Origin of the sequence: Paenibacillus sp. GM2, assembly GCF_900069005.2 — a bacterium.
Classification (GTDB): domain Bacteria; phylum Bacillota; class Bacilli; order Paenibacillales; family Paenibacillaceae; genus Fontibacillus.
In genome coordinates, this window is the sequence record NZ_LN831279.1 from 2,558,269 (window position 1) to 2,615,939 (window position 57,671).

The window sequence follows — 57,671 nt, forward strand, 5'->3', positions numbered from 1 at the left end:
GCACGCCGCTCTGCTTCGTGCCGAAGAAATCCCCGGGACCGCGCAGCTCCAGGTCCCGGCGCGCCACTTCGAAGCCGTCGTCCGTATCGGTCAGGACCTTCATTCGCTCCTGACCTACCTCCGTCTTCGGATCGGCGATAAGCACGCAGTAAGACGCGTGCTCCCCCCGCCCTACACGGCCGCGCAGCTGATGCAGTTGCGACAGGCCGAAGCGGTCGGCGTCCATGATGATCATCAGCGTAGCATTAGGCACATCCACGCCGACCTCTACAACCGTGGTCGATACGAGTAGCTGCACCTCATTCGCATAAAACGCCCGCATGACCTCGTCCTTCTCGCCTGGGGTCATTCTCCCATGCAGCAATCCGACACGGAAATCCGGGAACGCCTGCTGCATCGCTACATACAGATCAATCGCATTCTGAACATCCAGCTTCTCCGACTCCTCAATCAGCGGAGTAATCAAATAAGCTTGTCTACCCAGCGATATTTCACGGGAAATAAAGCCCAGTACGCGATCCATCATGTCATGCTTCACCCAATAGGTTGAAATCGGCTTTCGACCCTTTGGCCGCTCTGACAGCGTGGAGACATCCATATCTCCAAAAGCGGTAATCGCCAACGTCCGCGGGATCGGAGTAGCGGTCATCGTCAGTACATCAGGATTGAATCCCTTGCGCCGTAAAACACTGCGCTGGTTCACCCCGAAGCGGTGCTGCTCATCAGTAACGACCAGGCTCAGCGATCGGAAAAAGACATCCTCCTGAATTAAAGCATGGGTACCAATAATGACGTCCGTCAGTCCCATTTGCAAGGAAGCTAGCAAATCTTTGCGCTTCCGGCCCGTTATACTTCCGGTAAGCAGTCCTACAGAGATCCCGAAGGGCTCGAACATCTTCGCAAGCGAACGGGCATGCTGCTCAGCCAAAATTTCCGTGGGCACCATAAAAGCTCCCTGATGTCCCGACTTCACCGCGGCAAACAGCGCAATCGCAGCAAGCACCGTTTTCCCCGAACCGACATCGCCTTGCAGCAAGCGGTTCATACAATAAGGGGAGCGCATATCCCGCAAAATCTCCAGCTCCACTTGCTTCTGTGCATCCGTCAGCTCGAACGGAAGGCTGCGCACGAACTCCCGAATGACCGAGTTCTCGACGAGATGAGCAACGCCATCCATCCGCTCATGGTTAATCGCGCGATAAGCCTGCAGCTTGAGCTGGAATAAGAACAGCTCCTCATAGACCATGCGGCGGCGGGCCTGCTGTCCCTCCGCCTGATCCTGCGGCAGATGGATTCGCTGAATCGCCCGTTTTCTCGACATCAGATCATATTGCTTCAGCAGCGCCTCAGGCAAAATTTCAGGGATCAGCTCCCCATACTGCAACATCGCCTGTTGAATCGTCTTGCGCATCCAGCTTTGTGTAATTTTCCCGCCAATCGAATACACCGGCTGGACGGTGCCACTCCGCTGCACCCCCTTATCCGGGAACTCCGAATCCGATACTGTAAGCTGATTGCGCTTCAAATCCCATTTCCCGGTTAATATAATCTCTCTTCCCGCAACCAATTGATCGCGAAGGAAGTGGCGGTTGAACCATGTCGACGTGAACATCCAATCCTCGGCCACCATTTTACAGGTCATTCTTGATTTACGCCCATAACGCTGCAGAACCGGAACTCCCATAATTTTTGCCTGAACCGTAATCTTGTCGCCGTCCTTAACCTCTGTCAAAGATTTAAGCCGATAATCTTCGTAACGAAACGGATAATATTCAATTAGATCATTTACCGTAAAGATGCCAAAGGCGTGAAGCTCTCCTGCTTTGAGAGCACTCACGCCGCTGACTTGCCTTACGGGGATTTCATGCAAATTCATTGTACAAATCCCTCGCTTTAATACCCGCCCCAAAAGTCGGACTTTTGGAGCAACTTCTTTAGGCCGGCCACACGAAGATGGCTATCGTACCAGGACCCACATGAGTGCCTACGACAGAACCGATGCTGTTACGGACGATCTCATGCAGGGTGAAATGCTCTGACAACAATTGAATAATTTCTTCCGCTCCTTCAGGATTCACACAATCGCACACAGCGACGTTCAAATCCTTGTGATTCGGAAAATCACTCCTGAACAGCTCAATCACGCGGGATACCGCCTTCTTGCGGCCCCTAACCTTATCTACCGAATAGATGATGCCTTCATGGTCTACAGACAAAATCGGCTTGATGTTCAACAATGTGCCAAGAATGGCCGCCGCTTTGCCGATCCGGCCGCCTTTCTGCAAATATTCCAGGGTATCGACCAGAAAATAAAGCCGACGCTCCTGTCCGAGACGCTCTAACTCCGTGCGAATCTGCTCAACGGAAGCCCCCTGCTTCGCCAATCTTGCCGCATGCACGACCATCATGCCAAAGCCGTAGCTGGCGCAGAGCGAATCAATTACCGTAATATTCACCGGCTCCGCCGAATCCTCCTCGACCATCGACTTGGCCAGCAGAGCGGATTGATAGGTGCCGCTCATCCCCGAAGAAAGATGTATCGAGACGATAGGAGAACCGGGGTACTGCTTCATTAGATTCTGATATACCTCGACGTACTGGGCAGGCGAGGTCTGCGAAGTCGTCGGCAGATTCTTGGACTTCGCCAGCCTGTCATAGAACTCTTCTACCGTGATGTCGATTCCTTCCAAGAAAGACTCATCCCCGAAAGCAAGCCGCATCGGTATTATATGAATACCGTATTCAGCAACCAGCGCTGCAGGAACATCCCCCGTACTGTCTGCTACAATAACGATCTGACTCATAGGTATTTTCACCCTTTCATCATTCCCCTTTTGCAAGAGGTTGTTCAAAAAGTTCACTTTGGATTACGAAGTGAATCAAGAAGCAACTCGACATCGAATCTTGAATTCAGCCAGGCCTAAGCAGATGCTTACGAAGTCATGTTCCCTTACGGAACATCTCAGGTGCTCACGTACCCATTACGTACGCTCCACTCCTCAGTCCTTTGTTACATCCCACTGAAGCGTTTTGCAAAAACGCATATCGGAAGCCTCAGCAGCGGTACTGAAAACCGAGCTTTTTGAACTTAAATTATTAGACGATCAGGATTCAACCGAAAATAAGTAATAATAGATCGGTTGCCCTCCATCATGAGTCTCTACTTCAACATCAGGATAAGTTTCATTCAACCAGCCCAACAGCGACTCCGTAGTTTCCTCCGTCGCTTCTTCGCCAATCAGAAGCGTAACGATCTCATCGCCGCCAACCAGCATTTTGGCCAGCAGCGCCTGACTTGTCTCCAGCAGTTGCTCTTCTGTCGCCACGATCTTGGAGTTCTCAATTCCAATATAGTGACCCGCCTTGATCTCCAGATCATCAAACATCGTATCACGGATCGCATAAGTAACTTGTCCTGTCTTGACATGAGATACGGCATTCAGCATGGAATCCGTATTCACCTCAACGCTCTCCTCTTCCTGGAAGGCAAAGGCAGCAGCGATTCCTTGCGGAATGCTCTTGCTTGGAATAACGGTTACGCTGCGCTCATCTTCCAGCAAATCGCGAGCCTGCTGAGCGGCAAGAACGATATTCGAATTGTTCGGCAGCACGAATACATGCTGTGCAGAAATCGAATGAATGGCCTTCACAAAATCCTCTGTGCTTGGATTCATCGTCTGTCCGCCGGATAGAACAACGTCAACACCAAGGCTCTTGAAAATATCCGAGATCCCTTGTCCAGACGCTACAGCAATAAATCCGTAAGGTGCCAATTCGTCCGCAGGAACCTCCGCAGGGTCCTCAGAACGGGCAGGTTCAGCCGGAATATCCGCGAACAGCTCTGGCATCGGAGCAGCATCAAGTCCGGTTGATAGCAGTTCGCGATGCTGTTCACGCATATTCAGAATATGAATCTGAGTAATTTCTCCATATTTCAAAGCGAGATTCAGAACCTCGCCAGGTGCTTTAGAATGCACATGAACTTTGATAACTTCATCGTCGGCAATGACGATAATAGAGTCACCATTTAATGACAGCGCTTTCCGGAATTGATCCTCATCAAAATTCGCATGCGAAACGCCGCCCAGGGTACGATTTATGAAAAATTCCATATCATAAAGAAATTCAATATCCTCTGTATCAAGCTTCGCTTGGGCAGTAGCATCATGATGTTCGGCCGGATGAACGGCGGTAAATGCCGAGACGGATCCTGCTTTCGGCTGTGCAGGCATCGAATCGATAGGCTTCGCTTTGCCCGTCAGCTGCTCCATAAAACCCTCGTAAATATATACAAGACCTTGACCGCCGGAATCAACAACCCCGACTTGCTTCAGTACAGGCAATTGCTCCGGTGTATTCGCAAGAGCTTCCTTCGCCTTCGCCAGCACATCAGCCATCAAATCTACGATATCGGTCGTGCGTCTAGCCTGGTGAACGGCATGCTTAGCCGCTTCCTTCGCGACTGTAAGAATCGTGCCTTCCACCGGCTTCACTACGGCCTTATAGGCTGTATCCACCCCGCTCTGTAAAGCGGCGGCAAATTGAATCGCATTCAACTCTTCATAAGAGGATGAATAACGGGCAAATCCCCGGAATAACTGAGATAAAATAACGCCGGAGTTCCCTCTGGCTCCCATTAGCAAGCCTTTGGACAAAGTATTTGCCCGACTGCCAAGTCCGCCCGATCCGTTATTATTCAATTCGGCCACTCCAGCCGTCATCGTTAAATTCATATTCGTCCCGGTGTCTCCATCGGGAACCGGAAAGACATTTAGAGAGTTGACATGCTCGGCATGATCTCCCAATCGTTTCGCCCCGGCTAGCACCATGGCGGTAAAATCTGTTCCGTTAATAGAACGCTTACTCAATGAGAATTCCCCTTCCTAGCTTGATACACGAACGCCTTGGACTGCAACGTTGACTTGAGCCACTTCGAGTCCAACGACTTCATTTAACACGTATTTTACTTTTCGCTGTATGTTGTAGGCAACCTCGGAAATTTTCGTACCATAACTAACTATGATATAAAGATGAATTGCCAATCGCTTATTATCGAGCTTTACTTCCACACCCCGGGCTAGATTCTCACGCCCCAGCAATTCAGCAATGCCGTCCTTGAATTGTTTCCGGCTTGCCATCCCTACGAGTCCATAACATTCCATGGCGGCCGACCCGGCGATCACAGCTACCGCTTCCTCCGAAATATCGACACGTCCATATTCGGTATCCAGTTGTATAGCCACGCCTTGCTCACTCCTCCCTTGAAATTATTATGGGCTAAACCATATTGTACTATAAGAACAAAGATAAATAAATAAACAAAGCGCGACAAGCACACTATAGAAATAAAGTTTGTCGATCGGTTGACGGACGTTTTTTTACTGTGATATTATATGTAAGTATTGTTTTATGCGGTTTCCTATACATTTATAGGTTAAAAGAAGGAAATCGACCGGCTTAAGCCGGCTTGAACAATAACTGTTAACTTCACTAATAAACTGTTATTTTCAAGACAGGTGTATCGGAACAGGAGGTGTAATGAATGTCTCGCAAATGCTATGTAACAGGCAAGAAACCAAGCAGCGGTAACCACGTATCCCACGCTAACAACCGTAATCGTCGTTCTTGGGGCGTTAACGTACAGAAAGTCCGGATCTTGGTAGACGGTAAGCCGAAACGCGTATACGTCAGCACTCGGGCTTTGAAATCCGGTAAACTGACTCGCGTATAATGGTGAGAATAAGAATATAGACAAAAAGCACCTTTTCTTAGTAGAGGTGCTTTTTTCGTATTCTCCTGCCACTTCAGCAACCGGAAAACAGTATCGCCACAAACCGCGTGATGGAAGGCGGGATTTGTGCGCCGCGCCGAATTCCATGATAGCGGCAGTTGTCGCTGCCTAGTTTTTGTGAAATGTATTCAACACCGCTTTGACGAAACCTCCCAAAAACTTAGGCAGCTTGAATGTATAAAATTTCATCGTTCACCCTCCCCATCATTCTCATGCCCTCATTCATAGTGTATGTTCCGCGCCCTCTCCCTGTGTATTTTCGCCGACAAAAAAAGGGCTGCATGAGAACCCGCTCATGTAACCCATTGTATGCGCCAGATCGAATCACTATGCCAATCAGACAAGGTGAAACAGGGCAAAAATGAAGAGAATATAGCAATGACTAATCTTGCAAACTGCTGCGAATCTCCTGAATCGCGGCGCGGCGGTCGCTGCGACCAAACACCGCATTGCCTGCGACCAGCACATCCGCACCCGCCTCCACAACCAGCGGTGCTGTGGCAGCCGAGATTCCGCCGTCCACCTCAATTCGCAAATTCTTCAACCCCAGTTCCTCTCGCAGCTCTTTCAATTCCCTGATCTTGCGAAGAGTAGACGGAATGAAGGCCTGACCGCCAAAGCCTGGATTTACCGTCATGACAAGCACCAGGTCCACATCCTCCAGCACTTCGCGAATCGAAGACACAGGAGTTGCCGGATTGATCGCAACGCCTGTCTTGACGCCATGCTCCTTCATCATATGCAGGACGCGGTGCAAATGTACGCAGGCTTCCTGGTGCACTGTAATAAGATGAGCTCCTGCTTTTGCAAAATCCGGAATATATCGCTCAGGATTCTCGATCATCAGATGGACATCGAGCGGCAGCTTGGTCAGCGGAGCAATCGCTCCCATCACCAGCGCTCCGAATGTAATATTAGGCACGAAATGGCCGTCCATAACATCGACGTGAAGCCAGTCCGCGCCGCTGTGCTCTGCCTCGACTACTTCTTGACCCAGCTTGGCAAAATCAGCCGACAATATAGACGGTGCAATATAGATGTCATTCATGAAGTCAATACCTCCGTTTTTTGTCTTTCATTTCTTCATAAAACTGCACATAGTGCTCATACCGTCCCGCGGCAATAACTCCTTCATCCACAGCCTCTCTCACTTTACAGCCTGGCTCATGCAGATGTGTACAGCCGCGGAATTTGCAGCCCTCTGAAAGCTCGCGGAACTCGCGGAAGCAAGTAGAGAGCTCCCCGACGCCAAGCTCAAGGAAATCCAGCTGGCTAAAGCCTGGAGTGTCCGCCACATATCCGCCATTCTCAAGCTCGATCAGCTCTACATGTCGGGTTGTATGTCTCCCCCGGCCAAGCTTCATGCTAATCTCGCTCGTCTCCAGCGACAATCCAGGGAACATCGCATTCAGCAGCGTCGATTTGCCTACCCCGGACTGACCGGAAAGTACGCTAATCTCCCCGGCCAGGCGCGTCTTCACAGCTTCCGTTCCTTTGCCAGTCAGAGAACTGGTAATGAACACTTCATATCCAATCTGCTCATAGAGGTGAGCTACCTGCTCCGTGACGCTGGCCGCTTCCTCTTCCTCCGCATCGAGCAGATCCTCTTTGGTCAAGCAGATCAACGCTTGCAGTCCCTCATGTTCGATATGTACCAGGAACTTGTCCAGAAGCTGCAAATTCAGGTCAGGTTCTTTAAGTGAAAATAACAGCACCGCAAGCCGGGCGTTAGCGATCGGCGGACGAATCAACTCCGTGATGCGCGGTAGAATCTCATCTACCATCCCTTCGCCGTTCTCCGTCGGACTATACATGACCCGATCTCCAACGAGAGGGGTTATGCCTTTTTTCTTAAAAATGCCGCGGCCCCGGCACTGGACAATCTTATCCAACGCCGGGTCTGCAGGCTTCACATAGTAATATCCGCTTAGCGCCTTAACGATTAAGCCTTCAGGCATTCTTGCAGGCCTCGCTTTCATATCTGTCTGTATAACGATATAACAATTGAAGCTTATTCAAGCTCAACTTCAATGATGTCCAAACCCCTTCATCTTTCCATTCGTTAACCTTCCAGTTAACTTGGAATTGTTGGCCTTGCCTGTATCTGGAGGATTTTGATCAGAGTTCCCGTTATCACCGTCACCATTATTGCCATCAGACTCATTATTTGATTCATCCGGCGTATTCGTTACAGGCAGTGATGGCTGCGGCACAGTCCCCTGCTTGGCATCAATATACGAGATCTTGTAGGTATCCGTTAATGCCCCATCGCGGTTCACATAGACATATCCGTCCTTATTAGGTGCCAGAACGAGATTTACCGACATATATTGCGGTTTGGCGATCGTCTTCGTACCCCAGTCTTGATTCTCACCACGAGCATCCCCGTATATAATATGGATTTTGCTCTTTTGTCCGTCTGTAGCCGGAACAACAGGAACCACGAAGGTATACTCGATCGCATCGGACGGATAGCCGGAGCTGACGAATATGGTTACTTCGGAGCCCGGTGCCGCGTCAGCGCCTTCAGTATATGGCCACTGCTCCATGACCTGACCTGACGGTACCTCATAGCTCGATTTTTGCTTAATTCCGTCCTTTGCCAGCTTCAGCCCCGCATCCTCAATCGCCTTCAGCGCTTCATCCTGGGTCTTCCCGACCAGCTTAGGCATCTTGATTTTTTCCGGCCCCTTGCTCACTTTCAAGACAATTTGATCTTTCTCCGGATCAAACAAAGAATTGGCAGCAGGAGTTTGCCCAATGACCTGCCCCGCTTTTACATCGGAATTCTCCTCATCCTTTCTAATCCTTTCTGTCGAAGCTCCAAGCTCTACCAGCTGTGCAACAGCCTCCTCATAGGTATAGGCCGCATTATCCAGCATCGGCATTTTTGGAAGCTCCTTCGCTTTGCTTACTGTCAAATCAATCGACGAGCCTTCCTTCACCGCGGTTCCCTCTGGCTTGCTCTGTTCATAGACAATTCCTTCATCTACGCCCTCTTTATATACCTGAGCAATATCCCCAACCACAATACCTACCTTGGAGAACTCCTCAGTAGCTTGTTCAATGGACATATTAAGCACATTCGGTACCTTTACTTCTTCTACGGTGACGAGCTTATTCACATACCAGGCAATACCAAGCATCGCAACGATTACAATCAGCGTAATGCCGACCCATAATTTAGTCTTACTGCTTATCGGCTTCTTACCTGATTTCTGCTTCTGCCGTTCATCGGACCCCTGATCATCACGGGATAACTTCGAGCCTCCACCAGACTGCCTGTTTTGCGGCTTAATAGCCGGGACAACACGAGTGCTGTCCTCATCCTCGTTATCGGCAAAAGTCAGCTTATTCTCCGTCCTGCGCTCCGGCAGCAGACAGGTCTCCAGATCGCGAAGCATTTCCTTGGCAGATTCATATCTCTCGCCTGGATTTTTGCGCATCGATTTCAATATTATATTCTCCACACTCTGCGGGATCATTGGATTCACCGAACGCGGCTCGTCAAAATGCTCCTGTAGATGCTTCAGCGCCACACTGATCGGGCTCTCCCCAAGGAATGGAAGACGGCCAGTCAGCATCTGATAGAGTACAATTCCAAGGGAGTAAAGGTCTGATTTCTCGCCCGTTGTTACCCCTTTGGCATGTTCAGGTGAGAAGTAATGCACAGACCCAATGACCGAGCCCGTCTGCGTAATCGTCGTCGAAGTTACGGCACGTGCGATTCCGAAGTCAGTCACTTTCACCCAGCCATTACGGCCGATTAATATGTTATGAGGTTTAATATCACGATGAATAATATGATTCATATGGGCATGATCCAAGGCGTCGGCGATTTGCGATGCGATACGAACTGCCTCATCTACCTGCAATGGAGCACGCTCTTTGATAATCTCATTCAAGTTGCGGCCTTCAATATATTCCATGACAATGTAATGAACATCGCCCTCTTGTCCGACATCATAGACGCTAACGATATTCGGATGTGACAAGGATGCCGCTGATTGTGCCTCACGTCGGAAGCGGCGGATAAATTCCTCATCGTTCACAAATTGCTGACGCAAAACCTTAATAGCTACATTACGATTTAATAGAATATCCTGAGCACGATAGACGAGGGCCATTCCTCCCCCGCCAATTCGTTCAATAATTTGGTAACGACCACCTAACTCGTGACCGATCATAAACTCCACCCCTTTGCGCTTGACACGGACTCATCATGATACTCCAACAACGCGACGGTAATATTGTCGTCGCCCCCTGCATCCAGGGCGAATTGAAGCAATTGATTAGCACGATGATCCAGAGGAAGCTCGCCGGCTCCAAGCGTATGAATCATTTGTTCCGGGGTTACATGATTGCTGAGACCGTCACTGCAGAGCAGCAGTATATCTCCCTCATCTAACATTACCGAATACATGTCGGCAACCACCTCTTCATCGGTTCCGAGTGCCCGGGTCACGATATTTCGATGTGGATGCACATTCGCTTCCTGCTCACTAATCTGATTATTCTTAAGCAATTCATTAACGAGAGAATGATCTTCAGTAATTTGAGTCAACACGTTATTTTGGAATTGATAGACTCTGCTATCTCCAATATGGCCGACGATTCCCTCGCGTTCCTTAAGCAGGACGGCAACCACCGTGGTCCCCATATTGTAGTACTCTACATGCTCCTTCGCTTCACGATACACGATTTCATTGGCATGCAAAATCGCTTGCTGCAGTTCATTTCCGAACTCTTGCGGAGACAAGTTGGCAGGCAAAGACTGCAAATCCTGTACAATCGTCTCAACGGTTAGACGGCTGGCTGTATCCCCAGCCTGATGTCCACCCATGCCATCAGCAACGATCGCCAGCGTATACCCTTGTTCCAAGCCGGCAACCCAGCTGCTGTCTTCGTTTACAGAACGAACCCTTCCAACATCACTTACATAAGCCGTTTTTATCAATCCTAATCACCTCGTACCAGACTGCATATGTTTGGCCCGCAGCTGTCCGCAAGCCGCTGCAATATCATGTCCTTGCTCCCGGCGGATCGTTACGTTAATGCCCTTGTCCGCCAATGTACGTTGAAACTGAAAGATATCATTCCTTGAGGTTCTGACATATTTCCGCTCCGGAACATGGTTGACCGGGATCAGATTCACGTGACAGAGCATATCCTTGAGAACCTCTGCCAGTTCTTCCGCATGCTCCACCTGATCATTTACTCCGCCAATCAGCGCATATTCGAAGCTTACACGGCGCCCGGTCTTGGCGATGTAATAACGCAGTGCCTCGATAACATCATCAAACGGAAAGCGGCGGTTGACAGGCATCAGCTTGGAACGCAGCGCATCGTTCGGTGCATGAATCGAAATCGCCAGATTAATCTGGGTATCCTCATCAGCAAATTTATATATATTGGGAACGATTCCGCTCGTTGATACAGTAATATGCCGTTGTCCAATGTTCAAGCCCTTCTCATGAATCATAATTCGCAAAAATTTCATCGTTGCATCATAATTCTCGAACGGTTCACCTGTGCCCATGATCACTATACTGCTAACACGCTCGCCTCGCGTGTCAAGAATCTTCTGAGCCTGCACAACCTGGGCTACAATTTCCCCGGAATTGAGATTCCGCTTCAGTCCGCCCAAGGTAGACGCACAGAATGTACAACCAACCTTGCAGCCGACTTGTGTGGTAACACAGACGCTATTCCCGTAGTTATGCTTCATGATAACCGTCTCGATCGCATGATCGTCATGCAGCCCGAACAGGAACTTGACCGTACCGTCCTTGGACTCAAACTTCGTAATTTCATTCAAAGTTACGAATGAGAACTGTTCGTCCAATTTTTGCCGAAGCGTCTTGGATAAATTCGTCATCTCATCAAAAGAGTTTACGCGCTTTACATAAAGCCAGTCAAATATCTGCGCACCGCGGAAGGCCGACTCCCCTTGCTGTACCGCCCATTCCTGAAGCTCTTCCAGACTCATATCGTATATAAAAGGTTTCATCTTCACACACCTATTCTTATAGTATCAAGTATATGACCATACTCATTCCACCTATTTTAGCATAAAATATAATAACACTAAAGTGGAAGCCCTTAACAGGGGCTTACGCAGCAAAAAGCACACCCCTATTATCGCTTAAAGCAATAATTAGAAGTGTGCTTCACCGATTCCAGTATATAGTAATTTCAGGGATTTTGCAAAGATTAAGTATAGACCGCCGCTTAGATTGAGGTTTTCACAAGACGAGCGATGTAAAATCCGTCAGAATGATAGTCCTGAGGCAGGATCTGCAACCCGGTCTTCTCCCTGGCGCTCGCTTCCTGCAAGGCTGGCCAGTTCTCCGGCATATCCTCAGCAAGCGAAAATTCCGGATGGCGCTGTAGAAATGCATCTACCATGGCCGCATTTTCGCTTCGCTCAATCGTACAGGTGCTATAGACCAGCACTCCCCCCGGCTTTAGCAGCCCGCACACCGCGTCTAATAGGGTACGTTGAATCGCGTTAATCTCTGTAATATCGCCAGGTGTCTTCGTCCACTTCAAATCCGGCTTCCGGCGAATTACGCCCAGGCCTGAACATGGAGCATCCAGTAAAATACGATCGAATGACTCGGCCGCGAATCGCTCGGAAAGTTGGGCCGCATCGCTGGTCATTGTCTCAACTGGGTCAAGCCCAAGCCGCCTTGCCTGATCATCGATCAGCTTTGCCTTATGCGTATGGATATCGTTGGCAATCACATGACCGCGGCCTTCCATCCGTTCAGCGATATGGCATGTCTTGCCTCCGGGAGCTGCGCAGCAATCAAGCACCTTCATACCCGGTATGGCCTGAACAGCCGCGCCAACAAGCATGGAGCTCTCGTCCTGAATCGAGATAAGCCCATCCTTATACCATTCTGTCAGCGCCATGTTGCCGCCGCTTAATACCAATATCCCGTCCGGTGATACAGGGGACGGAGCAACCTCTAGCCCCCGCTCTTTCATAACAGCCAACATCTCTTCGCGGCTCGTCCGCGAACAATTCACACGGATACTGACGGACGGAGGCTCATTATTCGCGAGGCAGATCGCTTCCGCAACAGCTTCTCCATACTGCTCAATCCAACGTGAGACAAGCCATTCCGGATGGGAGTAAGCAAGCGAGATCCGTGCCGCCGAAGAAAGATCGCCAGGCAAGGACAACTCCGCCTTGCGACGAAGCACATTTCGCAGCACACCGTTCACCATTCCGGATATCCCTTGATGACCACGGCGTTTTGCGATATTCACAGCCTCGTTCACTGCCGCATGGGGCGGAATTCGATCCAGATAATACAGCTGATAGAAGCTTAGCCGCAATAAATTTCTGACCCAGGGCTGAAGCTTGGCCATCCCTTTGCTGACAAAGGACTCCAGAAAGTAATCAATTGTATTGAGACGCGATATGGTGCCGTATACAAGCTCTGTAGCAAGACCCGCATCAGGACCGGTAAGCCCGGATTTCTGCAGCGCTCCATTTAATAGCAAGTTGCTGTAGGCCCCCTCCTGTTCTACAGCGGTCAACACATCCAGAGCGGTATCCCGCGCTGTAGGCTGCGCTTTGTTGTTTCTTTTGCCGGCATGCGCCCCCTTGCCAGCTCCAGATTGATTCCCCTGCCTTTTCTTGTCGCTGCCAGCCTGGCCGGAGTGGCCTTTCATATCGCTCATGACAATACCGCGCCCTTCTTCATGATACCACCGCGAATAAATTCAGCGGCCTCCATGGCTTTCTTCCCAGCGGGCTGAATACGGGTCAACCAAACCGATCCATCGCCGGTCTTCACTTCGATCCCCCGCTCGGACAGCTCAAGCACTGTCCCGGGAGCTACCCCGGCAGCCGATGCGGAGCCTGTACTGGTTGGCTTAGCTACCGACCAGATCTTGAATACTTCGTCGTTCCATAGCGTAAATGCGCCCGAGAATGGTACCAGGCCTCTAACCCGATTGAAAATTTCACGGGACGAAGCCGTCCAATCAATCCGCTCATCCTCACGCGATAAATTGGAAGCATACGAGGCTTCCTCATCGTTCTGCGGAATCCGCTTGGCGGTACCGTTCAGGATCAGCGGCAGCTGCTCCATCAGCAGCTTCGCCCCGGCAAGGCTTAATTTCTCGAACATCGTGCCCGAGTTATCCTCATCCTCGATCGGAACGACAACCTTCTCGATCATATCCCCTGTATCCAGGCCTTCTGCCATATACATCAGCGTAACACCGGTCTCCTTCTCACCGTTGATGATCGAGCGTTGGATCGGCGCACCCCCGCGGTAAGCGGGTAAGAGGGACCCATGCACATTCAAGCAACCATACTTCGGCAAATCCAGCACGGCCTTAGGCAAAATCTGTCCGTAAGCGGCCGTAACGATCAGATCAGGACGCAGCGCAGCCAGTTCCTCCACAGCTTCCGGCGCCCGCATTCTCTGCGGTTGAAGCACGGGAAGTCCGTGCCGCAATGCTGCTTCTTTTACCGGAGTCGGAGTTAGTACCTTCTTCCTACCTTGCGGACGATCCGGCTGAGTCACAACACCAACAACGTTATAGCCTTCTGCAATCAGAGCCTCCAGAGACGGAACTGCAAAAGCAGGCGTCCCCATAAATACGATATTCATCGTCATTCCTCACACCTTTTCTTCACCCTCAGGGGTAATTTCATATACTCTTTCCGCAACATCCGTATAGAGAACACCGTTCAGATGGTCAATTTCATGCTGGAAAGCCCTTGCCAACAAATCCGACCCTGTATATGTAACCTCTTTGCCATTACGGTCGAGGCCTTTAACCGTAACTGTCTGCGCCCGGCGCACATCACCACGCAATCCCTGGATGCTCAAGCAGCCCTCGGGTCCAAATTGCTCCCCCTCTTTGCTGACGATCTCAGGGTTAATCAGTTCAATAAGTCCGTGCTCATCGCCAACATTTATGACAATAGCCCGCTTCAGAATCCCCACCTGCGGCGCCGCAAGCCCGACACCCTCGGCATCATACATCGTCTCCGCCATATCGGTCAGCAATTTCTGTACATTTGGAGTAATTTTCTTAACCTCTTTGGCGACCTGATGCAACACTTCATCCGGTTCTTGGACGATAATCCGCAATGCCATACCCACACACCATCCTTTTATATGTAGTTCAAAAATCCCGCTTTAAATCACGAAGTATATCAAAGTAGCCTATTCAGCATCAAATCTTGAATTCACTCGGGACTTCCAATACGTACAAACTTCGTACGCTCCGCTCCTCATTCCCTGGCTTCATCCAACCGCCTTTATATAATTACATCAGCATCTGCGGGTCCACATCAATACTGATCTGAAATGACGAGTCGCGCATATCATTCAGCATGGCCTCAGACACACTGCGCACCAGCTCTGCCGCATCCAGCGAACCGCGATACTTCACCATACATTGAAATCTGTAGCGGTTCTTGATCCGCGGAATCGGCGAGGCGACCGGACCAAGGATGTCCAGAACATCTCTCGTAAAGCGGTCCATATTGCCGAACCAGCCCAGCTGCTGAGCCTTACCTCGCAAATTCGCCGTGAAATTCTCCGCCATTCGCAGCAATAACGGCAGCTTCTCATGGGACAGCGTTACAAGAATCAAGCGGCTATACGGCGGATAATGCAGCGCCTTGCGATGCAGCAGCTCCTCACGTACAAAAGAGTTGTAATCATGCGAGCTGGCATGGACAATCGAATAATGATCGGGGATATAGGTCTGGATCACAACCTCGCCCGGAAGCTGGTGACGCCCAGCCCGTCCGGCCACCTGCGTCAGCAATTGAAAAGTCTTCTCTGCAGACCGGAAGTCCGGAAAATTAAGCGAAGTATCTGCAGCGATAACGCCTACCAATGTAACATCCGTAAAATCCAGCCCTTTGGCGACCATTTGCGTCCCCAACAGCACATCGCCCTTTTTCTCGCGAAAAGTCTGCAGCAGCTTCTCATGCGAGCCCTTCTCCGTCGTTGTATCTACATCCATACGGATAACCCGGATCCCTGGAAACAGCTTGGACAGCTCGGTCTCAACCCGTTGGGTACCGGTTCCGAAATAGCGGATATGCTCGCTGCCGCACTCTGGACATACCGAAGGCGCAGGCACGGCATAACCGCAATAATGACAGCGCAAATTGTTCGACTTCTGATGGTAGGTAAGCGAGATATCACAATCCGGGCAGCCGGCCACATATCCGCAGGTACGGCACATCACAAATGTCGAAAAGCCGCGGCGGTTCAGGAATAAGACGCTTTGCTCACCGCGCTCAAGTCTGGCCTCTATTCCGGCATGGAGCTGTCTGCTGAACATCGAGCGGTTCCCTTCTCGCAATTCTTCCCGCATATCCACAATCTGTATACTTGGCAGCATGCTGCCCGAAGCGCGTGCATTCATCTCCAGCAGCATCGGCGCATAATGTTCATTATCGAGCGATCTGGCTGCGTGGTAACTCTCCAGCGATGGGGTTGCCGAGCCGAGAATAACAGCAGCCTGGTGCTGCCTGGCCCGGCGAATCGCCACGTCTCGAGCATGATATTTAGGCGTCTCTTCCTGCTTGTAGGAGGTCTCATGTTCCTCGTCCATAACAATCAATCCGAGATCGGAGAAAGGGGCGAAAATAGCGGAACGGGCACCGATAGCCACCTGCACGCGTCCCTCCCTGATCTTCCGCCACTCATCATAACGTTCTCCGGTAGACAGACGGCTGTGCATCACAGCAACCTTATTGCCGAACCGCCCCTTGAAACGTTCTACCATTTGCGGGGTCAGCGAGATTTCCGGCACCAGTACAATCGCCTGGCGTCCAAGCGAAATGCAGCGTTCGATCGTCTGCATATAAACTTCTGTCTTCCCGCTTCCGGTAATTCCATGCAATAAAAAAGCACCATATAATCTTCTATCCAGCACTTCACTAATTTTATTATAGACAAGCTCCTGCTCCGACGTTCGCGGCAGCGGCTCGGTTCGTTTGAAACGACGATTCTGATAAGGATCGCGAAACACTTCGGCGTCCTCAATAAGCGCAAAGCCTTTCTCGGCCAGCTTCTTGACGGTTCCCGCCGTAACGCCCAGCGTGGTTAGCAATTCCTGCAGGGATATCGTTACCCCAACCTCAAGCAAGAACTCCAGAACTTCCTTCTGCCTGCGCGCCTGCGCGCTGAAGGAAGCGAGCGCCGCCTCCGCCGCCTCTCCGCCGACCGTGGCTTTCACCGTCTTGATGGTCTTCTTGCGGACTTTATCCTTGATCATCTGTGTCTCCGTCAGCACGCCAGCCCGCAGCAGGCCTTTGATAGTCTCTCCCTGGCCGGCAAATTGGGCACTCAGATGAGCCGTCGTCATCGGAACGGAACCATTCGCTTTAATGTAAGCGACGATTTGCTCTTCCTCGCCAGTTAATAGCGGAGGTGACGCGTACAAAGCTTCCTCCGTCTGGTCCTCATCCGCAGGGTCTAACTCCTCCTGAAGCTGAATATATTTCTCGGCTTTACCTTTAAGTGCTGTAGGTATCATCGCCTGTAGCGCAGAGATCATACTGCAAGCATACCTATGGCTCATCCACTCGGCCAGCTTAACGAGATCAAGCGGAAGCGGGGGCATCAGATCCAGCAGCTCCTGAACCGGCTTCATGCGTGCGAAATTCAGCTCGGAGTCGGGCCGGAGATCAATAACGAAACCCTGGACTGTTCGATGACCAAAGGGAACGCCCACCCTGCTGCCGATCTCGATCCAGTCTTTCATCGTATCCGGAATAATATAATCGAAGGGGCGATCCGTGCCGCGGCTTGGAACGTCGACGATCACTCTAGCGATTTTGCAGTTCATTTGCCAGCTCCCGCCAGTCGTTCCGCAGCGAGCTCCATAATATGGAGACCCGTCTCCTCCTTGGTCATCATAGGCAGCGACTTCACCAGTCCCTGTGCATCATAAATTTTCACGATATTTGTATCGATGCCAAAGCCCGCTCCCGCCTGGGTTACATCATTGGCAATCAAGAGATCACAGTTCTTGCGCTGCAGCTTATCCATGGCATACTGCTCCAGATTCTCCGTCTCAGCTGCGAATCCAATCAGAAACTGCGATGTCTTTTGTTGACCAAGCGTCTGCAGAATATCAATATTTTTAATGAGTTCCAGCTGTAGAGCGTCACCCGATTTCTTAATTTTTTGCTGTGCCGGGCTCTTTGGCCGATAGTCCGCAACGGCAGCTGCCTTCACTAAAATATCTGTGTTCTGCCATATGGCGACGACAGCCTCATACATCTCCATTGCCGATTCCACATGCACCGTATTGATATTCAGCGGAGGGGCCACCTGCGTACGGGCGACGATCAGGGTGACGTCAGCACCCAGCTCCTGCGCAGCCTTAGCGACAGCAAATCCCATCTTGCCTGAAGAGTCATTCGTAATGTACCGGACCGGGTCAATGCGCTCGATGGTTCCTCCAGCGGTTACGACAACCTTTTTGCCGGCAAGCGGAAGATCAGCCCTTATAGATTGACGCTTAAAAAACTGATTCACTTCTTCAACAATCGCTTCGGGCTCTTCCATTCTCCCTTTCCCCGTATATCCGCAGGCAAGCAAGCCGACGCCCGGTTCAATCATATGAACACCGCGCGACCTAAGCTCTGCCATATTTCGCGATACAGCCGGGTGGGTATACATATGCACATTCATCGCCGGAGCAAGCATAATCGGCGCGGTGACAGCCAGTAGAGTCGTCGACAACATATCGTCTCCGATGCCGGCAGCCATTTTGCCGATCATATTCGCCGTAACCGGGGCAACCAGCACCAGGTCGGCCCAGTCGGCCAGTTCAATATGGGCGATGGCCTCCGGCTTCTTCTCGTCAAAGGTATCGGTGTATACAGCATTTTTGGATAAGGCCTGTAAGGTCAGCTCGCTAATGAATTTCGTAGCCGATTCGGTCATTATGACACGAACCTCTGCCCCTTGCTTCACAAGCATACTGCAGAGCGAAGCCGCCTTGAATGCAGCGATTCCCCCTGTAACGCCAAGCAATATTTTTTTGCCGATTAACATCGTCCTATCCCCCGCTTTCAAGTTATACGAAGTCAAACTCCCTTTGTCTTACAAGGGATCAGTAATCAGTCATAACCTATATGAGCAGAAAAAAATAACAACCTCGCGGTTGTAACTAGAGGTTGTTCAAAATCAACATATGACCACGAGGTCGATCTATTTTATTTCTCGATTGTTGCCGGTTCTTCAACTTCCGGTTTTAGCTTGACGAAACCGCCGTAAATTTCCTCTAACGCGATACCGACTTGCTTATGGGATCTTGGCTGCTCAAGATCGCTCTTGGAGCCCTCTCTAAGCTGTCTAGCTCTCCGGGAAGCCGCTACGACTAGGGAATACTTGCTACCAACGATGCCAAGCATCTTGTCAATGGATGGATATAGCATGAAGCAACACACCTCTTCTATTAGACTCGTCTACCGAATATTAGATATCGGCAGGTTTTCTTACTTTGCAATGCTCCGCTGTAATGATAGCCTCAATCCTTCTGCAGGCATGATCAATCTCATCATTAACTACGGCGTAATCATATTGTTCCAGCAATCTCATCTCATCAGCCGCAACCGACATGCGATGGTCGATCGTCGCCTGATTCTCCGTTCCCCGCCCTTGAATGCGATCCTTCAATTCATCCAAGGAAGGAGGAAGTAAAAATACGAACACGCCCTCCGGGAACTTCTCCTTCACCTTGAGCGCGCCCTGCACCTCGATTTCAAGAATGATATCGCGGCCGCTCTCGAGCGTCTCCTCAACGAAATCACGCGGAGTACCATAATAATTCCCTACATATTCCGCGTATTCGAGCAATTGATCCTTCTCGATCATCTCCATAAATTGCTCGCGGGTCTTGAAGAAATAATTAACCCCGTTCTCTTCCCCCAGGCGCGGATGGCGCGTCGTGGCGGACACGGAATAGACAAGCTCAGGCATTCTAGCCCGCAACTCATTGCAGACCGTCCCTTTACCTACACCGGACGGCCCTGATAATACGATTAATAAACCTTTAGCCATAGTTCTCTCCATTTTACTCGTCGTTGTCATCATCTTTGGTGGATAAGCGATGAGCAACCGTCTCCGGCTGCACCGCCGACAATATGACATGATCACTGTCGGTAATAATTACCGCGCGCGTACGACGTCCATAGGTCGCATCGATCAGCATATGGCGGTCTCTTGCCTCCTGAATAATCCGCTTGATTGGGGCAGACTCAGGACTCACAATTGAAATGATTCGGTTCGCTGATACGATGTTGCCAAAGCCAATGTTAATAAGTTTAATCGCTGCCATATCCAGGTTTTTCCCCCTAATTTACTTGACTCTGAGAGGTAGCTCAAAAAGACGCTTCTGAGCACTTACTCTTAGTTACGCTATTCGAGATTAGCCGCTTGTTCACGAATCTTCTCCAGTTCTGCTTTCATCTCGACTACACGGTTGACCAGAGCCAGGTGATTGGCTTTGGAACCAATCGTATTCGTCTCCCGGTTCATTTCCTGTATCAAAAAATCCAGCTTCCGTCCAACCGGCCCTTCCGATTGCAATAATCCGCGGCACTGCTCGAAGTGGCTCTTCAATCTAATCAGCTCTTCGTCGATGTTGGAACGATCCGCAAATACGGCGACCTCCATCGCGAATCTCTGTTCATCAAAAGCCCCCTCCAACAGTTCGGCGAGTCGCCCTTTGAGCCGATTACGGTAGTCCACAACTACTTCTGGCGCCAATCTGACGATGTCGGTGTGGATCTCCTGCAGCCTGTTTACACGCTGCTCTATATCAGAGACCAGATGAAGCCCTTCCTGCTCTCGCATCGCGATAAGCCCATCCAGCGCTTCTTCAAGGCCTTCCATAAGAACCGACTCCCACTGTTCACCGGTGACAGCTCCGTCCAGCAATGGATCGGGAGCGATCACCGCATCAGGCAGCGCGAGCAAATCCTTAGCGGTGAGCGAAGAGTCAATGCCGTAATGCCGCTTCAGCTCTTCGTTCGCCTGTATATAAGCCTCAATAACCGGACGGTTCAGTACAAAAGGCAAGGAACTGTCATCCTCCCGTTCCTTGCTTATGAACACGTCAATTCTGCCGCGCTTCACGTGCTCCTGAACTAACCGCCGCAGCTTATCCTCGTAGCAAGTCCACTCTCGGGGCATCCGAAGCACAACCTCGGAATACCGATGATTGACAGATTTAATCTCAAATTGAATGTTATAACCGCCATAATGTCTGGCGGAACCACCGTACCCAGTCATACTGTGAGACATGAACATCACATCCGTTACCCTATTGTAATTGATAATTATGAACGAGACAAGTGGGAAGCACGGTGCATCGACTTCTCGTGAACATAATTTGTCAAAGCTACAGTCATTTCATAGAACATGAAAGGAGTCATCAAATAAATGCCGTTAAATTGCTGCATTGCTGTATCAAGCAGTTCCTTGGCAATCTCTACGCCCATAGCACGACCCTCTGTCCCCTGAAGCCCCTCCATCCGCTTGCGCACGGATTCAGGCAGCGTAATGCCCGGAACTTCATTATGAAGATACTCGGCGTTTTTGCCGCTGGCCAGCGGCATAATACCAAGGAAGATCGGAATGTCGAGATGGGCGGTCGCCTCACGAATCGCAACGATCAGTTCAGGATCATAGACCGGCTGGGTCATAATGTAATCCGCACCCGAAGCGATTTTCTTCTCAAGCCGCTCTACAGCTTTGTTCAGATGCTTCACATTCGGGTTAAAAGCAGCGCCGATTACAAAGTTGGCGCGATGCTTAAGCGGCTTGCCCGAGAAGGCAGTACCTTCATTTAACTGCTTGATCATGCGGATAATCTCGAAGGAGGTGAGGTCGTATACCGAGCTGGCCCCCGGCAAATCCCCAAAGCGGGCCGGATCCCCCGTCACAGCCAGAACATGATCTATACCGAGAGCATCAAATCCCATCAAGTGCGACTGTGTGCCGATCAGGTTGCGATCGCGGCAGGCAATATGAATAAGCGGCCGCAGTCCAAGCTCAGATTGTACGCGCGAGCCAAGCGCCATATTGCTCATCCTTGTCACAGCCAGAGAATTATCAGCCAGTGTCAAGGCATCGACTCCCGCTTCTTTTAGAGCTTTGGCCCCGGCCATAAACTTGCTTGTATCCAGATCCCGCGGAGGATCCAGCTCCACGATCACCGTGTGCCGCTCTTTCACCTGATCTACGATATTTGGAGTATTGTCCGCCCGCCCATTGTCCCTATTATTCAGTTCACGCTCAAGTACCTGAATCGATTCAAGAACAGTTGGAAGCGGACGGCCTTCTGCCAATGAAGCTGGATTATAGTTAGCCAGCGCACTAGCCGTAGCCTTGATATGGTCTGGAGTCGTCCCGCAGCACCCTCCAATCAAGCGTGATCCCAAATCGGCAAATGATACTGCACATTCACCAAAATATGCAGGAGTAGCCCCATATACATATTCTCCATCTACGTAATCCGCCAAACCTGCGTTCGGAAATACAGACAATGGCATATTCAGCGGGCCATTTAATCTCTCCATAACGCTCATAATGCCCTTTGGTCCGGAATGACAGTTAAAGCCAAGCACATCGGCCCCCTCCGCCTGGAGAATTCCGAAAGCTTCTTCAATAGAGTAGCCATCCAGCGTTCTACCCAATTGATCCACGGCAAACTGACAAATGAGCGGCAAAGGAGTCAGATAGCGAGCGCGTCCAAGCGCAAGCCGCATCTCTCTCAGATCGTAGAAGGTCTCCAGAAGGAGCGCATCTACATCCTCCGTCAGCAAGGCAGTCATCTGTTCATCAAAGTATTTGACCAATTCCTGGTCGGTCACATTAACGCGCTTGCCACCACGAATCGTGCCCACAGCGCCAGCGACAAAGATGTCAGGACCGGCCGCCTGTCTGGCAATGCGGGCTGCAGCGCGGTTAATATCCGCTACCTGATCCTCCAGACCAAACTTGGATAATTTATAAAAATTCGCGGAGAACGTATTCGTCTCTATTAATCTAGCACCTGCTTCAATGTAGCGGCGGTGTACATCTTGAATCACTTCCGGGCGGGTCAAATTCATCTCCTCATAGGAAATGCCGACGGAAAAGCCCAGCTGGTGCAGGTAGGTACCCATAGCTCCATCGCCGATTAATACTTCATTTTGCCACGTTTGACGCAGATCTGGCCTCATATGAGCCCCTCCTCGATATAAGTAATGGTAGCTTGACTACCTTTTTCGCTTTAGTTTCATATTAATTTATCATAATTTTCGTCAATTGATAAGGAAATGATAGAACTTCATACAAAAAAAGGCCCGCAGGCCTTTTTTAACAAAATTTTATGCAATTTCACCTTGATATACGATTTCTGCAGGTCCCGTCATATACACATGGTTATCGGTAGGGTTCCATTCAATATAGAGATCGCCGCCCTTCAAACCAACCCAGGCTTTGCGCTGCGTGTACCCGTTGAGTACAGAGGATACCAAAGTGGCACATGCGCCGCTTCCGCAGGCCAGCGTTGGACCCGCGCCGCGTTCCCATACCCTCATCTCGATTCGCTCGGGCGAGGTCACGGTGGCGAATTCTACATTCGTCTTCCTTGGGAAGTACGGATGTTTCTCCAGCTGCGGCCCCCATGTTTCCAACTCAAAATGCGGCGCATCATCCACGTAAATGACGCAATGTGGATTCCCCATCGAGACAGCTGTAAAGTTGAACCGCTGGCCTTGAGCTTCAATCGGCTGTCCAATAACCGACTCGCCTTCCAGTGTGGTCGGAATCCGGGTCCCTTGCAGAATCGGCTCGCCCATATCAACCCGAACGCTCTTAACGATTCCATCCTCTACCTTGAGAAGCACCTCCTGAACGCCGGCGCCAAGCGTCTCAAATGTCATCCGCAGCTTATCTGTATGGCCTGCCTCATAGACGTATTTGGAGACGCAGCGGATCGCATTGCCGCATTGTTCAGCTTCTGTACCATCGGAATTTATAATTCTCATCTTATAGTCAGCCTGATCAGACGGCAAAATAAACACCAGACCGTCCGCTCCCACACCGAAATACCGGTTGCACCATTTTATAGCCAAATCCGAGACATTCTGCGGCAGTTCCTGCTCTCCGTAGAACACCAGAAAATCATTACCCAGACCATGCATTTTCGTAAATTCCATTTGAACCCCACTCCCTAGAGCCCTGTCGCCTGTCTTGTGTCTTATGACTTGAGTTGCCAGAGCAATGCTTTATGGGGTTAGTCTATATTTTGTGCGTTCTAAAAGGTATTGATTTTATGCACGAATATTTGTACTTTTCGCCGAGATTATCTGTCTTGGACCGTTATACTTGCGACGGCGCCCCGACCAGACGCTGCCTGCCCCAAGCAGGAATGTCGGTATGCCTGCGGCCACGAAGCTGAGCGCCCATTCCCGGAAGCCAAGCGGAACCGTTTTGAAGATCGGCTGCAGACTCTCGATATACATAACCCCGAGCAGCAGAAGTACGGAGGATAGTACAGCTACGACAAGGTAACGGTTCTGCAGGATGTTGCGATGGAAGATCGAACGTGAACTCCGGCAGTCGAATACATGAATCAGCTGGGCCATAACCAGTGTAGCGAAAGCAACTGACTGCGCCTTGGCTAGCTGGGCCGGATCATCCGGTGCGCTATGCAATGTGATCCAGAAGGCCCCAAGCGTACAGAAGCCGATCAGCAATCCGCGGCTAATAATTTTCCAGCCCAGTCGACGTGCAAAAATATTCTCTTTCGCTCCGCGCGGTTTATGCTCCATTAAATCTTTCTCCGGTTGGTCTACGCCAAGCGCCATCGCAGGCAGACCGTCTGTGACGAGATTCACCCACAGGATCTGAATCGGCAGCAGCGGAAGCGGCAGCCCGGCCAACATGGCGAAGAACATCGTTAAAATCTCGCCGACATTGGAAGCGAGCAAATAGCGGATGAACTTGCGGATGTTCTCATAAATATTCCGTCCTTCCTCGATCGCCGCCACAATGGAGGAGAAGTTGTCATCACTGAGTATTAAAGAAGAGGCTTCCTTGGATACATCCGTGCCGGTAATGCCCATGGCGATTCCGATATCCGCCGCCTTAATCGCCGGAGCATCGTTGACGCCATCGCCTGTCATGGCTACGACATGGCCTTTGCGCTGCAAAGACTTGACAATCCGCAGCTTGTGTTCCGGTGCAACCCGGGAGTAAACATAAATCTGATCGATTTGACGATCCAGTTCCTCATCGCTAAGGGCAGCCAGTTGATTGCCGGACATGGTCCGTCCGCCTCTCGGGATAATGCCGAGATCGGCAGCGATCGCTTCCGCCGTCAGACCATGGTCGCCGGTAATCATCACCGTCTTGATGCCGGCACGGCGGCAGACCGATATCGCTTCCCGTGCCTCGCGGCGCGGCGGATCGATCATCCCGGCCAGTCCGATGAATATCAATTGAGACTCCACATCCGCTTCTGACTCGGCCGCATCATCAGGTCTTAGATCGCGGTAAGCTAACCCGAGTACACGCAGAGCATTCCGCGCCATCCCCTCATTAGCGGCCTGTACCTTTTGACGGAACGTCCCGGTGAAGGGAACCACCTTGCCGTCCCATAATATATAGGAGCATTTCTCCAGCAGCATATCGGGAGCTCCCTTGACGAGCGCCATTTTGCCGCCTTGGTGGGATACGATAACCGACATCCGTTTGCGGTCAGAATCGAATGGCAATTCCTTCTCGCGAGTGTATACGCTGCTGAGCGAGCTTGGAGATAAACCCATCTTCGCCGCCAGCGTAACGAGCGCTCCTTCGGTCGGATCCCCCTTTAGTGCCCAACGCGATGCAGTCATTTCCTCCCGATCCTTTCCCTTGCGCTTCGCTTGCTGGTCGCCATCTTCCTCATAGATCACGGCATTGCCGCACAGCGAGCTAACCTGCAGCAGCCGGCGCAAGCTCTGATCTTTCTTGAGATCAACCGATCGCCCATGCTCCAGTATCTGACCGATTGGCTCATAGCCGTCACCCGTCACTTGCAGCGCTCGCCCTTCAAGCCATACATGAGTGACTGTCATTTTGTTCTGTGTTAGCGTTCCTGTCTTATCCGAGCAAATGACCGAAGCACAGCCCAGTGTCTCTACAGAAGGAAGCTTGCGGACAATCGCCTTGCGCTTGATCATACGCTGTACGCCAAGTGCCAGCGCAATTGTGACGATCGCCGGCAAACCTTCGGGTATCGCCGCTACCGCTAAGCTCACCCCAGCGAAGAACATGGCCCCAGGCGGTTGTCCATGCAGAATACCAACGAGGACGACCAGTACCGTGAGCCCCAGTGAGAGATATATCAATATTTTGCCCAGCTGCTCAAGACGACGCTGCAGCGGAGTCTCTTGGGAATCGGTATTTTGAATCAAATCTGCGATTTTGCCCATCTCTGTATCCATGCCGGTGCGAACGACGATTCCTCTGCCGCTGCCGCGGGTCACCATGGTGCCCATGAAGCCCAGGTTCTTCTGGTCGCCCAGCGGCACTTCCTCCTCGCGAAGCACCCCGGCATGCTTGCCAACGGGATGGGATTCCCCGGTCAATGCCGATTCCTCCACATCCAGACTGCTTACAGACAACCAGCGAACATCCGCCGGAATCCGGTCCCCGCTCTCCACGATGACGATATCGCCAGGAACAAGCTCCTTGGCTGGAATATGCTCGACGGTCCCGTCGCGCAGAACCTTCGCGTGAGGAGCGGACAACTGCTTCAAGGCTCGCAGCGAGCGCTCAGCCCGGAATTCCTGAATAAACCCGAGCACACCGTTCAGGATCACAATCGCAATAATTGTAATGGCGTCCAAATATTCGCCCAGAATTCCCGATATGAGCGTGGCCCCCATTAATACGAGCATCATGAAATCTTTAAACTGGTTCAGGAACAGCAGCAGCGGAGATACCCGCTTGCCCTCCGACAATTCGTTCCAGCCGTTCTCTTCCCGTCTCCTCTGCGCCTCATCCCGGGTCAGGCCCTGTTCGCGCTTCACGTTCAACAGCTCCAGAAGCTCTTCCCCATTCCACTGGTGCCAGTTTTTTTGTTCCATTCTCCTTTTTTCCCCTCCCGTATTTTGTGCGATAACAGCGTGAGGCTTTTCCACCTAGGGTAAATGTATTCCAGCCAGTCCCAAATTATCACAGAAGAAGCTCTTAAGTTTTTGCTGCAGTTATGGCATCATAGAGAGGAGTAAGATATTGAGGTAATTGAGGTAATTGAAGATATTGAAGATTTCGAGGATATGCTCAAAAAAGTCGATTTTCAGCGTTGAACGCGTCCGTCTAACTCTAACGAAACTACAAAGCGCTATTTCCGCAAAAACAGCGGCAAATAAAAGCTAACGAAACATCATATCGCTATTCTGGGGAATTCCCCATGTTAAGGCCCTAATTTGGTCCAATAACGATACCACGTTTCGTTAGAATTTTTGTCAGTCCATTTGGGCTCAAATAACGATACCCTGTTTCGTTAGAATTTTTGTCAGCCCATTTGGGCTCAATAGCGATACCACGTTTCGTTAGAGGAAGGCCCGACCAGCTAGGTTTATGCCATTATTCATCTAACGAAACTACAGAGCGCTATTTCCGCAAAAACAGCGGCAAATAAAAGCTAACGAAACATCATATCGTTATTCTGGGGAATTCCCCACGTTAAGGCCCTAATTTGGTCCAATAACGATACCACGTTTCGTTAGAATTTTTGTCAGCCCAATTTGGCTCAAATAGCGATACCGTGTTTCGTTAGAATTTTTGTCAGCCCATTTGGGCTCAATAGCGATACCCTGTTTCGTTAGAGGAAGACCCGGCCGGCCAGGTTTATGCCATTATTCATCTAACGAAACTACGGAGCGTTATTTCCGCAAAAACAGCGGCAAATAAAAGTTAACGAAACACCATATCGCTATTCTGGGGAATTCCCCACGTTAAGGCCCTAATTTGGTCCAATAACGATACCACGTTTCGTTAGAATTTTTGCCAGCCCATTTGGGCTCAAATAGCGATACCACGTTTCGTTAGAGGAAGGCCCGGCCGGCTAGGTTTATGCCATTTCTGCGTCTAACGAAACTACGGAGCGTTATTTCCGCAAAAACAGCGGCAAATAAAAGCTAACGAAACACCATATCGCTATTCTGGGGAATTCCCCACGTTAAGGCCCTAATTTGGTCCAATAACGTTACCACGTTTCGTTAGAATTTTTGTCAGCCCAATTTGGCTCAAATAGCGATAACCGTGTTTCGTTAGAGGAAGACCCAACCCGGCGTTGTTTGTACATGAGCAACTGAGATGTTACTGTAGGTAACATGACTCCGTAAGCATCCGCTTAAGCCCGGCCCGACTGAATTCAAGATTCGACGCCGAATACGCTCCCCCCGAGTTACTTCGGGATTAAAAGCGACTCTTTGAACTACCTTATTAGACAGGAGATTATATGGTATGGCACTTGACGGAATCGTAACGCGCTCCATCGTTCACGAACTACAGATTTGTGTAGGTGGACGCATCAATAAAATACATCAGCCTACGGATAACGACATTATCCTTCAACTTCGCTCCAGAGGAGGCAACCGGCGTCTGCTGCTCTCGGCCAACCCGACTTATCCGCGGGTGCAAATGACCGAGCAGTCCTTCCCCAATCCGCTGGAGGCCCCGATGTTCTGCATGCTGCTGCGAAAGCATTGTGAGAGCGGCGTCATCGAAGCCATTACCCAGCAGGAGATGGAACGGATCATCCATATCGACATTCGACAGCGCGACGAGCTCGGGGATGAATCCTTGAAGCGCATCATCATTGAATTAATGGGGCGGCACAGCAACATTATTTTGCTCGATCCCGCAACGGGAACGCAGCTGGACGGAATTCATCATGTAACCCCAGCGATCAGCAGCTTCCGGATCGTTATGCCCGGGTTCGCTTATACAGAGCCTCCGCAGCAGAATAAGCTGCATCCGCTTGAGATCGTGAAGGAACAATTCATGGATACCTATCGGCAGGCTGAGATCGGGATCGCGGATAAAAGCTGGCTTGTATCCACCTTCAGCGGACTTAGCCCGCTGATCGCCGAGGAGATATGTCTGAGGGCAAGCGACAAGGCGGAGGAACACTCCGCAGGAGCCGCCGCAGATAACAATGCTGCTCACGAAATGCCAATGGATAAAGCGAATGCGCTTTGGAGCACTTTTGCCGACCTGATGGCGCAAATTCGCGAGCATCGCTATGAGCCGGTTACCGGCGAGAATGCCAAAGGGAAGAGCATATTCTCGGCCGTGAAGCTCACGCTGATCCAAGGTGAGCTGCGCACCTATGATTCCATTAGCGACTGCATGGAAGAATACTACGGCGACAAGGCGTTAAGGGATACGGTAAAGCAGAAGACCAGCGATCTGCTGCGCTTCCTGCACAATGAATTAAGCAAAAATATTAAGAAAATGACCAAGCTGGAAGAGGACTTGGCCGAAGCCGGAGATGCCGAGCAATACCGCATTAAGGGCGAGCTGCTATTTGCCTCCCTGCACCTGATGCGCAAGGGAGACAAAGCCGTAGAATTGATCAATTACTACGATGAAAACCAGGCAACCAAGACGATTGAGCTGGACCCGCTGCTGACGCCGTCGGAGAATGCCCAGCGTTATTTTAAGAAATACAATAAATACAAAAACAGCCTGACGGTCATCGATGAACAAATGAAGATTACCCGCGAGGAAATCAGCTATATGGAGCAGCTGCTACAGCAGCTTTCCCACGCGACCCTCGACGATATTGACGAAATTCGCGAGGAGCTGGTACAGCAAGGTTATCTGCGCGACCGGAGCAAAAAGCTGAAAAAGAAGAAGAAAAACGACAAGCCTACACTGCATGTCTACACCTCTTCCGAAGGAATTGAAATCTACGTGGGCAAGAACAATCTGCAAAATGACTACGTAACGAACCGGGTCGGCAGTGCGAACGATACATGGCTGCATACGAAGGATATCCCCGGCTCGCACGTGCTGATTCGCAGCAACTCCTATGGTGATGCGACGCTTAACGAAGCGGCGCAATTATCCGCTTACTACAGCCAGGCCAAGCATTCCAGCAGCGTACCGGTCGACTACACGTTGATCCGCCATGTCCGCAAGCCAAGCGGGGCTAAACCGGGATTTGTGATCTATGATCATCAGAAAACTCTATTCGTTACTCCGGACGAGCGAATGATCAAGAACATGCCCAATGTGGTGAGAAATTAACTTTTGCTAGCTTCGTTGCAAATTTGCGATTAACCCCGCAAGCTTAGCAAAATCAGTGTATTTCGTACATATTGTACGATTAAAAATACGCAGACCCGCAAATGAGCGAACATCGGAAAATACAATCGTATTTCGTGCAATAAAATCACAAAGTATACACAAGAAGAGGACCCCGCAAAGGGAGTCCTCTTCTTGTCTTATTTATTCCAGAATTAGTCCAGCTTCTTCTCGTTAACCTCGATCTGCTTGTTTCTCTCTTCCACCAATTTATCATAACCATTATCCTGGCGATATTTAATGAATTCATTCATCGCCTGATCCACTTCGCTATCCGATTTGGCATCCAGAATCTTGGCGACCGTCTGTGACCAGTTCTGATTGATCTTCTCCGCATTGCGGGAGGATTCCTTGGACAGATATACGTCCAGGCCTGCTAATTCAAATTGCGGCACCACATAATCGAGGGTCCACTGCTTCGCTTGCTGCAATGCTTTCGGGAATTGATCCAGCCCCATTTGACGAGAGAGCAGAGCGCTATCCTGCACCCACAGATGCGTTGTCAAACCGATCTCCTTCTCGAAGCCAGCCGGGTCGGTCTGCTTGAACTCCAGCAGATCTCCATTCAGAACAGGATTTCCGTCCACCATCGTGTAAGTTTCCCCTTCACGACCATAGTTCATTACAACGTTGCCATACTCGCTGACCATATAGGTCAGGAATTCCATCGCTTTTTGCGGGTCCTTGCAGTCTTTGGTAATGAAGGTTTGTGTCCAGCCCTCGATCGAAGTACCCGGCAATGCTGTCTTATTCCCTGTCGTTGAAGAAGGGCCATGAACAGCGATATATTCCTTGCCTTGATTCTCATTCGCCCATACCGTCATCGTATCCGTCTCGCTGTTCAGATCCGAAGCGAAGTAAACGAAATAACTACCGTTCGTGATCCGCGCATCCTTGTCGTCCTTCGTCATCGTAATCATGTCACGGTCGGTCAACCCTTTTTGGCGGGCATCGACGAACACTTTAAGCCATTTTTGAAAATCCGCATCGGTATAACGATCATAATATTTGCCGTCTTTCGTCAACATAGGGACTCCGATAAAATCGGCCAGCGTTCTATTGAATACTCCGTTTGGTTCCGAACCTTCATTAAATGGAGAGACCCCGATCGGAATCACCGATTTACCCAGCTCATCCTTCGCATCCAGCTTCTGAGCGGCTTCCAAAGCGGAAATGAAGCCTTCCGGCGTGGTCATATCCGGCTTGCCGAGCTGCTCATAAATATCTTTGCGCACCAGGAATGCCTGGTTCGCATAAATGCCGCCCTTCTCATAATCCGACTTCGTGTTCGAGAAGTTAGGATATCCGTAAATATGACCGTCTTCTCTAGTGAAAAATTTTACGGTTTCCGGCTTTGCCGCCTTTTCCAGGAAATACGGATCATACTTCTCTGCCAATACGTCCAGTGGAATAGCGAACTTATCCGCATCCTTAACAAACGGGTTGCTTCCATCCACCGTAATGATGTCCGGGAGCTCTCCGGAAGCCATCATCGTGTTGAGCTTGTCGTCGCTGCCGCCCAAGTATGTGATGTTAACCCCGGTGTCCTCCGTAATATACTTGGAGGAGACATCATTGCCCCAGGTCTGGGCGAACCAGTCGAAGTTAATATACCAGTCAAGCTCGGCCGTGGCCTTGTCATTCTCCCAGCTTGGTGTATCCTTGTTCACTTCAATCGTTGAATCCGGCAATTCTGCGTTTGTTTTCTTGCCGCCGCAGCCGGACAATGCTACTACGAATGCAACCAAAGTCAGAAGTATGATCGATTTTTTCATAACGTGCTCCCTCGCTTTTTTCATTATTCTTTAACTCCTCCAACAAGCATGCCGCTAATAAAGTATTTCTGAAGGAAAGGGTAAATCAGCATAATAGGTAAGGTCGTAACGATCATCGTCGCTTGTTGCAAAGACTGGGTCGTAAATGCCTTGGAAATGTATACCCCTGCTTTGGCTGTGTTCGCAGCGCCAGCGCTCGTTAACAGCTGATACAAATAATATTGAATCGGATATAAAGTTTTATCTGTCACATAAAGCTTGGCCACAAAGAAGTCATTCCACTGGTACACCCCATGGAACAAGGCAATGGTCGCCAGCACCGGAAAGGACAGCGGGATAATGATTTTGAAGAACACCTGGAATACGTTAGCCCCGTCAATCTTGGCCGATTCCTCAATCGATTCCGGCAAACTTCTGAAAAAGTTCATCAATATGATCATGTCATAGAAGCTGAATAGCACAGGGATAATGTACACCCAGAAGCTATTTGCCAGACCGAGCGATTTGACAACCAGAAATGTCGGGATCATTCCGCCGTAGAAGAACATCGTGATGACGCCCATCCGGATGAATATCTTTCTGCCAAGTAGATAAGGCTTGCTCATGGCGTAGGCCGCAGCCCCCGTGATGACCAAGTGTCCAATAACCCCGATCACCGTTTTGGCCGCCGTAACCCCAAACGCTCGGTAAATCGTTGAATCCTTCAAAATCGTCTCATAGTTGACAAGCGTAAATTTTCGCGGAAATAGATAGATGCCCCCTTTCATCGCGTCGTATCCATCGTTAAATGAGAGCGCAATAATGTTGATTAAGGGAAATACGATGATAGAAACGAAGAACAACATGAACAGCACGTTGAACACGTTAAATATTTTCTCGCCTTTATCCAGTCCCATATAGCTCCCTCCCTTCTAGAAAATTGAACTGTCGCTAAGCTTCTTGGTCAGCACATTAGCAATCATCAGCAGTGTGACGGAGACAACCGATGAGAAGATCCCGACCGCCGTCGCGAAGGAGAAGTCCCCTTGTGTCAGACCCAAATGATAGACATAGGAATCAATTACTTCACTGCGCAGCATATTCGAAGAATTTTGCAGGACGAGAGTCTGCTCCAGATTTGCACCCAGCACAGAGCCTACGCGCAGTACAAACATCAGGACGATAATATTTTTGATGCCAGGAAGTGTGATATACCAGATTCTCTTTAGGATTTTCGCCCCGTCGACCTTAGCTGCCTCATATAACGAAGGGTCAATCCCCGCGATGGCCGCAAGATAGAGAATCGTTCCCCAGCCAACCTCTTTCCAAATATCCGACAGCGTCGCGATCCACCAATAGGCATCGGCATTGGACAGGAAGGAGAGCGGTTCAGATATGAGGTGCATCGACAGCAGGAAGCTGTTCACCAGCCCTGTCGAACCAAGCCAGGAGATAATCATGCCGCCAAGAATAACCCAGGACAAAAAGTGCGGCAAATAAGATATCGTCTGCGTAAATTTCTTGAATAATCCTAATCGAATCTGATTGATTAAAATAGCCAGAACGATCTCCAGCGGGAAACCGATCAACAATTTCATCAGGCTGATAGCCAGCGTATTCGTCAGCACATTATAGAAATCTTTATCCCCCAAAAAAGCTTTGAAATTGTCCAGACCTACAAATTCCGAGCCCGTAAAACCGGATAACGGAGAATAGTCCTGAAACGCGATGATCAATCCGAACATCGGGATGAAGGAGAATACAATCATTAAGATAATGCTTGGCCAGACCATCGCCTGAAGCTCCCACTGCGACAGAAACTTATGTTTAAACTTGGACTTCATCCGTATACCTCCTCTCTCTTTTCAGGTACAGCATTGACAGTTTTTTTCGATCATGTAAGCGTTACCCCAAAATTGTGCCAGGCTCCCTCTCAAATATTGAAAATTGTGTCATGGATAAATTTTACACAATTAATTAATTTAATTTAATAATTGAGCAAGCCTAGTCATCCTTTTGGAAACACGTTATCATTTGTCATTCAGAAGATTTTATCGATACTCTATTGTGAACACGGGACGTTCAAGATCATTGATATAAATATGAAATTCCCCCGGTTCAATCGAAGGCTGTAAGCTAGCGTCCAAGTATTGAAGATCCTCCGGAGCAAGTGTCATCTGAACGGCAACGGTCTGATACGCAGATACATCCACAACTTGATATTTCTTCATCTCGCGCACAGGACGAGCAGCCTTGGAGACCAGATCTTCAATATAGAGAATAACGATCTCAGAATAGTCATAACCACTTGGATTGCTTACCTGAAAAGAGAGGGTCAATTCCTGACCTGCTGCCAGATGATGGCTCGAAATTTGAAAATCAGAATATTGCGGATCGGTATAGGTCAGCCCGTGCCCAAATGGGAATAAAGGCCCTGCCTCGCAATCCTGATACCTGCTGCTGTAGCTCGATTCATTGGCCGGACGGCCGGTGCTGTACTCATTGTAATAAATCGGCGCCTGAGCCGAATGACGCGGGAACGACATCGTTAATTTCCCCGACGGAGTATCCTGACCCGTTATCAGTTCCGCAATTGCATGGCCAGCCTGGGTGCCTGGATACCAGCACCATAAGAGCGCAGGAATGTCATTGATGATGCTCTGAAGCGCTAATGGCCGCCCCGAGAAAAAGACGCAGGCATACGGTTTGTTGGTCTGCTTCACGTCACGGATCAATTGCTGTTGATCGGCCGCAAGCTCGAGGTTCACGCTGCTATGCCCCTCACCGCTTTGTTGCCAGTCCTCTCCGACTGCTATGATAATATAGTCGCATTGCGCCAGCGTATCTTGAGGACAATCCTTCAGGGTTTCGCAGACATGCAGGGCGAATGAATTGTCCACCCGCTTCATCCCTTCCGACAAGGTAACTACGTCCTCGAAGCTTCCTTTGCACTGCCAGTTGCCCAGCAGCTGATCGCTGCCGGCAAAAGGACCCACGATGATGATCTTGTTGCAATCCTTGCGTATAGGCAGCATTTGCTCATTTTTCAACAAGACGCAGCTTCTCTTGGCCGCTTGTTTGGCATGCTCCTGAAAGCCTGGATTTAGAATGACTTCATACTCGGCAGCCTCGTCCACATATGGATTTTCAAATAAACCGAGCTCATTTTTCAGCTGCATAATTTTCAGTACCGCCGCATCAATGTCTTGAAGCAGCTGCGGATTTTCTTGCAGAATTTGTTCATAATGCTCAAGGTATAAGGTCGAGACCATTTCGATATCGATGCCTGCCTTCAAGGCTAATTCCGCAGCTTCCCTGCCATTGCCGGCCACGCGGTGATTCTGCAGCTCGGCTACAGCCCCCCAATCGGATATAACGATATCTTCAAATCGGTAGGCACCTCTTAGAATATCCTTCATCATCTGCTCGCTGGCAGTTACGGGAACCCCGTTAAACGTGTTAAAGGAACTCATCACGAATCTGGGCTTCTCTTGCAGCGCTATCTCATATGGCTTGCCGTAATAGGCGTAGAACTCTCTCCAGGACATATCCACCGTGTTGTAGTCCTTGCCGCCAATGCCAGCGCCATATGCAGCAAAATGCTTCAGACAAGCCGCTACTCCCGAGTCAGCGATCCTGCCATCCTCGCCTTTTTGATAGCCACGGATCATCGACCGGCCAAGCTGTCCCGACAACAGAGGGTCCTCGCCGAAGGACTCCATCACTCTGCCCCATCTGGAGTCGCGCACCAGATCAACCATAGGCGAGAAATTGACATGTATGCCTGTAGCGCGCAATTCCGCTGCCGTGTCCGCTGCTGCCTGCTGTACAATCCTTACATCCCAGGTACAAGAGAGCCCTAATGGGATCGGAAAAATCGTTCTGTACCCGTGTATCGCATCATGCATGAACAGGAGCGGGATCTTCAGCCGTGATTTCTGCAAGTATTCACTTTGAATCAGATTTGTGATCTTGGCGCTCGATACCCCGATGATGCTTCCTATCGTGTACAGCGTATTCCCCTCAAGCCTATGATCCGGGAAGCCAGGTCCGGTCTCCACCATTTCGCTGTCGATTTTGCCAACATAATGTTCTCCCGTTGTCTGGGAGAGCTGTCCGATCTTCTCGGCCAGCGTCATCTCCTGCAGTAGTTTAATGATTTTCTTGTTGTCCATATCAACACTTAACCCCTTTATTTCCACTCCAGCATAGGTAAAATATCTTGTTGCAGCTCGCACATCTCGTCGATCATGGCACAGGCCTGATAATAAGTCGGAGCCTGCGGATCCAATAGAATCGCCTGCAGCAGCTTTGTCTTGGACTGCTCCACATAAGCTTCGAGCAATAATTTATGGATCGTGCCCTGAATATGAATCGTTCCGATAATCGCTGTTGGCAGTTCAACCGTCATCGGCTTAAGCTTGATCCCACTGCCATTCACGATTGCCTGAGTCTCAACGACCATATCATCAGGAAGTCCCTTGATTGCACCGTGATTCGGCAAGTTAACCGCGTTCAACTCAATCTCATCATCGAAGAAGATCGCCTCAATGATCGGGATTGCATATTCATTACTGCGGTTCACTTTCTCTTTATCGAAAATATAAGCCTCTTCCACCCACAACTCCTGGGTCTGAACCTTCGAGAACAAACCTTGATCTAGATGATTGCCGCTGGCGCAATATACAAAATCAGGCGTTCTTGAATCCTTCTCCCACAGCTTCTCGCGAATTGGATCATAACGGTACTGCAAAGACAGGCCAGCATAGAAATCCTCCGCATAGGAGACATACTCTCCGCAATGGTTGGTACCTGGATAAGGGTAGTAGCCATAAGTACGATACATCGTTCTCGATAATGCGACATGATCGAATTGCGCCAGACGGTTAGCCTTTTGTTCCTTCTCATCGAACAACGGATACAGATCCTCACCTGTCTTTTTGTTCCAGATTTTGGTGAAGAAGCCGAAGTGGTTTAAGCCGCCGCCTTCCATCCCGATTTCAGCAATATCCATCTCCAGGAATTGGGACAGCTGTTCAATCCCCATATCAAGTCCATGGCATAGTCCGACGATCTTAATGGAGGTCAGCTTCGAGATCGCTTCTACCAATTTCGCTTCAGGGTTCGTATAGTTAATAAACCAGGCATTCGGGCAGACCCGTTCCATCGTACGGGCGATCTCCAGCATTGGGCCAAGGTTGCGCAGAGTATGGAACATCGACCCGGGGCCGCCGTTCTCGCCATAAATTTGCTTGCTGCCAAAGTGCCGCGGAATATGAAAGTCCTGCGACCAATAGAAATAACGGTTCACCTCAATCGCCACGATAACGAAATCCGCACCTGTCAGCGCATCTTCCAGATGAGTAGTCTGCCAGATTTCCGCCGGATGAGAGAAGGCCGTAAACATAGCTGTAGCATATTTATAGGTTCTCGCCACATTCTCCTCCTCGATATCCATAAGCGCGATTTCCAGCTCAACTTGCGACTTCAAGCGCTCGGACAACACCATATCCTGCAGTGCTCCTAGAGCAAAAGAGACGCTTCCAGCTCCGATCAAAGCAACTTTCATTTTCTTCATGATGTTCTTGCTCCTTTATCGTTTTTTAAGGCCATGTACCCTGCCCCAATCACGCCGGCATCAGGGCCGAACTTTGACAGGACTACATTGACTTTGTCGCTTAAATGCTCAAACACCTTGGTTTTAGCGCTTTCAACAATTTTATCTATCAACCATTGGTTGTTATAGACGACGGCTCCGCCAATCACAAAAATATCCGGATCGATCGTCTGCATTAATGAAGCAATCGCATTGGAGAAGTACTCAATCCAGGTGTTTACCACCCCGACTGCCTTTTCGTCCTGCTGTTGATATCGATCGAATAATAAATGCGCCGTAGCCTCGCTGCCGTACAATTTCTTGCTTTCCTCTTCCAGGGCCCTGCCGCTGCACAAAGCTTCGAGCGTTCCGGGATATAAGGTCGAATGCCGCTTGCCGTTATCGGATATGACCATGCTTCCAATCTCGCCGGCATAGCCATGGGCGCCGTGAAGCACCTCGTTGTTGAGAACAATTCCGCTGCCGATCCCTGTGCTGACTGTAATATAGATGGAATGTCCATATGCCTGGGAAGCGCCACGCTCTGATTCAAGCAATGTCACAACATTTACATCATTCTCGAAATGAACCTCATAACCGGAAAAAAAGCGTTTTATAAATTCGACGTTGATTCCTTCCAAGCAGGGAATATTGGTCGCATCATAGATAATCTCCGTTTGCTCCTTCCAGGGAACAGGCAAGGCAATACCTATGCTGTCAGCCTCCTTGTGGTGATCCACCTTCCCGATCATGCGCTGGACATATTCGAAAATCTCTTCGGCATGCTGAAACCGGCTTGTTAATGCTGTCTCTTTCCGAACCAGCTCCAGCTGCTCATTTACCAACCCGACCCGTATGTTTGTTCCTCCAATATCTACTCCAATAACGCTGTTACTCATGATTTGAACTCCTCAGTTATTATCGCTGTTTGATATATTTCGCTGCCTCCGAATCCAGGAAGAAATCGATATGTTCGTAACCAAGCAGTTCCTGGGCCGGCAGCTTCGCTTCCGGATCAGTAAAAATGGCTCTCACGATCCCGGCTTTGCGTGCACCGGTAATCGCTACAATCACCCGCTTGCTTCCTGCTACCTGATTTAGCCCCAAGGTAATTCCTTTCTCCAATACCGTAGGTTGTCGAAAATACTTCTGAGCCACCGTTCTGGTCGTCTCCGACAGCTCTACGACACTGCTATGATCCAGAACCGGACAACCCGGCTCGTTCAGGCCGATATGGCCATTCATCCCGATTCCCATCAGACTGAATGTAATAGGGTGCTGAGCAATAAATCGATCTATTCTCTGACATTCCTGCTCCAGATCCGGCGCCGTCCCGTCAAAAAATTCTATTTGCCGAGGCTCCAACCGCACAAGCGAGAATAAATCCTGATTCAGCATTTGATAGCAGCTGCCTTCGGATTCTCTGCTTATTCCAACCCACTCGTCCAGGCTAACCATGTTGAGCTGCTGAACTTTAGCTTGGATATCAGCATCGGCAGCAAACTTCATATAGCTCTTCTGGGGTGTGCTGCCCGACGCCAGGCAGAACACCGGATGCTCATTGGCCAGATGCTCTTTCATTTCACCAGCAATCGCATCTGCCACTTGTTCTTCCGTTGCAAAAACTTTAATCATCATGTCCACTTCCTATCCGGAAATTACTTTGATCATCTCATGCTGAAGCGATAATATCGCCGCGCCGACAGCCGCCGAGTGCTGCGAATCGCTGTAAGTGATGGTTGGGGTCCACTCTGCGAGTTGCTCTACATAATAGCTTGTCCTCTTCAGAATCCGATCCGGGAACAAGGCTACCGTCTTGCCGCTGATAATGATCCGGTCAATATCGAGCACACTGATGATATTCACCATCGTCAGAGCCAGATGCTTGGCTACATAATCCGCACAGGCTTCGATGTCTGCTTCAGAGCCAAGGTCATAATGGCTCAGCAAATGCTGAATCCCCAGCTTGCTCTCCAGCCACCCGACAGAGGAAGGCGATCTCCTGTATTCGGGGTCAAAGCACATATACTCCAGCTCGCCTGCGCTTGCGTTGAAGCCTCTATGCAGCTCTTTATTAATAATCAAGCCGCCGCCAATCCCGTCCCCGACTGCGATATGAACCAGATCGGCCAGCGGTTGCCCGGCGTTCTCCAGATTGCGGAACTCAGCGACGGTAGAAGCGTTTACATCGTTCTCCAGAAAAATCGGCAAATCCACCCGATGTATCAGATTTTCGATGATCGGCTCATAGTTGTAATCCTGCTCCTTATTGTCCTGAATCCTCATCCGGATCTTCTTCTTCCTTGTGTTTATCGCGCCGTCAACCCCAATGCCGATACCCAGAACAACGCTATTCGTTCGCTTCGCTACTTCCTTCATCCGCGTAATAATGTCTTCAAAAATCGAGACGAACTGCTCGCTATAAAATGGGATATCCGTCTCGGTGGAATACGAATCGATAACTTTGCTATAAAGATTGATAAGCAGTGCAGTAATTCTGCTGCCTATGATCTGGATGCCAACGGTTACATAGCTATTCTCATTAAAACGGTATACCGTTCTTTTTCTCCCCAAGCCGCCAGAACCTTCCCGACTTTCTCCGGTCGCAGTCAACAGGCCGATTTCTTCAAAAAAATTGACAATTTTACTCACCGTTACAAAGCTCATCGCCGTCTTTTCTGTAATTTCTACCTTGGCTAATTCCGGGTTCTGCATCACAATATCAAAAATGATCTTCCGGTTCTCATCCTTAATGTCATTGGGCAAAAACGACTTCATCCTGTCACTCCTTTCAATTTATTCAATGTAATTAATTAATGTTCTTAAATAATTAGTGAAATAATAAAGGCCAAAGCTGACCTTTACAAAATATTATATACATACTGGGCTCAGTGTCAACAACTTTTCCCCGCGCACGGTTCCGAGCAGTTCTGATCCGTTCCGATATCATAGCTGCTGATCCTCAATAATCTCTACGAATTTCTGGGCAGCGATCGATAAAGGCACGCCTTTCAAAGAACATACCCCGATGCTTCTACGCGGAATCCCTTCGCTTAACGGCAGCTCATACAGGACTCCCTTCTTCAAGTACTCTTGGGAGAATTCCTTCGTCACACAGGCGATTCCAAGGTTGATCCTGGCGAATTCAAGCAGTAGATCATGCGAACCAAGCTCAAACTCCGGGGCAATCTGAATTCCCCTAGACCGGATGTGCTCCTCCACATATCGTCTGGAATTGGAATTCTTCTCAAGCAATATCAACGGTTGTTTCACAACCTCCTCCAGGCTCACCGGAGCGGACAGAAGCTGCCGATACTTCTCCCCACCTACAAATATGTCCTGGATGTTGAAGCAAGGCCGAAGCTCCAGCGTTGAATCCGCAAGCGGAAAGTTGCAGACCGCAATATCCACCTCGCCGGATTTTAGGATCGTGCATAGCTCCTGGGTCGTCCCGTTTACAATTTTGAATTTAATATTGGGATATTGATTATGAAAAATCTCCAGCTTCGGCAGCAGAAAATAACGCGAGATCGTGTCTCCAACGCCGACCTTTAATTCGCCCATCGTTAAATTTTTGAAATCCTGGATTTTCTCCTCCCCAGCCTGAATCAATTTGAGCGCTGAGTTCACATATTCAAATAGCAGACTGCCTTCGTCAGTCAAGGACACTCCTTTGGGCGTTCTATTAAACAAGCGGATGCGCAGCTCGCTCTCCAATTGCATAATCGCCTGGCTAACCGCCGGCTGTGTCATATACAAATCTCTGGCTGCTTTTGAGAAGCTTTCGCTTTTGCCGACTTTGCAAAATATTTTGTATAAATCCAGCTTGCTCGACATATAATCACCCCTTATACCGGACATTCGATATATTAATTTTACTTATATCACTATTGCATTGTATATTACAAGGGTAGGTTCAAAAAGATTGCGAATTTTTGAACAACCTCTACATCTCGAGGACACACTATATGAGCTGAATATAGGTTCAACTTATAGTGCAAGTCAAAAAGTCCGGTTTTCAGCACTAGAGGCGTATGCCTCGATGTGCGTTTTGCCAAACGCTTCAGTTTGTAATGAAACTAAGGGATGGGGAGCGGATTGTTAGATATAGGATTAATTGGAGATCTTGCTGCGCTGATGAAATTCTATATTCGCAAGAAAACCAGCCTTGGGATCGCGGTCGCTTATCCTTGGATGATATCGATCGGCGTCTCACCCACAGGGGACTTTTTGAAATACTTCTAATATAGCTTACGAGGAGCGATACTATTGGAAAGAGTAGTTGGAACTGTAGTCAGAGGCCTGCGCTGCCCGATTATCAATCAGGGAGACAGCATTGAGACAATCGTCGTGGACAGCGTACTGAGGGCTTCCGAAATCGAAGGCTTTGAAATTGGTGATAAAGACATCGTGACGATCACTGAATCGATCGTAGCGCGTGCCCAGGGCAATTACGCAACCATCGATCATATCGCAAAGGATGTTAATGCTAAATTCGGCGATGACACGATCGGAGTTATCTTCCCCATTCTCAGCCGTAACCGCTTTGCCATCTGTCTGCGAGGCATCGCTAAAGGCGCCAAAAAAGTCGTACTAATGCTTAGCTACCCGTCTGACGAAGTCGGAAATCATCTGGTCGATCTGGACCTGCTCGATGAAAAAGGCGTCAATCCATGGACGGATGTGCTGACCGAACAGCAATTCCGCGAGCATTTCGGATATAATAAGCATACTTTTACCGGTGTGGATTACATCGACTATTATAAATCGCTGGTTGAAGAATACGGCGTTGAATGCGAGGTCATCTTCTCCAACAACCCGAAGACGATTCTGAATTACACCAAGAGCGTCTTGACCTGCGACATTCACACCAGATTCAGAACAAAGCGGATCTTAAAAGCAAATGGTGCAGACAAAGTCTTCAGCCTGGACAATATCCTGGCTGAATCTGTGGACGGCAGCGGATTTAATGAGTCTTACGGCTTGCTTGGCTCCAATAAATCCACCGAGAGCAGCGTGAAGTTGTTCCCGCGCAATTGTCAGCCGATTGTGGATAAGATTCAATCCGTACTCAAAGACAAGACCGGGAAACAGGTAGAAGTTATGGTTTACGGAGACGGTGCGTTTAAAGATCCTGTGGGCAAGATCTGGGAACTGGCCGATCCGGTTGTATCCCCGGCTTACACGGCAGGTCTGGACGGTACGCCCAACGAAGTAAAATTGAAGTACCTGGCTGATAATAACTTCTCTCATCTGAGAGGGGAAGAACTGCAGCAAGCGATCGCCGAGTACATTAACAATAAAGAATCCGATCTTGTTGGCGCTATGGAATCGCAGGGCACTACGCCAAGAAAGCTTACCGACCTGATCGGTTCCCTGTCCGACCTGACCTCAGGCAGCGGCGACAAAGGTACGCCTGTCATCTATATTCAGGGCTATTTCGATAATTACACGAAATAATAAACAGAACCGCCCGGCGTCGAACGCCGGACGGTTTTTTTGTGTCGGCAGGTCATTCAGAGCTTCAGAAATCCTGCCGATATGGGGCCAAACTGCTCTCCAGCAATTCCCTCACAAACTCCCGCAATGGTTTCGGCTGCACAACCTCCGCCTCAGGCCCGTAAGCGAGCAGCCTGCGGGCCATAAACGGAAATTCCTCCGGTGGGACCCATCCTCTCCACTCATGATCCTTCACCAGCTTGAAGACCAGATCTGACTGGGCCAGCCTTGCCCCGAAATCGGTAAAGCGCACCGTCACTTCTGTCTTCTCCCTATTATCTGTTGAGACTAGCCATTCCTTCAGTGTAGGTACGGAAGTACCCGTATCCTGGAGGATTGATAATTTCTGCATTCGATCGAGCCGGTATAACAGCACCCGCTCACGCTTTTGGGCCGGCATATACCAGTAACCATGCTCATAATAAATGCCAATCGGATAAGCTTCCACTTCCTTCAGCCCGCTGCGTGATGCGTAAGTGAATGCGATCTGTTTTTTCTCCATGGCAGCATGGATGATCTGTGTTGTCAGCGCTTCCGGCTGCTCAGCGTGATTTTGTAAAAATGCAATATGTTGGCTCATTTCGCTGATCCGATCCTGGACATCGCTTGGCAAGCTGGAGAAATAGTGATCAGACAGCTGATCGCGTATGGAACCGTAAGGAAAGTCAGGCACCTGCTGCAAGTACTCCATCATCATGAACAGGCCAAACGCCTCATGCTCAGTAAGCTGCAAAGGAGGCAAAATCCGATTTGGCAGAACCCGGTAGCCGCCGTTGGCACCCACCTCAGTATATAAAGGGAAGCCCAGCTGCTGTAAATAATCGAGATCCCGCTGAATGGTACGGACCGATACGTCAAATCGTTCAGCCAGTTCACGAGCTGTAAATTTCTTTCTGGCGTCCAACAGACGCATAATCATCAGTCTGCGTTGATTCAATCGCCTCACCTAATTACGTCAAGTTTTGTCATAATTATAATATAACATAGTCCATAGAAAGGAGCGATAGCAAATGAATAACAATAAAGTCGTGTTATACCTTGCAATAAGCTTGGACGGTTACATTGCCAGAAATGACGGTAGCGTTGATTGGCTGTTTGATGTAGAAGGGGACGGAGGTGATAACGGGTATAGCAAATTTTACCATACAGTGGGCACGGTAGTGATGGGGCGGCTTACGTATGACGAAGTGCTCAAGTTGGCCGATGAATTCCCTTACGCAGATAAACCATGTTATATCTTGTCCCGGACAGAGCAACCTCCGGCCCCACATGCAACATTTACGAATGAGGCCCTGGATACGCTGATCCCGCGCTTAAAAGCCGATTCGGAAGGCAATGTCTGGCTTGTTGGTGGCGGACAGCTTGCAGCCGCCTTCCTGGAAGCCGGTTTACTGGATGAGCTCCATATCACCCTTACTCCCAAAATCCTCGGGGAAGGAATTCCGCTGTTTCCCCAAGGAACGGTGCCAAGCACTTTGCGCTTAAAGCAGATAGGGCAGATGGGGCAGTTCGTTTCGTTAATCTATACAACCCAGACAGCAGGTTTATAACAAACTCAAGATTGGGCTTGGGCCTGGCGGTATAGCTCGCGGGTCTTGTAACCCGCCCGAAGGATCATCTTCATCTCCTCGCGGCGCTTCGCCACCGTCTCCTCCTGCTTCGCACTGTAGACATAACGTGCCCAATCTTTATGATATCCCGGGGTTAGCGAGCGATAGAAGCTTAGCAGCTCCGGGGTGTCCTCCAAGTCCTGTTCCACGTTCGGGATGAAACCGATGTAATCGTCCACTCGCTGACTTGATTTTGCGGATGGGCTTCCCTTGCTCTTGTTTTTGCCTTTAGCATCCTCTTTGAATCCGACGACGGTAAAGACATCATCCAGGCCGACCATCCGGGCGAATTTAATCGTGCTTGTCCCGATATAACCCTCCTCATCACTGCCAAGACCCGGGAACAGATCATCGCGATGAATGTATGTCGGATAGACCTTGTTTCCTTTCTTGGGATAAGCGGCAAAGAGATACCCCCCGCTGCTGAGATTCCGATGCTTAATAACCTGGTCAACCAGTTCCTGCAGTGATTTCATATCCAATACGAACGTGAATATAAGATCATACGCCGGGTCCCCCAGCACCGTATCATAGCCGCTTAACGCCTGCAGATAATCCGTGCCTTCCGGTTGATTTAATACCGCAACCCGTTCGTACTTGTGCAAATTCAGCTTTTCCACAATCGACTTCGACATGCTGCTTCCTCGCTTTCTTCCTCTGGTGCAGGGTACCTTCTATATTTCCCTAAAATGAATGCTCCCCATAAACCGGGGAGCATTTGCATATGCTGTCCTGTGTTATGTCGCTGGAATCAGGTCATTTAGAATAAATGATTCCACAACCTGAGCCACGCCATCATTCATATTCGTGTCTGCAACATAGTCGGCCAGCTGTTTGATCTCCTCCGGCGCATTGCCCATGGCAACGCCCAGACCGGCAAACTCAAGCATCGCTACATCGTTATATCCGTCGCCCATGGCGATAACCTCCGAGCGCTCGATTCCGAGCTGGTTAATCAAATGATTCAGGCTGGTACCTTTATTGACACCATTCTCCGTGAACTCAAGGAAAAATGGCTTCGAACGCATCACGTTCAATTTTCCGGTCAGCTTGGCTTTCAGCTTCTCTTCAACCCGTACAAGCTTGTCCGGGTTTTCGACCATCAGCACCTTCACAACAGGGACCTGAACGGCTTCGATGAAGCTTGGCACTTCGACGATCTTCATTCCGGTAATTTGCGCTTCAATATGGGTATACTCATTCGCCTGCTCCGTCACAATGTCATCGCCAACATATGTTAGCGCCGATACGCCCTCCTCCATACTCAACTCATAAAGAGCGTGAGCTGTCTCCGGAGTCAACGTGCTGCTGAACGGCTCCTCTCGCGTCTTCCAATTAATAATCTTCGCCCCGTTGAACGATAGAATATAGCTTCCGAACCGCTCCAGCTCCAATTCATCGGCCAGGGCCTTCATTGCATACGTAGGTCTCCCTGATGCCAGCACAACCTTTACGCCAGCCTTCTGCGCAGCCATTAGCGCTTGCTTGTTGCGGGGCGAGATCGTGCCATCATCGCGAAGTAAAGTATCATCCAAATCTAGTACTATCATTTTATATGTCATTCTACAGCCATCCTTTATAAGAGAGAATTCGAAAAGTCCGCTTTGGATAAAAAAAATCCATCGAGGTCAATGCATGAATGAGCGACTGTGATTCAATTCTTGCGATATAGATTTCATCAGTCCTAGCTGATTCACGTATAAATTCTATAGCTGACACGAAGTCAATCGAGAAATGACTTCGTACATCAAATTTTGAACTCACCCGGGTCAAGCAGATGCTTACGGGTAATGTTATCTACGGTGGCCTCTCAGGTGCTTAGGTGCTTAGGTTTAGGTGCTCAAGTGCTCAGGTGCTTATGTGTTCACGCACTCACTATAAGCATAGACTTCCGAAGTTGTATTCTCCGAGTGCAGCCCCGCTTCTCACGCCCTGGCTTCATTCGACTGCATTGTTTGGTAAAAACGCACACCGGAGGCACACGCTTTGGTGCTGGAAACCGGACTTTATGAACATCCATCGAAACAGGCAGTTTAAAAAGTCGTTTTGATCCCGAGGTAACTTATGAAGCATCTTCGACGTCAAAGCTTGAATTTAGTCGACCGGGCCTTCCCCTAACGAAACACGGTATCGCTATTGGAGCCCAATTGGGCTGACTAAAATTCTAACGAAACAGGGTATCGTTATTGGAGCAAATTAGGGGCTTTACGTGGGGAATTCCCCAGAATAGCGATATGGTGTTTCGTTAGATTTCATTTGCCGCTGTTTTTGCCGAAATAACGCTCTGTAGTTTCGTTAGACGCAGAGATGGCATAAACTTAGCCAGGCCTTCCCCTAACGAAACACGGTATCGCTATTGAAGCCCAATTGGGCTGACAAAAATTCTAACGAAACAGGGTATCGTTATTGAAGCAAATTAGGGACTTTACGTGGGGAATTCCCCAGAATAGCGATATGGTGTTTCGTTAGATTTCGTTTGCCGCTGTTTTTGCCGAAATAACGCTCTGTAGTTTCGTTAGACGCAGAAATGGCATAAACTTAGCCAGGCCTTCCTCTAACGAAACACGGTATCGCTATTTGAGCCCAATTGGGCTGACAAAAATTCTAACGAAACAGGGTATCGTTATTGGAGCAAATTAGGGACTTTACGTGGGGAATTCCCCAGAATAGCGATAGGGTGTTTCGTTAGATTTCGTTTGCCGCTGTTTTTGCCGAAATAACGCTCTGTAGTTTCGTTAGACGCAGAAATGGCATAAACTTAGCCAGGCCTTCCCCTAACGAAACACGGTATCGCTATTTGAGCCCAATTGGGCTGACTAAAATTCTAACGAAACAGGGTATCGTTATTGGAGTAAATTAGGGGCTTTACGTGGGGAATTCCCCAGAATAGCGATAGGGTGTTTCGTTAGATTTCATTTGCCGCTGTTTTTGCCGAAATAACGCTCTGTAGTTTCGTTAGACGCAGAAATGGCATAAACTTAGCCAGGCCTTCCCCTAACGAAACACGGTATCGCTATTGGAGCCCAATTGGGCTGACAAAAATTCTAACGAAACATAGTATCGTTATTGAAGCAAAATAGGGGCTTTACGTGGGGAATTCCCCAGAATAGCGATAGGGTGTTTCGTTAATTTTCATTTGCCGCTGTTTTTGCGGAAATAACGCTCTGTAGTTTCGTTAGACGCAGAGATGGCAGCAGCAAATCACGACGCGAGGCTCCAGCATACGATTCTGTCATTTCTACTATATCAGATATCGCTGGCATTTACCCTCTCAATTGTTGGGTAGCTTGCCTGATTCGTTCCACGGTCTCTCCTGTAACATAGCAACTGCCAAGGTCGCCATGAAATACAACGCCCTGTCTGACGCCATGATAATCCGAGCCCCCGGTTGCTATCAGATGATATTCATTGGCGATCGCTAAATATCGTTGTTCTTCCGCGGGCCCATGGTCCGAGTGATATACCTCGACTCCGGCAGGCTGGCCCGCCTCGATAATCGTACGGACTAACTCGTCATCCCCGTACAAGCCAGGATGGGCGATCACCGGAGCGCCGCCTGCTTCGCGAATCCACTCCATCGCCTGCTGTGGCGATATTCTTGGTTGTGCGGCATAGCCAGGCTTCCCTTCTGCCAAATAGCGATCAAAGGCCTCACGCATATCGCGAACATAAGCTTTGCGCACCAGCGCATCTGCAATATGTGGGCGTCCCAAGCTCTCATCCGGTCGCAGGCTGCGACCTAGACCGTCGATAACCTCTTGCAGCGTGATCGACAAGCCTAAGGCTTGAAGATTGCGGATAATCTGCTCATTGCGGGCATCACGTGTTGCACGCAGTCCGGCCAACCGCTCCAGCAGAGCGGAGTCCTCAATATTTAGCGCATAACCGAGCACATGAATATCCTTGCCGCCTGCCTGAGTGCTGATCTCAACCCCGGGTATGACATCTACGCCTATGCGCTCCCCTTCGGCCATGGCGGAAGCGATTCCGGCCACGGTATCATGGTCGGTTACCGCAAGACCAGCCAGTCCTTTCTCCTTCGCCAATCGGACATTCTCCTCCGGTGTGTTCATCCCGTCCGAAGCCCGGCTATGAGTATGTAAATCATATCGAGATTCACGAGTCTCCTTCATTACGCCTGCACATCCTCGCACATATATTTGATATCCGCTTCACCCCGCCCTGCTCCATTCATCTGCGTCATAGAACATGTGCTGGAAGCGAATTGCCCTTTATAATAGATTTTTAGTTGCTCTAACGGCAGATCAACCATCCGCTTAGCTATGCTACAGAACTGTGACACATTCTAACGGAAATAGAGGACGTTAAATAGAGAAAATAAAGATTCCGGAAACTCTAAGGGAAATGAGCGACCTTATATCCTAAAAATACGGCGAATCAGACATAGTAGGCAGCCAATAGCGCACCAGGTTTCCGTTAGAGTTCGATAACCCCGGCTATGACAATCAATATGTCAATCTATCAATATGTCCATAACTAACCTCTACAGCAACTGTCCGTATTCTCTCAAAAAAGTGAGAAAAGTAACCGCCGGAACCGGCAGCAAAGCCGACTTCAAATGAACCGAGTAGAATTGCCGTTTAAACTCCGCATCTTCGATATCGACTACTTTCAGCAGCCCCAGCGCTTGTTCATGCTTCACTGAGGAAGGGGAGATGATCGTAATGCCAATCCCTGCTTCCACCGCAGACTTCACCGCCCCTGTGCTTCCCAGCTCCATCACGGATTCGATCCGCTCTGGTTCAAAGCCTCTATACGTCAGTTCCGACTCCATCACCTGCCGTGTTCCCGAGCCCTTCTCCCTTAATACGAAGGGATAGCTGACCACTTCCTGGAGCGCCACCCGCTCCCGCCCGGCCAAGGGATGCCCGGCCGGCACGATCAGCTTCAGCTCATCTTCCATCACAGGCTCAAAGCTTAGATCCGGATGCTGAATCGGCGCTTCTACTAATCCAAAATTCAATTGATGACCGACGATCTCATCGATGATTTGCGTCGTATTCATGACTTTGAGTGCAATCGAAATATGAGGATACTGGCTGGCAAAAGGACCTAGCAGCCTCGGAAGTACATATTCCCCGATCGTCAGACTGGCTCCCAGCTGCAGCCTGCCCTCCAACATAAAGTTAAGCCGCGACATCGCCTTCTCGGCATCCCGCATCAGCTCGATGCTTCGCTTCGCATAAGGATACAGCGTCTGACCTGCCTCCGTAAGCTCAACTCTTTTCGTGGAGCGCACCAGCAGCTTGCTGCCGAAGTAATCCTCCAGCGATTGAATCTGCATCGTTACCGCAGGCTGTGTCATATGCAATGCCTGGGCAGCCGCCGAGAAGCTCCCCCGTTCGGCGACGGTATAAAAAATATGTAATTGATGAAAATTTAAAGCCACCGCGATCTCCCCCCTTTTCTTACAATAGCATGGCGCTCATTACAAAAAAAGGGGCCGTCCCTCCAGCAGGTTAACGGCCGAAGGATGGCTCCTAACAAATTTGTTCCACTAGCGCATACAGCTGACCGTCTCCTGTGTCACAAAGCCTTATTTCCGCTTACGGCTATTTTTCATCAAGGTCATACGCCGCGAATGGCGAAGCCAGGAATAATACGATTTCAAATCACGAAGCTCAATCGTCTCCGACATCAAGCCAAGAAAGGTCACGACAATCATACGATGCAGCGGTCGACCCGCTAGATCGAATTCTCCGGTTAACTCACTGAATTCAGCGACCATAACGATGTCATCATCCACAAGATATACATCTTCTTCTTTTCTATAATAAGGGGTTATCCGCCCTTGCTTCAGGCGTTCCCACAGCCAAAGAGCGATATCTTCATACCGGGCCTTGGCATCTTTAATACGATCCTCGTACCTAACCTTGGCATGATTGGTTATCACGATATCAGCGATTCTTTTATCGCCCAGAGGAACATGGAAAGCTTCATAGGTTCCCCACCGTTCTGTAGCCTTGTCTCTCATGCCGCACCTCGCATCGATAGGACTTTATAACTATGTATATTTGCCTATTATATTACATTATAACCTATAATTCTACAAGGCAGGTAACTGTATGAAATCCACGGATAAGGTAAAAGGATATAGATCTTTCCTACTATTATTAGTTTTTCTGAATTATTGACAAAATAAAAAACAGCGGCACGAATCTGCCGCTGCTTCTATAAATCATCTCTTTAGAATCACAATCGCTTTTCAGATCATAATTCAATTCTACAAGCCGTAGAATTGGGTCTTATCCGGAACGTCCTTGCTGTATTCCGTTTTAATCTCGTTGCGATACGAACGCTCGATTTTGCGCACATAAGGAAGACGGCGAATATTCTTGATCGTATCCTCGGCACGCTCCGCGTTCACATACATCACAACATAATGCATCCGTCGGGATAAGTAATGCACGCTCCCGTATTTCTCCAAATTTCTAGCCGCCTTCAAATCGTTTACCCAAATAATGTAGCCTGTACGCTCCGGAAACATGCTTCCTCTCCTTTCGATTGATTCTATGCAGGTGCCACACCGCTCAAAGTGCGGCAACCTTCAATCGTTGCTTTGTACAGCTGTTATCCGCAGCTGCATTTCCCGCCGCTCCCGCAACCGCATCCGTCTGAAGGATTCGGATCATTGCTTGGCACCTTAATTGTATCAGAAACCGAATAAGCAATGATCTCTGACATTTGATGCAAAATACCATCAAGCTCAGCCTCGGCTGCCTTGAACTTGCTTACTGCTTCGAACTGTTCCAGTTCGAGTTCCACCGCCTTAACCCGATCCTTTGCTTCATGATAGTTGGGGTGGAAATGTCCGAACCGCTGAGTCTCCTCGAACAGTTCCTTTTGTGCGTTCAGCTTCCGGACAAGAGCCTGAATCTCCGCACTTTCATCCACACGCTGCTTCCAATATAAATAATCGGAGACGGCGGTAGAGTTATTTATCATATCGCCCAATTCATAGGCGTATGTTAGCACTTCGGCCATATCAACCGTAACTCGCTCAGTTACGCTCATGAATGATCAACTCGATTCTATGCAATTATATGCCGACAAGTCATTTCATCCGTCCTACTGCGACTTCCTTCATTAACTATAGTCGACGAAATAATCATATCATACTCTCTGCCTGAGCGAAAAGGGGCTTATATTTCCGGAAGAAGAATACGCATCTCTTCCCATTGCTCCGGCCCTAGCGAAACTTGACGTTGCGCCTTATCCGAGTCCTTCCTGTCTGGAGGCATGAGCAGACCATGAATGCGCCAATTCTCATCTCCCTCCAGCCGCTCGGGAATCAGTTCCACCAGCTGCTCGTCCATTCGCAATATGATCTTCGTATCCCACTCCAGGGCCTGCTGAGCGATCTTCCGCGCGGTAGAAGGATGGTATTTCCTTAATTCCTTCAACCACACTGCGGGAATATCCTGCATTCCGGGGAATAATTGATCCCGTTTGGGTATGGATATGTCCCGTTCATAGAATTGGTAATCGCGGCCATTGTATATCCAGGCGGGTAGGTCAGCAAAGTCCCGATTCGGAGCCGCTTCTTGCTCCGCTATCTCCGCAGCGGCCTCCAGCCGTATATACTGCGGCTGCGATGCTTGCCCAAGGCCCGGTCTGGGCGGCGCCAGACCCAGTTCCTCCAGCGCTTTTTCCACCTTGTTCAGCTGAATGGGATCCACAATAAAAGCGAGCGGACCGATGGGCTCCAACATCTCCATCAGCTCCGGATGGGCGGTGATCCTGCCAGCCGCCTCCTCATCCTTGCAGCGAAGCAGCTGAACCTCAGCAAGGGAAGTCCGCCCCATCTCTTTGGCCCATTGCTTCAGGGAGAGCAAGACATTATCAGGAATGCCAGCCGAGCCATTGTGCAGAAAATCAATAGCTTCCTCGACCGTTCTTCCTTGCTGCGTGGCAGCAGCGATGCTGGTCCGGCTAAGCCGATAAATGGACATGACGTCCATCGTTACGCTCTCGCAATACAGTTCAAGCTCCCAACGCACCCGAAAGGAAACCTCCGGCGGTACGATAATTTCAAAATCCGGCTGAATATAGAAAAGTGCCTCAGCGGCAAGTTGAGACTCACTAACCTCACTATTCTGTTGAACAAATACCGGCTTCACACTCCAGCGAAATACAAGCTCTCCATCATGGCTCTCGCCAAGATCCATCCAGCCCATCCCGCTGAGGGCCTCCAGCCAGCTTCTCATCCATAACTGCTTATCTTCCGGCAGCTCTCCGGGGAGCATTCGCTGCTCTGTTAATGATGCGCAAACTTCACGTATGGAATACCATTGTCGCTCCGCCAAATCCGCTGCGATCAGCCGGAAGGCGAAATGGGATAGAGTAACATCATCAGGTACATAGCGTAGCAATACCTCACGAAGCAGCTTATCGTTCATCTGCTGCGCAGAACGGCCTAACCATACCGACAGCTCATGAGCATTCAGGCTCCAGGCCCCCCGCTCCTTGCGGATCAGGCCGAGCGCTAGCAGCATATCAAGCAGCACGGCGGCATGGGCCGGATATGCCTCCTGATGGGGGTAATGCAGATCAAGCCCAACAAGATCCTTCTCCGCCAGCTCAATCTGCTCCAACCATTTATTCAGCGATTTCTGGTGAATAGTTCCCTTGGCCGTAAGCGGCAGCCCATGATGGGCAATCCAAGTCAGGCTGCGGAACAAATCTGCCACAAGCCCCCGCTTGGCAGCCTGAAGCAATGTGATATTGCCAGGTATCACCCGGGCGGAATCAAGGTTGTCCCAATGGCTCCAGTAGTTAATTAATACATCCCCGGGAATGTAGTAAAGCCTGTCCCCCCAGGACTTCTTAACGGCGGCAACCCGCCCCTTGCGAAGCATGTCCGGCAGAGCTGCCCGCAGCTCTGCTCCGCTTAGGCTGTCCACTGCCGCAGCGTTCAATTTGCTTAATGTGAACGGAGCACCGGCGAATTTACGAATTATCGCTTCGATCATGCTTCCGATACCCCCTCAATACTTTTGGAGCCAACGGACTTAAAAGAATGATCCCCGTGTTCCATCATGATCGCATATTCATATCCCTGTTCGATCAGGAACAACTGTCTGCGCGCAGCAAATTCCTGCTCACGAGTTCCGTCCGAGACGAGGGTGTAAAAATACGCGGTCTCCCCATCCGCCTTCGGACGCAAAATCCGGCCAAGCCGCTGCGCCTCCTCCTGTCTGGAGCCGAAGCTGCCCGAGATTTGAATGGCTACTGCAGCATCCGGCAGGTCGATAGCAAAATTGGCTACCTTCGATACAGCCAGCACCTGAATTTGTCGGCTGCGAAAAGCCTGGAAGCACTGCTCTCGTTCGTCCTGCGGCATTCTTCCGGTAATCAATGGGATATCCAGTTCGTCCGCAACCTGGCGCAGCTGCTGTAAATACTGGCCGATGATCAAAATTTGCCGTCCAGCATGACGTTTTAACATTTCTTTTAAGACAGCGATTTTATACGGATTCTCCGCTGCAATCCTGAACTTGTCCCGGGCTCCGGCAAGATGGTAGCGCTCCTGAAGAACCGGCGGCATCGCTGCCCGGATCTCCCGGCATAACACCGTAGCGATATACCCGCGCTCCTCCATCTCCTTCCACGGTACTTCATAGCGTTTGGGCCCGATCAAAGAGAACACATCACACTCTTGGCCATCCTCACGCACCAAGGTAGCCGTCAATCCCAAACGCCGGGTCGCCTGAATATCCGCTGTCGCGCGGAATACCGGTGCCGGCAGCAGATGTACCTCATCATAAATAATCAGGCCCCAATCCCGTTCATTAAACAGCCCCATATGTTTAAAGCCTTCTTCCTTCTTGCTGCGATGCGTTAATATTTGGTAAGTAGAAACCGTAACTGCTCTAACCTGCTTCTTCTCCCCAGAATATTCACCGATCATTTCCGAAGTGAGCGTCGTCTTGTCCAGCAGCTCAGCAATCCATTGTCGTACCGAGGTGACGCTGGAGGTTAAAATCAAAGTCTCGCATTGGAACCGTTCCATAGAAGCAAGACCAATCACCGTCTTCCCTGCCCCACAGGGCAGCACAAGCACACCATTGCCTCCTGAGCCTTGCTCCTGATCCCTCGCGAACGCGGCGACGCTTTGCTCCTGATACGGTCTTAGCTTGAACATAGCCCCGTTCGAAGTAACATTTCTCAAGGTAAAGGAGAGCGATTGACCAGCATGATACCCCACCTGATCGAGCACAGGATATCCCAAACGGGCCAATTCCTGTTTTACGCTGCCGCGATAGGCAGCCGGGAGCTTTATGCGCAGCCCGCCGATGCGAGTCAGCCCGAAGGAAGACAAGCTGGGTTCGAGCTCCAACTGGTGAAAAACCTCTTCCTCCTCAGCTTCCAGCCATAACATTCCCTCCTCGCCTTCGGCAGGAAGCAGCTTTAATTTTCCATACCTTGACACCGTCACCTGAATATCTGAGATGACGGCCGGAGGAAGCGCCCACCGCGAGATCGACTCCAGGGCATTCACAATCTCTACCGCAGACTTCCCCCCGGCGGCCGCATTCCACAGCGATAGGGGGGTAATACGATATGTATGATAATTAGCCGGACTCTTCACCAGCTCAGCCATCTGTATCAATTGTGCCCGCGCTTCTTCAAAGCCGGGATGATTCTTCTCCAGCAATACCGTACCGTCCCTCTGTACAATACATGCTCCAGCGGAATTCAAGCGCTGCACCTTCCTTCATTATTTATTCTCACCCACCAGGAGCTTCTCTCCTCCCGATGGCAACTCCTAAGTTATAGCATTTCCAATCCCTCTGAAAAAAGACGAAACCTATTCATTACAACAACTATTATCATAACAAGAGATCAACTAACCTCCAAACGGTTTGTCATATATTGTATTTTATTGTTTGTGAATAAAATCACTATGTCTATTCTTATCCTATATTACAATAAGAGGGATCTTAAAGAAGCCAAATGCAAACGAAGGAGGGGATAACCGCAATGAAATGGGCCGTGAAGAACTAATCTTCCACTTCTCATTTCAAGTTACACTCTCCTTTTTTATGCGCATCTTTAAGTTCTAATAGAATAGAAAATGGAGGGGTTAAAACCATGCAGAAAAAAGCTGCAGCAATCCTGATTCTCATGTTATCTTTCGCACTCGTTATCGCAGGCTGCGGAAGCGGGAACCAGAACAAGAAAGATAATCAAGGACAGAACGACACCAAAACAGAAGAGGCCGCTGGCAATGAAGCTGTCTCAGGCGCATCGAAAATGACTTACACACCACTGGATCAGCTCCAGGACAAATACGATATCATCATTGTCGGTGCGGGCGGCGCAGGCATGTCTGCCGCACTTGAAGCCAAGAGCAAAGGCTTGAACCCTGTTATTTTTGAGAAAATGCCGGTTGCCGGCGGGAATACGCTTAAAGCGTCTTCGGGTATGAACGCGTCCGAGACGAAGTTCCAGAAGGAACAAGGGATTGAGGACAGCAATGATTTATTTTATGAGGAAACTTTAAAAGGTGGCCATGGCACCAACGACAAAGAATTGCTTCGGTTCTTCGTGGACAATTCAGCCAGCGCAATCGATTGGCTGGATTCCATCGGAATTCGATTGAATAATATTACGATCACCGGCGGCATGGGCGAGAAACGCACACACCGTCCTGAAGATGGATCCGCAGTTGGACAATACGTTGCTAACGGATTACTTAAAAATGTCCAAGAAAAGGAAATCCCGTTGTTCGTTAATGCTACTGTGAAGGAAATTACTGAAAAAGACGGCAAGGTCAACGGTGTTAAGGTTCTCTTTGATGAAAAAGATGAGAAGACCATTACTGCAGACGCTGTAGTCGTTACAACCGGCGGCTACGGCTCTAATATGGAGATGATCTCCAAAGTTCGCCCGGACTTGGAAGGCCTCGTTACTACGAATCAGGAAGGCAGCACAGGCGATGGCATTCAAATGATTGAAAAGCTTGGCGGCACGACTGTGGATATGGATCAAATCCAGGTTCACCCGACCGTACAGCAAGATAAATCGTATCTGATCGGAGAAGTGGTACGTGGTGAGGGCTCTATCCTTGTCTCTAACGAAGGCAAGCGCTTTGTCAATGAACTGGATACACGCGACAAAGTAACAGCAGCTATTAACAAACTGTCGGACAAATCGGCTTACCTTGTATTTGATTCCGGTGTGAAATCCCGCGCGAAAGCGATTGAGCAATATGAGAAGATGGGCTTTGTCCTTGCTGGCGATTCAATCGAAGCTCTAGCTAAAGAAATGGGCGTACCGGCGGATTCCTTGAAGACGACACTCGATACATGGAACAATGCCGTGAAGGACAAGAAGGACGCTGAATTTGGCAGAACAACCGGCATGGACAACGACCTGTCCAGCGGACCGTTCTACGCGATCAAAATCGGCCCTGGGATTCACTACACCATGGGTGGTGTAAAGATTAATACCAATACCGAAGTAGTAAATAAAGACGGAGAACCCATCCAAGGTTTATTTGCGGCTGGCGAAGTTGTCGGCGGATTGCATGGCGAGAACCGGATCGGCGGTAACTCCGTTGCCGAGATCATTATTTTCGGCCGTCAAGCAGGGATCAAATCGGCTGAATACGTTCAAGCACAATAAGATATTTATCAATAGCCAAAGAGCTCGAAAATCGAAATTGATTTTCGAGCTCTTTTATTTATGTAAAATCACCCATGGCATACTTTGACACTTCATGATAATATAATATATCAAGATATTTGAATATATGAATTTTTAAAGAGGTTGTTTAAAGGTCCGCTTTTGAACACACCCTTTAAGGTTTGAAAGGTGGGGGGAATTCTATGAATACCCAATTGCAAGCGTTCAAGGCTGAATTCTTCAAAGCGTTGGCCCATCCGCTTCGCATTCGTATTCTGGAGCTGCTATGTGAAGGAGGAAGAAGCGTCACTGAAATACAGACTTTGCTGGAAAGCGAAGGTTCGGCCGTATCCCAGCAGCTTAGTATTTTGCGGGCCAAAAATATCGTGGTCGGAGTCAAGCAAG

47 protein-coding genes and 1 pseudogene (1 of these 48 running past the window's edge) are annotated in these 57,671 nt (G+C 49.6%); 7 read left to right on the forward strand and 41 right to left on the reverse strand.

Annotated elements, in window-relative coordinates; all coding sequences use genetic code 11:
- The 4 genes and pseudogenes from recG to BN1360_RS21420 all read right to left on the reverse strand — a co-directional run.
- Window positions 1-1,876: pseudogene (gene recG, locus BN1360_RS21405) on the reverse strand (ATP-dependent DNA helicase RecG); the annotation flags it as partial.
- A 58-nt stretch (window positions 1,877-1,934) separates the two neighbouring features.
- Window positions 1,935-2,804: a DegV family protein gene (locus tag BN1360_RS21410; protein ID WP_068781904.1), complete on the reverse strand. Its 870-nt coding sequence runs from the start codon at window positions 2,802-2,804 to the stop codon at window positions 1,935-1,937.
- Between the two features lie 300 nt (window positions 2,805-3,104).
- The gene (locus BN1360_RS21415) at window positions 3,105-4,868 is read right to left on the reverse strand and encodes a DAK2 domain-containing protein (protein WP_068781905.1); all 1,764 of its coding nucleotides are present in this window, start codon (window positions 4,866-4,868) and stop codon (window positions 3,105-3,107) included.
- A 15-nt stretch (window positions 4,869-4,883) separates the two neighbouring features.
- On the reverse strand, window positions 4,884-5,243 hold the full coding sequence (locus BN1360_RS21420) for an Asp23/Gls24 family envelope stress response protein (RefSeq protein WP_068781906.1): 360 nt from the start codon (window positions 5,241-5,243) through the stop codon (window positions 4,884-4,886).
- A 299-nt stretch (window positions 5,244-5,542) separates the two neighbouring features.
- Between BN1360_RS21420 and rpmB the strand changes: the two genes are divergently transcribed.
- On the forward strand, window positions 5,543-5,731 hold the full coding sequence (gene rpmB / locus BN1360_RS21425) for a 50S ribosomal protein L28 (protein WP_068781907.1): 189 nt from the start codon (window positions 5,543-5,545) through the stop codon (window positions 5,729-5,731).
- 168 nt (window positions 5,732-5,899) lie between these two features.
- On the opposite strand, the gene spoVM is transcribed toward rpmB, so the two are convergent.
- From spoVM to BN1360_RS21515, 18 genes are all read right to left on the reverse strand, one after another.
- The gene (gene spoVM, locus BN1360_RS21430; RefSeq protein ID WP_036621610.1) at window positions 5,900-5,980 is read right to left on the reverse strand and encodes a stage V sporulation protein SpoVM; all 81 of its coding nucleotides are present in this window, start codon (window positions 5,978-5,980) and stop codon (window positions 5,900-5,902) included.
- 193 nt (window positions 5,981-6,173) lie between these two features.
- The gene (gene rpe, locus BN1360_RS21435) at window positions 6,174-6,839 is read right to left on the reverse strand and encodes a ribulose-phosphate 3-epimerase (protein ID WP_068781908.1); all 666 of its coding nucleotides are present in this window, start codon (window positions 6,837-6,839) and stop codon (window positions 6,174-6,176) included.
- A gap of 4 nt (window positions 6,840-6,843) precedes the next feature.
- Window positions 6,844-7,749 carry a ribosome small subunit-dependent GTPase A gene (gene rsgA, locus BN1360_RS21440; protein ID WP_068781909.1) on the reverse strand — a complete coding sequence of 302 codons (906 nt, stop codon included), beginning with the start codon at window positions 7,747-7,749 and terminating at the stop codon, window positions 6,844-6,846.
- 69 nt (window positions 7,750-7,818) lie between these two features.
- On the reverse strand, window positions 7,819-9,978 hold the full coding sequence (gene pknB, locus BN1360_RS21445; protein WP_068781910.1) for a Stk1 family PASTA domain-containing Ser/Thr kinase: 2,160 nt from the start codon (window positions 9,976-9,978) through the stop codon (window positions 7,819-7,821).
- Window positions 9,975-10,748 carry a Stp1/IreP family PP2C-type Ser/Thr phosphatase gene (locus tag BN1360_RS21450; protein WP_068781911.1) on the reverse strand — a complete coding sequence of 258 codons (774 nt, stop codon included), beginning with the start codon at window positions 10,746-10,748 and terminating at the stop codon, window positions 9,975-9,977. Before BN1360_RS21450 ends, pknB begins: the two co-directional genes overlap by 4 nt.
- Window positions 10,749-10,754: 6 nt before the next feature.
- On the reverse strand, window positions 10,755-11,801 hold the full coding sequence (rlmN, locus tag BN1360_RS21455; RefSeq protein WP_068781912.1) for a dual-specificity RNA methyltransferase RlmN: 1,047 nt from the start codon (window positions 11,799-11,801) through the stop codon (window positions 10,755-10,757).
- 221 nt (window positions 11,802-12,022) lie between these two features.
- Window positions 12,023-13,486, reverse strand: a complete 1,464-nt coding sequence (rsmB, locus tag BN1360_RS21460; RefSeq protein ID WP_420707917.1) for a 16S rRNA (cytosine(967)-C(5))-methyltransferase RsmB — start codon at window positions 13,484-13,486, stop codon at window positions 12,023-12,025.
- Window positions 13,483-14,427, reverse strand: coding sequence for a methionyl-tRNA formyltransferase (gene fmt, locus BN1360_RS21465; RefSeq protein WP_068782513.1), 945 nt, complete (start codon window positions 14,425-14,427; stop codon window positions 13,483-13,485). Before fmt ends, rsmB begins: the two co-directional genes overlap by 4 nt.
- A gap of 9 nt (window positions 14,428-14,436) precedes the next feature.
- On the reverse strand, window positions 14,437-14,919 hold the full coding sequence (gene def / locus BN1360_RS21470; RefSeq protein WP_068781913.1) for a peptide deformylase: 483 nt from the start codon (window positions 14,917-14,919) through the stop codon (window positions 14,437-14,439).
- A 172-nt stretch (window positions 14,920-15,091) separates the two neighbouring features.
- Window positions 15,092-17,635: a primosomal protein N' gene (gene priA, locus BN1360_RS21475; RefSeq protein ID WP_068781914.1), complete on the reverse strand. Its 2,544-nt coding sequence runs from the start codon at window positions 17,633-17,635 to the stop codon at window positions 15,092-15,094.
- A complete protein-coding gene (gene coaBC / locus BN1360_RS21480) occupies window positions 17,632-18,852 on the reverse strand; it encodes a bifunctional phosphopantothenoylcysteine decarboxylase/phosphopantothenate--cysteine ligase CoaBC (protein WP_068781915.1) in 1,221 nt (406 codons plus the stop codon). Before coaBC ends, priA begins: the two co-directional genes overlap by 4 nt.
- A gap of 161 nt (window positions 18,853-19,013) precedes the next feature.
- On the reverse strand, window positions 19,014-19,235 hold the full coding sequence (gene rpoZ, locus BN1360_RS21485; protein ID WP_068781916.1) for a DNA-directed RNA polymerase subunit omega: 222 nt from the start codon (window positions 19,233-19,235) through the stop codon (window positions 19,014-19,016).
- Window positions 19,236-19,275: 40 nt separating this feature from the next.
- Window positions 19,276-19,860: a guanylate kinase gene (gene gmk / locus BN1360_RS21490; protein WP_068781917.1), complete on the reverse strand. Its 585-nt coding sequence runs from the start codon at window positions 19,858-19,860 to the stop codon at window positions 19,276-19,278.
- A 13-nt stretch (window positions 19,861-19,873) separates the two neighbouring features.
- Window positions 19,874-20,137 (reverse strand): extracellular matrix/biofilm regulator RemA, encoded by a 264-nt coding sequence (gene remA / locus BN1360_RS21495; RefSeq protein ID WP_068781918.1) that lies wholly within the window; start codon window positions 20,135-20,137, stop codon window positions 19,874-19,876.
- Window positions 20,138-20,217: 80 nt separating this feature from the next.
- Window positions 20,218-21,105 (reverse strand): YicC/YloC family endoribonuclease, encoded by an 888-nt coding sequence (locus tag BN1360_RS21500; protein WP_068781919.1) that lies wholly within the window; start codon window positions 21,103-21,105, stop codon window positions 20,218-20,220.
- A 35-nt stretch (window positions 21,106-21,140) separates the two neighbouring features.
- The gene (locus BN1360_RS21505; protein ID WP_068781920.1) at window positions 21,141-23,027 is read right to left on the reverse strand and encodes a bifunctional homocysteine S-methyltransferase/methylenetetrahydrofolate reductase; all 1,887 of its coding nucleotides are present in this window, start codon (window positions 23,025-23,027) and stop codon (window positions 21,141-21,143) included.
- 147 nt (window positions 23,028-23,174) lie between these two features.
- Window positions 23,175-24,008, reverse strand: a complete 834-nt coding sequence (gene dapF / locus BN1360_RS21510; protein WP_068781921.1) for a diaminopimelate epimerase — start codon at window positions 24,006-24,008, stop codon at window positions 23,175-23,177.
- 114 nt (window positions 24,009-24,122) lie between these two features.
- Complete coding sequence (locus BN1360_RS21515; RefSeq protein ID WP_068781922.1) at window positions 24,123-26,924, reverse strand: calcium-translocating P-type ATPase, SERCA-type; 2,802 nt, start codon at window positions 26,922-26,924, stop codon at window positions 24,123-24,125.
- Window positions 26,925-28,308: 1,384 nt separating this feature from the next.
- Here BN1360_RS21515 and BN1360_RS21520 point away from each other — a divergent pair.
- Window positions 28,309-30,099: an Rqc2 family fibronectin-binding protein gene (locus BN1360_RS21520; RefSeq protein WP_068781923.1), complete on the forward strand. Its 1,791-nt coding sequence runs from the start codon at window positions 28,309-28,311 to the stop codon at window positions 30,097-30,099.
- A gap of 212 nt (window positions 30,100-30,311) precedes the next feature.
- On the opposite strand, the gene BN1360_RS21525 is transcribed toward BN1360_RS21520, so the two are convergent.
- The 9 genes from BN1360_RS21525 to BN1360_RS21565 form a co-directional block, all read right to left on the reverse strand.
- Window positions 30,312-31,955 carry a type 2 periplasmic-binding domain-containing protein gene (locus tag BN1360_RS21525; RefSeq protein ID WP_068781924.1) on the reverse strand — a complete coding sequence of 548 codons (1,644 nt, stop codon included), beginning with the start codon at window positions 31,953-31,955 and terminating at the stop codon, window positions 30,312-30,314.
- Window positions 31,955-32,827: a carbohydrate ABC transporter permease gene (locus BN1360_RS21530; RefSeq protein WP_068781925.1), complete on the reverse strand. Its 873-nt coding sequence runs from the start codon at window positions 32,825-32,827 to the stop codon at window positions 31,955-31,957. The genes BN1360_RS21525 and BN1360_RS21530 overlap by 1 nt, the downstream gene beginning before the upstream one ends.
- Before the next feature lie 15 nt (window positions 32,828-32,842).
- Window positions 32,843-33,754: an ABC transporter permease gene (locus BN1360_RS21535; protein WP_068781926.1), complete on the reverse strand. Its 912-nt coding sequence runs from the start codon at window positions 33,752-33,754 to the stop codon at window positions 32,843-32,845.
- A 207-nt stretch (window positions 33,755-33,961) separates the two neighbouring features.
- Window positions 33,962-36,085 carry a glycoside hydrolase family 3 N-terminal domain-containing protein gene (locus tag BN1360_RS21540; protein ID WP_068781927.1) on the reverse strand — a complete coding sequence of 708 codons (2,124 nt, stop codon included), beginning with the start codon at window positions 36,083-36,085 and terminating at the stop codon, window positions 33,962-33,964.
- Window positions 36,086-36,102: 17 nt separating this feature from the next.
- On the reverse strand, window positions 36,103-37,488 hold the full coding sequence (locus BN1360_RS21545; protein ID WP_068781928.1) for a family 4 glycosyl hydrolase: 1,386 nt from the start codon (window positions 37,486-37,488) through the stop codon (window positions 36,103-36,105).
- A complete protein-coding gene (locus BN1360_RS21550; RefSeq protein WP_068781929.1) occupies window positions 37,485-38,405 on the reverse strand; it encodes an ROK family protein in 921 nt (306 codons plus the stop codon). Before BN1360_RS21550 ends, BN1360_RS21545 begins: the two co-directional genes overlap by 4 nt.
- Window positions 38,406-38,424: 19 nt before the next feature.
- Entirely contained in the window at window positions 38,425-39,144 is a 720-nt protein-coding gene (locus BN1360_RS21555; RefSeq protein ID WP_229521070.1) for a 6-phosphogluconolactonase, read from the reverse strand.
- Between the two features lie 9 nt (window positions 39,145-39,153).
- Entirely contained in the window at window positions 39,154-40,284 is a 1,131-nt protein-coding gene (locus tag BN1360_RS21560) for an ROK family protein (protein ID WP_068781931.1), read from the reverse strand.
- Between the two features lie 168 nt (window positions 40,285-40,452).
- Entirely contained in the window at window positions 40,453-41,343 is an 891-nt protein-coding gene (locus tag BN1360_RS21565; protein WP_068781932.1) for a LysR family transcriptional regulator, read from the reverse strand.
- Window positions 41,344-41,592: 249 nt separating this feature from the next.
- Here BN1360_RS21565 and BN1360_RS21570 point away from each other — a divergent pair, with 249 nt between their 5' ends.
- Window positions 41,593-41,751, forward strand: coding sequence for a hypothetical protein (locus tag BN1360_RS21570; RefSeq protein ID WP_229521071.1), 159 nt, complete (start codon window positions 41,593-41,595; stop codon window positions 41,749-41,751).
- Between the two features lie 24 nt (window positions 41,752-41,775).
- A complete protein-coding gene (locus BN1360_RS21575) occupies window positions 41,776-42,966 on the forward strand; it encodes a coenzyme F420-0:L-glutamate ligase (protein WP_068781933.1) in 1,191 nt (396 codons plus the stop codon).
- Between the two features lie 64 nt (window positions 42,967-43,030).
- Here BN1360_RS21575 and BN1360_RS21580 read toward each other — a convergent pair whose 3' ends face one another.
- Complete coding sequence (locus BN1360_RS21580; RefSeq protein WP_068781934.1) at window positions 43,031-43,942, reverse strand: helix-turn-helix transcriptional regulator; 912 nt, start codon at window positions 43,940-43,942, stop codon at window positions 43,031-43,033.
- Between the two features lie 73 nt (window positions 43,943-44,015).
- Between BN1360_RS21580 and BN1360_RS21585 the strand changes: the two genes are divergently transcribed.
- Window positions 44,016-44,555, forward strand: coding sequence for a dihydrofolate reductase family protein (locus tag BN1360_RS21585; protein WP_068781935.1), 540 nt, complete (start codon window positions 44,016-44,018; stop codon window positions 44,553-44,555).
- A gap of 5 nt (window positions 44,556-44,560) precedes the next feature.
- On the opposite strand, the gene BN1360_RS21590 is transcribed toward BN1360_RS21585, so the two are convergent.
- The 9 genes from BN1360_RS21590 to BN1360_RS21635 form a co-directional block, all read right to left on the reverse strand.
- Window positions 44,561-45,250: a YdeI/OmpD-associated family protein gene (locus BN1360_RS21590; protein WP_068781936.1), complete on the reverse strand. Its 690-nt coding sequence runs from the start codon at window positions 45,248-45,250 to the stop codon at window positions 44,561-44,563.
- A gap of 102 nt (window positions 45,251-45,352) precedes the next feature.
- Entirely contained in the window at window positions 45,353-46,177 is an 825-nt protein-coding gene (locus BN1360_RS21595; protein ID WP_068781937.1) for a Cof-type HAD-IIB family hydrolase, read from the reverse strand.
- Window positions 46,178-47,878: 1,701 nt separating this feature from the next.
- Window positions 47,879-48,748, reverse strand: coding sequence for a PHP domain-containing protein (locus BN1360_RS21605; protein WP_068781938.1), 870 nt, complete (start codon window positions 48,746-48,748; stop codon window positions 47,879-47,881).
- Window positions 48,749-49,119: 371 nt separating this feature from the next.
- On the reverse strand, window positions 49,120-50,025 hold the full coding sequence (locus BN1360_RS21610) for a selenium metabolism-associated LysR family transcriptional regulator (RefSeq protein WP_068781939.1): 906 nt from the start codon (window positions 50,023-50,025) through the stop codon (window positions 49,120-49,122).
- A 147-nt stretch (window positions 50,026-50,172) separates the two neighbouring features.
- The gene (locus tag BN1360_RS21615; RefSeq protein WP_068781940.1) at window positions 50,173-50,610 is read right to left on the reverse strand and encodes a hypothetical protein; all 438 of its coding nucleotides are present in this window, start codon (window positions 50,608-50,610) and stop codon (window positions 50,173-50,175) included.
- Window positions 50,611-50,859: 249 nt separating this feature from the next.
- Window positions 50,860-51,123 (reverse strand): YlbG family protein, encoded by a 264-nt coding sequence (locus BN1360_RS21620; RefSeq protein ID WP_068781941.1) that lies wholly within the window; start codon window positions 51,121-51,123, stop codon window positions 50,860-50,862.
- A gap of 83 nt (window positions 51,124-51,206) precedes the next feature.
- On the reverse strand, window positions 51,207-51,650 hold the full coding sequence (locus BN1360_RS21625) for a YlbF/YmcA family competence regulator (RefSeq protein WP_068781942.1): 444 nt from the start codon (window positions 51,648-51,650) through the stop codon (window positions 51,207-51,209).
- Window positions 51,651-51,778: 128 nt separating this feature from the next.
- Complete coding sequence (locus BN1360_RS21630; RefSeq protein ID WP_068781943.1) at window positions 51,779-53,608, reverse strand: helicase-associated domain-containing protein; 1,830 nt, start codon at window positions 53,606-53,608, stop codon at window positions 51,779-51,781.
- Window positions 53,605-55,338 (reverse strand): DNA repair helicase XPB, encoded by a 1,734-nt coding sequence (locus BN1360_RS21635; protein WP_068781944.1) that lies wholly within the window; start codon window positions 55,336-55,338, stop codon window positions 53,605-53,607. The genes BN1360_RS21630 and BN1360_RS21635 overlap by 4 nt, the downstream gene beginning before the upstream one ends.
- A 392-nt stretch (window positions 55,339-55,730) precedes the next feature.
- Between BN1360_RS21635 and BN1360_RS21640 the strand changes: the two genes are divergently transcribed.
- Window positions 55,731-57,266 (forward strand): flavocytochrome c, encoded by a 1,536-nt coding sequence (locus BN1360_RS21640; RefSeq protein ID WP_068781945.1) that lies wholly within the window; start codon window positions 55,731-55,733, stop codon window positions 57,264-57,266.
- Window positions 57,267-57,469: 203 nt separating this feature from the next.
- Window positions 57,470-57,671, forward strand: partial view of an ArsR/SmtB family transcription factor gene (locus BN1360_RS21645; RefSeq protein ID WP_068781946.1) — the 5' portion only. The gene runs 119 nt beyond the window's last position; 202 of the gene's 321 nt are visible here — the first part of the coding sequence; it begins with the start codon at window positions 57,470-57,472; its stop codon lies off the right edge, out of view.

Excerpts from the sequence above, each read along its gene's own strand:
- gmk (WP_068781917.1), bottom strand. The coding sequence starts at position 19,860 with ATGGCTAAAGGTTTATTAATCGTATTATCAGGGCCGTCCGGTGTAGGT.
- BN1360_RS21550 (WP_068781929.1), bottom strand. The coding sequence starts at position 38,405 with ATGAGTAACAGCGTTATTGGAGTAGATATTGGAGGAACAAACATACGG.
- BN1360_RS21605 (WP_068781938.1), bottom strand. The coding sequence starts at position 48,748 with ATGAAGGAGACTCGTGAATCTCGATATGATTTACATACTCATAGCCGG.
- priA (WP_068781914.1), bottom strand. The coding sequence starts at position 17,635 with ATGAACTGCAAAATCGCTAGAGTGATCGTCGACGTTCCAAGCCGCGGC.
- BN1360_RS21505 (WP_068781920.1), bottom strand. The coding sequence starts at position 23,027 with ATGAGGCCAGATCTGCGTCAAACGTGGCAAAATGAAGTATTAATCGGC.
- BN1360_RS21560 (WP_068781931.1), bottom strand. The coding sequence starts at position 40,284 with ATGAAGTCGTTTTTGCCCAATGACATTAAGGATGAGAACCGGAAGATC.
- BN1360_RS21410 (WP_068781904.1), bottom strand. The coding sequence starts at position 2,804 with ATGAGTCAGATCGTTATTGTAGCAGACAGTACGGGGGATGTTCCTGCA.
- BN1360_RS21500 (WP_068781919.1), bottom strand. The coding sequence starts at position 21,105 with ATGTCTCACAGTATGACTGGGTACGGTGGTTCCGCCAGACATTATGGC.
- BN1360_RS21525 (WP_068781924.1), bottom strand. The coding sequence starts at position 31,955 with ATGAAAAAAGCGAGGGAGCACGTTATGAAAAAATCGATCATACTTCTG.
- fmt (WP_068782513.1), bottom strand. The coding sequence starts at position 14,427 with ATGAATATCGTATTTATGGGGACGCCTGCTTTTGCAGTTCCGTCTCTG.
- BN1360_RS21540 (WP_068781927.1), bottom strand. The coding sequence starts at position 36,085 with ATGGACAACAAGAAAATCATTAAACTACTGCAGGAGATGACGCTGGCC.
- BN1360_RS21640 (WP_068781945.1), top strand. The coding sequence starts at position 55,731 with ATGCAGAAAAAAGCTGCAGCAATCCTGATTCTCATGTTATCTTTCGCA.
- BN1360_RS21585 (WP_068781935.1), top strand. The coding sequence starts at position 44,016 with ATGAATAACAATAAAGTCGTGTTATACCTTGCAATAAGCTTGGACGGT.
- rpe (WP_068781908.1), bottom strand. The coding sequence starts at position 6,839 with ATGAATGACATCTATATTGCACCGTCTATATTGTCGGCTGATTTTGCC.
- rsmB (WP_420707917.1), bottom strand. The coding sequence starts at position 13,486 with ATGAGCGATATGAAAGGCCACTCCGGCCAGGCTGGCAGCGACAAGAAA.
- spoVM (WP_036621610.1), bottom strand. The coding sequence starts at position 5,980 with ATGAAATTTTATACATTCAAGCTGCCTAAGTTTTTGGGAGGTTTCGTC.
- BN1360_RS21565 (WP_068781932.1), bottom strand. The coding sequence starts at position 41,343 with ATGTCGAGCAAGCTGGATTTATACAAAATATTTTGCAAAGTCGGCAAA.
- def (WP_068781913.1), bottom strand. The coding sequence starts at position 14,919 with ATGGCATTGCGGATTATCGTCCAAGAACCGGATGAAGTGTTGCATCAG.
- remA (WP_068781918.1), bottom strand. The coding sequence starts at position 20,137 with ATGGCAGCGATTAAACTTATTAACATTGGCTTTGGCAACATCGTATCA.
- BN1360_RS21515 (WP_068781922.1), bottom strand. The coding sequence starts at position 26,924 with ATGGAACAAAAAAACTGGCACCAGTGGAATGGGGAAGAGCTTCTGGAG.
- BN1360_RS21535 (WP_068781926.1), bottom strand. The coding sequence starts at position 33,754 with ATGAAGTCCAAGTTTAAACATAAGTTTCTGTCGCAGTGGGAGCTTCAG.
- BN1360_RS21615 (WP_068781940.1), bottom strand. The coding sequence starts at position 50,610 with ATGAGAGACAAGGCTACAGAACGGTGGGGAACCTATGAAGCTTTCCAT.
- BN1360_RS21555 (WP_229521070.1), bottom strand. The coding sequence starts at position 39,144 with ATGATGATTAAAGTTTTTGCAACGGAAGAACAAGTGGCAGATGCGATT.
- BN1360_RS21620 (WP_068781941.1), bottom strand. The coding sequence starts at position 51,123 with ATGTTTCCGGAGCGTACAGGCTACATTATTTGGGTAAACGATTTGAAG.
- rlmN (WP_068781912.1), bottom strand. The coding sequence starts at position 11,801 with ATGAAACCTTTTATATACGATATGAGTCTGGAAGAGCTTCAGGAATGG.
- BN1360_RS21595 (WP_068781937.1), bottom strand. The coding sequence starts at position 46,177 with ATGACATATAAAATGATAGTACTAGATTTGGATGATACTTTACTTCGC.
- BN1360_RS21545 (WP_068781928.1), bottom strand. The coding sequence starts at position 37,488 with ATGAAGAAAATGAAAGTTGCTTTGATCGGAGCTGGAAGCGTCTCTTTT.
- BN1360_RS21570 (WP_229521071.1), top strand. The coding sequence starts at position 41,593 with ATGGGGAGCGGATTGTTAGATATAGGATTAATTGGAGATCTTGCTGCG.
- BN1360_RS21630 (WP_068781943.1), bottom strand. The coding sequence starts at position 53,608 with ATGATCGAAGCGATAATTCGTAAATTCGCCGGTGCTCCGTTCACATTA.
- rsgA (WP_068781909.1), bottom strand. The coding sequence starts at position 7,749 with ATGCCTGAAGGCTTAATCGTTAAGGCGCTAAGCGGATATTACTATGTG.
- coaBC (WP_068781915.1), bottom strand. The coding sequence starts at position 18,852 with ATGTTAATCGGCAAAAAAATATTGCTTGGCGTTACAGGGGGAATCGCT.
- BN1360_RS21520 (WP_068781923.1), top strand. The coding sequence starts at position 28,309 with ATGGCACTTGACGGAATCGTAACGCGCTCCATCGTTCACGAACTACAG.
- BN1360_RS21625 (WP_068781942.1), bottom strand. The coding sequence starts at position 51,650 with ATGAGCGTAACTGAGCGAGTTACGGTTGATATGGCCGAAGTGCTAACA.
- rpmB (WP_068781907.1), top strand. The coding sequence starts at position 5,543 with ATGTCTCGCAAATGCTATGTAACAGGCAAGAAACCAAGCAGCGGTAAC.
- BN1360_RS21530 (WP_068781925.1), bottom strand. The coding sequence starts at position 32,827 with ATGGGACTGGATAAAGGCGAGAAAATATTTAACGTGTTCAACGTGCTG.
- rpoZ (WP_068781916.1), bottom strand. The coding sequence starts at position 19,235 with ATGCTATATCCATCCATTGACAAGATGCTTGGCATCGTTGGTAGCAAG.
- pknB (WP_068781910.1), bottom strand. The coding sequence starts at position 9,978 with ATGATCGGTCACGAGTTAGGTGGTCGTTACCAAATTATTGAACGAATT.
- dapF (WP_068781921.1), bottom strand. The coding sequence starts at position 24,008 with ATGGAATTTACGAAAATGCATGGTCTGGGTAATGATTTTCTGGTGTTC.
- BN1360_RS21590 (WP_068781936.1), bottom strand. The coding sequence starts at position 45,250 with ATGTCGAAGTCGATTGTGGAAAAGCTGAATTTGCACAAGTACGAACGG.